The sequence below is a fragment of the Enterobacter cloacae complex sp. IR53041 genome, assembly GCF_049238285.1.
In the GTDB taxonomy this organism is placed as follows: domain Bacteria; phylum Pseudomonadota; class Gammaproteobacteria; order Enterobacterales; family Enterobacteriaceae; genus Enterobacter; species Enterobacter roggenkampii.
The window spans coordinates 1-46,448 of sequence record NZ_JBMKHB010000033.1; the positions used below are offsets into that span (position 1 = coordinate 1).

Annotated in this window: 50 protein-coding genes, 3 tRNA genes and 1 pseudogene; 23 read left to right on the forward strand and 31 right to left on the reverse strand. The window is 56.0% G+C overall.

What is annotated here, in order from left to right; genetic code table 11:
- The 14 genes and pseudogenes from ACOTXF_RS19390 to ykfI form a co-directional block, all read left to right on the forward strand.
- Positions 1-422: integrase core domain-containing protein (locus ACOTXF_RS19390; protein WP_421635293.1), on the forward strand; the 422-nt coding region annotated here is incomplete at its 5' end.
- Positions 423-459: 37 nt separating this feature from the next.
- Positions 460-525: pseudogene (locus ACOTXF_RS19395) on the forward strand (hypothetical protein); the annotation flags it as partial.
- Positions 526-853: 328 nt separating this feature from the next.
- Positions 854-1,717: a GTPase family protein gene (locus tag ACOTXF_RS19400; RefSeq protein WP_122008237.1), complete on the forward strand. Its 864-nt coding sequence runs from the start codon at positions 854-856 to the stop codon at positions 1,715-1,717.
- Positions 1,718-1,808: 91 nt separating this feature from the next.
- Complete coding sequence (locus ACOTXF_RS19405; RefSeq protein ID WP_000197389.1) at positions 1,809-2,630, forward strand: DUF932 domain-containing protein; 822 nt, start codon at positions 1,809-1,811, stop codon at positions 2,628-2,630.
- A 216-nt stretch (positions 2,631-2,846) separates the two neighbouring features.
- Positions 2,847-3,548 (forward strand): WYL domain-containing protein, encoded by a 702-nt coding sequence (locus ACOTXF_RS19410; protein ID WP_001581462.1) that lies wholly within the window; start codon positions 2,847-2,849, stop codon positions 3,546-3,548.
- Between the two features lie 40 nt (positions 3,549-3,588).
- The gene (gene ypjK, locus ACOTXF_RS19415; protein ID WP_001144031.1) at positions 3,589-3,825 is read left to right on the forward strand and encodes a protein YpjK; all 237 of its coding nucleotides are present in this window, start codon (positions 3,589-3,591) and stop codon (positions 3,823-3,825) included.
- Complete coding sequence (locus tag ACOTXF_RS19420) at positions 3,825-4,268, forward strand: YfjS/YafY family lipoprotein (RefSeq protein ID WP_121909192.1); 444 nt, start codon at positions 3,825-3,827, stop codon at positions 4,266-4,268. The genes ypjK and ACOTXF_RS19420 overlap by 1 nt, the downstream gene beginning before the upstream one ends.
- A gap of 22 nt (positions 4,269-4,290) precedes the next feature.
- Positions 4,291-4,758, forward strand: a complete 468-nt coding sequence (ykfB, locus tag ACOTXF_RS19425) for a protein YkfB (protein WP_001547765.1) — start codon at positions 4,291-4,293, stop codon at positions 4,756-4,758.
- 76 nt (positions 4,759-4,834) lie between these two features.
- Positions 4,835-5,074, forward strand: a complete 240-nt coding sequence (locus ACOTXF_RS19430) for a DUF905 domain-containing protein (RefSeq protein ID WP_000194654.1) — start codon at positions 4,835-4,837, stop codon at positions 5,072-5,074.
- A gap of 97 nt (positions 5,075-5,171) precedes the next feature.
- The gene (locus ACOTXF_RS19435; protein WP_063448507.1) at positions 5,172-5,630 is read left to right on the forward strand and encodes an antirestriction protein; all 459 of its coding nucleotides are present in this window, start codon (positions 5,172-5,174) and stop codon (positions 5,628-5,630) included.
- 15 nt (positions 5,631-5,645) lie between these two features.
- Complete coding sequence (locus ACOTXF_RS19440) at positions 5,646-6,122, forward strand: JAB domain-containing protein (protein WP_000811693.1); 477 nt, start codon at positions 5,646-5,648, stop codon at positions 6,120-6,122.
- Between the two features lie 8 nt (positions 6,123-6,130).
- Entirely contained in the window at positions 6,131-6,352 is a 222-nt protein-coding gene (locus ACOTXF_RS19445) for a DUF987 domain-containing protein (protein WP_000691994.1), read from the forward strand.
- Between the two features lie 18 nt (positions 6,353-6,370).
- Positions 6,371-6,688 (forward strand): type IV toxin-antitoxin system antitoxin YafW, encoded by a 318-nt coding sequence (gene yafW, locus ACOTXF_RS19450; protein WP_000070396.1) that lies wholly within the window; start codon positions 6,371-6,373, stop codon positions 6,686-6,688.
- A gap of 20 nt (positions 6,689-6,708) precedes the next feature.
- Positions 6,709-7,050, forward strand: a complete 342-nt coding sequence (gene ykfI, locus ACOTXF_RS19455; RefSeq protein ID WP_000854680.1) for a type IV toxin-antitoxin system toxin YkfI — start codon at positions 6,709-6,711, stop codon at positions 7,048-7,050.
- Between the two features lie 381 nt (positions 7,051-7,431).
- Here ykfI and ACOTXF_RS19460 read toward each other — a convergent pair.
- From ACOTXF_RS19460 to proB, 3 genes are all read right to left on the reverse strand, one after another.
- Positions 7,432-7,507: transfer RNA gene (locus tag ACOTXF_RS19460), tRNA-Thr, on the reverse strand.
- A gap of 111 nt (positions 7,508-7,618) precedes the next feature.
- Complete coding sequence (proA, locus tag ACOTXF_RS19465; protein WP_023326745.1) at positions 7,619-8,872, reverse strand: glutamate-5-semialdehyde dehydrogenase; 1,254 nt, start codon at positions 8,870-8,872, stop codon at positions 7,619-7,621.
- A gap of 11 nt (positions 8,873-8,883) precedes the next feature.
- Positions 8,884-9,987 (reverse strand): glutamate 5-kinase, encoded by a 1,104-nt coding sequence (gene proB, locus ACOTXF_RS19470; protein WP_021242883.1) that lies wholly within the window; start codon positions 9,985-9,987, stop codon positions 8,884-8,886.
- A 304-nt stretch (positions 9,988-10,291) separates the two neighbouring features.
- Between proB and phoE the strand changes: the two genes are divergently transcribed.
- Positions 10,292-11,344, forward strand: a complete 1,053-nt coding sequence (gene phoE / locus ACOTXF_RS19475) for a phosphoporin PhoE (RefSeq protein WP_008501878.1) — start codon at positions 10,292-10,294, stop codon at positions 11,342-11,344.
- Positions 11,345-11,480: 136 nt separating this feature from the next.
- Here the strand turns inward: phoE and crl are convergent, their stop codons facing one another.
- From crl to gpt, 3 genes are all read right to left on the reverse strand, one after another.
- Entirely contained in the window at positions 11,481-11,882 is a 402-nt protein-coding gene (gene crl / locus ACOTXF_RS19480) for a sigma factor-binding protein Crl (protein ID WP_008500249.1), read from the reverse strand.
- Between the two features lie 57 nt (positions 11,883-11,939).
- Entirely contained in the window at positions 11,940-13,184 is a 1,245-nt protein-coding gene (gene frsA / locus ACOTXF_RS19485) for an esterase FrsA (protein WP_008500250.1), read from the reverse strand.
- Between the two features lie 106 nt (positions 13,185-13,290).
- Positions 13,291-13,749, reverse strand: coding sequence for a xanthine phosphoribosyltransferase (gpt, locus tag ACOTXF_RS19490; protein ID WP_003863205.1), 459 nt, complete (start codon positions 13,747-13,749; stop codon positions 13,291-13,293).
- A 260-nt stretch (positions 13,750-14,009) separates the two neighbouring features.
- On the opposite strand from gpt, the gene pepD reads away from it, so the two are divergent.
- On the forward strand, positions 14,010-15,467 hold the full coding sequence (gene pepD / locus ACOTXF_RS19495; RefSeq protein ID WP_008500251.1) for a cytosol nonspecific dipeptidase: 1,458 nt from the start codon (positions 14,010-14,012) through the stop codon (positions 15,465-15,467).
- A 76-nt stretch (positions 15,468-15,543) separates the two neighbouring features.
- On the opposite strand, the gene dinB is transcribed toward pepD, so the two are convergent.
- The 8 genes from dinB to ACOTXF_RS19535 form a co-directional block, all read right to left on the reverse strand.
- On the reverse strand, positions 15,544-16,602 hold the full coding sequence (gene dinB / locus ACOTXF_RS19500) for a DNA polymerase IV (protein WP_047746252.1): 1,059 nt from the start codon (positions 16,600-16,602) through the stop codon (positions 15,544-15,546).
- A gap of 108 nt (positions 16,603-16,710) precedes the next feature.
- Positions 16,711-16,914, reverse strand: coding sequence for a (Na+)-NQR maturation NqrM (gene nqrM, locus ACOTXF_RS19505; RefSeq protein ID WP_023615899.1), 204 nt, complete (start codon positions 16,912-16,914; stop codon positions 16,711-16,713).
- On the reverse strand, positions 16,914-18,137 hold the full coding sequence (gene nqrF, locus ACOTXF_RS19510; RefSeq protein WP_047746250.1) for an NADH:ubiquinone reductase (Na(+)-transporting) subunit F: 1,224 nt from the start codon (positions 18,135-18,137) through the stop codon (positions 16,914-16,916). Before nqrF ends, nqrM begins: the two co-directional genes overlap by 1 nt.
- A 10-nt stretch (positions 18,138-18,147) precedes the next feature.
- A complete protein-coding gene (gene nqrE / locus ACOTXF_RS19515; RefSeq protein ID WP_008500255.1) occupies positions 18,148-18,744 on the reverse strand; it encodes an NADH:ubiquinone reductase (Na(+)-transporting) subunit E in 597 nt (198 codons plus the stop codon).
- Positions 18,745-18,750: 6 nt separating this feature from the next.
- Positions 18,751-19,389 (reverse strand): NADH:ubiquinone reductase (Na(+)-transporting) subunit D, encoded by a 639-nt coding sequence (locus tag ACOTXF_RS19520; RefSeq protein ID WP_008500256.1) that lies wholly within the window; start codon positions 19,387-19,389, stop codon positions 18,751-18,753.
- Entirely contained in the window at positions 19,382-20,176 is a 795-nt protein-coding gene (locus ACOTXF_RS19525) for a Na(+)-translocating NADH-quinone reductase subunit C (RefSeq protein ID WP_023293210.1), read from the reverse strand. The genes ACOTXF_RS19520 and ACOTXF_RS19525 overlap by 8 nt, the downstream gene beginning before the upstream one ends.
- Complete coding sequence (locus tag ACOTXF_RS19530; RefSeq protein ID WP_023293211.1) at positions 20,169-21,404, reverse strand: NADH:ubiquinone reductase (Na(+)-transporting) subunit B; 1,236 nt, start codon at positions 21,402-21,404, stop codon at positions 20,169-20,171. The genes ACOTXF_RS19525 and ACOTXF_RS19530 overlap by 8 nt, the downstream gene beginning before the upstream one ends.
- A gap of 3 nt (positions 21,405-21,407) precedes the next feature.
- Positions 21,408-22,751, reverse strand: a complete 1,344-nt coding sequence (locus ACOTXF_RS19535; RefSeq protein ID WP_232927183.1) for a Na(+)-translocating NADH-quinone reductase subunit A — start codon at positions 22,749-22,751, stop codon at positions 21,408-21,410.
- A 298-nt stretch (positions 22,752-23,049) separates the two neighbouring features.
- Here ACOTXF_RS19535 and dpaA point away from each other — a divergent pair, with 298 nt between their 5' ends.
- Positions 23,050-23,790, forward strand: coding sequence for a peptidoglycan meso-diaminopimelic acid protein amidase (gene dpaA / locus ACOTXF_RS19540; protein ID WP_008500261.1), 741 nt, complete (start codon positions 23,050-23,052; stop codon positions 23,788-23,790).
- Here the strand turns inward: dpaA and ACOTXF_RS19545 are convergent.
- Together ACOTXF_RS19545 and lpcA are read right to left on the reverse strand one after the other, a co-directional pair.
- The gene (locus ACOTXF_RS19545; RefSeq protein WP_008500262.1) at positions 23,761-24,528 is read right to left on the reverse strand and encodes a class II glutamine amidotransferase; all 768 of its coding nucleotides are present in this window, start codon (positions 24,526-24,528) and stop codon (positions 23,761-23,763) included. The two genes, dpaA and ACOTXF_RS19545, sit on opposite strands and share 30 nt — an antisense overlap.
- Positions 24,529-24,576: 48 nt before the next feature.
- A complete protein-coding gene (gene lpcA / locus ACOTXF_RS19550; RefSeq protein WP_008500263.1) occupies positions 24,577-25,155 on the reverse strand; it encodes a D-sedoheptulose 7-phosphate isomerase in 579 nt (192 codons plus the stop codon).
- Positions 25,156-25,394: 239 nt separating this feature from the next.
- Here lpcA and fadE point away from each other — a divergent pair, with 239 nt between their 5' ends.
- Positions 25,395-27,839: an acyl-CoA dehydrogenase FadE gene (gene fadE / locus ACOTXF_RS19555; RefSeq protein WP_047746246.1), complete on the forward strand. Its 2,445-nt coding sequence runs from the start codon at positions 25,395-25,397 to the stop codon at positions 27,837-27,839.
- A gap of 108 nt (positions 27,840-27,947) precedes the next feature.
- Positions 27,948-28,718 (forward strand): amidohydrolase, encoded by a 771-nt coding sequence (locus ACOTXF_RS19560; protein ID WP_023343415.1) that lies wholly within the window; start codon positions 27,948-27,950, stop codon positions 28,716-28,718.
- A gap of 57 nt (positions 28,719-28,775) precedes the next feature.
- On the opposite strand, the gene ACOTXF_RS19565 is transcribed toward ACOTXF_RS19560, so the two are convergent.
- The 9 genes from ACOTXF_RS19565 to dnaQ all read right to left on the reverse strand — a co-directional run bounded on the left by ACOTXF_RS19565 (position 28,776) and on the right by dnaQ (position 37,870).
- Entirely contained in the window at positions 28,776-30,377 is a 1,602-nt protein-coding gene (locus tag ACOTXF_RS19565; protein WP_048962822.1) for a gamma-glutamyltransferase family protein, read from the reverse strand.
- Positions 30,378-30,386: 9 nt separating this feature from the next.
- Entirely contained in the window at positions 30,387-31,262 is an 876-nt protein-coding gene (locus ACOTXF_RS19570; RefSeq protein WP_021242873.1) for an ABC transporter permease, read from the reverse strand.
- 2 nt (positions 31,263-31,264) lie between these two features.
- Positions 31,265-32,206: an ABC transporter permease gene (locus ACOTXF_RS19575; protein WP_008500268.1), complete on the reverse strand. Its 942-nt coding sequence runs from the start codon at positions 32,204-32,206 to the stop codon at positions 31,265-31,267.
- An 18-nt stretch (positions 32,207-32,224) separates the two neighbouring features.
- Positions 32,225-33,739, reverse strand: a complete 1,515-nt coding sequence (locus ACOTXF_RS19580; RefSeq protein WP_023343412.1) for an ABC transporter substrate-binding protein — start codon at positions 33,737-33,739, stop codon at positions 32,225-32,227.
- A gap of 2 nt (positions 33,740-33,741) precedes the next feature.
- A complete protein-coding gene (locus ACOTXF_RS19585; RefSeq protein ID WP_047746241.1) occupies positions 33,742-34,824 on the reverse strand; it encodes an ABC transporter ATP-binding protein in 1,083 nt (360 codons plus the stop codon).
- On the reverse strand, positions 34,821-35,834 hold the full coding sequence (locus ACOTXF_RS19590; protein ID WP_047746240.1) for an ABC transporter ATP-binding protein: 1,014 nt from the start codon (positions 35,832-35,834) through the stop codon (positions 34,821-34,823). Before ACOTXF_RS19590 ends, ACOTXF_RS19585 begins: the two co-directional genes overlap by 4 nt.
- Positions 35,831-36,550, reverse strand: coding sequence for a FadR/GntR family transcriptional regulator (locus tag ACOTXF_RS19595; RefSeq protein ID WP_045909857.1), 720 nt, complete (start codon positions 36,548-36,550; stop codon positions 35,831-35,833). The genes ACOTXF_RS19590 and ACOTXF_RS19595 overlap by 4 nt, the downstream gene beginning before the upstream one ends.
- A 379-nt stretch (positions 36,551-36,929) precedes the next feature.
- Positions 36,930-37,006: transfer RNA gene (locus ACOTXF_RS19600), tRNA-Asp, on the reverse strand.
- A gap of 132 nt (positions 37,007-37,138) precedes the next feature.
- Entirely contained in the window at positions 37,139-37,870 is a 732-nt protein-coding gene (gene dnaQ / locus ACOTXF_RS19605) for a DNA polymerase III subunit epsilon (protein WP_025912581.1), read from the reverse strand.
- Positions 37,871-37,934: 64 nt separating this feature from the next.
- Here dnaQ and rnhA point away from each other — a divergent pair, with 64 nt between their 5' ends.
- A complete protein-coding gene (gene rnhA / locus ACOTXF_RS19610; protein WP_008500276.1) occupies positions 37,935-38,402 on the forward strand; it encodes a ribonuclease HI in 468 nt (155 codons plus the stop codon).
- On the opposite strand, the gene ACOTXF_RS19615 is transcribed toward rnhA, so the two are convergent.
- Positions 38,403-39,119, reverse strand: coding sequence for a class I SAM-dependent methyltransferase (locus ACOTXF_RS19615; protein WP_008500277.1), 717 nt, complete (start codon positions 39,117-39,119; stop codon positions 38,403-38,405). It lies immediately after the preceding gene.
- Positions 39,120-39,151: 32 nt separating this feature from the next.
- Here ACOTXF_RS19615 and gloB point away from each other — a divergent pair, with 32 nt between their 5' ends.
- The gene (gene gloB, locus ACOTXF_RS19620; RefSeq protein WP_045416817.1) at positions 39,152-39,910 is read left to right on the forward strand and encodes a hydroxyacylglutathione hydrolase; all 759 of its coding nucleotides are present in this window, start codon (positions 39,152-39,154) and stop codon (positions 39,908-39,910) included.
- Positions 39,911-39,978: 68 nt separating this feature from the next.
- Positions 39,979-41,343 (forward strand): murein transglycosylase D, encoded by a 1,365-nt coding sequence (mltD, locus tag ACOTXF_RS19625; protein ID WP_023293221.1) that lies wholly within the window; start codon positions 39,979-39,981, stop codon positions 41,341-41,343.
- Between the two features lie 52 nt (positions 41,344-41,395).
- Here mltD and ACOTXF_RS19630 read toward each other — a convergent pair whose 3' ends face one another.
- The 3 genes from ACOTXF_RS19630 to ACOTXF_RS19640 all read right to left on the reverse strand — a co-directional run bounded on the left by ACOTXF_RS19630 (position 41,396) and on the right by ACOTXF_RS19640 (position 44,358).
- A complete protein-coding gene (locus ACOTXF_RS19630) occupies positions 41,396-42,169 on the reverse strand; it encodes a class I SAM-dependent methyltransferase (RefSeq protein WP_023343407.1) in 774 nt (257 codons plus the stop codon).
- Between the two features lie 76 nt (positions 42,170-42,245).
- Positions 42,246-43,046 carry an endonuclease/exonuclease/phosphatase family protein gene (locus ACOTXF_RS19635; protein WP_025912579.1) on the reverse strand — a complete coding sequence of 267 codons (801 nt, stop codon included), beginning with the start codon at positions 43,044-43,046 and terminating at the stop codon, positions 42,246-42,248.
- A 136-nt stretch (positions 43,047-43,182) separates the two neighbouring features.
- Positions 43,183-44,358 carry an MFS transporter gene (locus tag ACOTXF_RS19640; protein WP_032674203.1) on the reverse strand — a complete coding sequence of 392 codons (1,176 nt, stop codon included), beginning with the start codon at positions 44,356-44,358 and terminating at the stop codon, positions 43,183-43,185.
- Between the two features lie 104 nt (positions 44,359-44,462).
- Here ACOTXF_RS19640 and yafC point away from each other — a divergent pair, with 104 nt between their 5' ends.
- Positions 44,463-45,368 carry a DNA-binding transcriptional regulator YafC gene (yafC, locus tag ACOTXF_RS19645; RefSeq protein WP_021242864.1) on the forward strand — a complete coding sequence of 302 codons (906 nt, stop codon included), beginning with the start codon at positions 44,463-44,465 and terminating at the stop codon, positions 45,366-45,368.
- Between the two features lie 29 nt (positions 45,369-45,397).
- Here yafC and dkgB read toward each other — a convergent pair whose 3' ends face one another.
- Positions 45,398-46,201 (reverse strand): 2,5-didehydrogluconate reductase DkgB, encoded by an 804-nt coding sequence (gene dkgB, locus ACOTXF_RS19650; protein WP_045416823.1) that lies wholly within the window; start codon positions 46,199-46,201, stop codon positions 45,398-45,400.
- Between the two features lie 160 nt (positions 46,202-46,361).
- Positions 46,362-46,438, reverse strand: a tRNA-Asp gene (locus ACOTXF_RS19655).
- Between the last annotated feature and the right edge of the window lie 10 nt (positions 46,439-46,448).

The window sequence follows — 46,448 nt, forward strand, 5'->3', positions numbered from 1 at the left end:
GCGACCGTGAGGCCATAGACTGGGCAGCAAGCACGGGAGGCTATGACAGTTCGACCGTGCAGGATGTGATGCTGAGGTCGGTGGAAAAGCGCTTCGACGACAGGTTGCCCGACACAGCGGTGCAGTGGCTGACGGATAACGGTTCAGCGTATACCGCGTATGAAACGCGGAGGTTCGCGAGAGAGCTGAATCTGGAGCCCTGCACAACAGCGGTGAGCAGCCCGCAGAGTAATGGCATGGCCGAACGGTTCGTGAAAACGATGAAAGAAGACTATATCGCGTTCATGCCAAAACCGGATGTGAGAACAGCACTGCGAAACCTTGCAGTAGCGTTCACGCATTACAATGAAAACCACCCGCACAGCGCGCTGGGATATCACTCCCCGAGGGAATACCGGCGGCAGCGGACATCGTTAACTTAAGATACAAAAGCTGTTCGGAGATGGAGGGTCAAGATCACATTCTGCGCTTGATGTGTTCAAAACCTGGCTACTGAATGAACTCAATCTGGGTAAAATTCGTTGATCATGTTCACATTAATCGGGGCTCTGAATTCAAAGTAACTTTATTACTAAGCATTATTTTGTGAAGGCTCTCACTTTTGCTCGCGGCTCCGAAACTTTGCTGGGTTGAGATTTTAAGGTGTATCACGGCGGCTCATACTCTCAATAAATCCCTGTTAGTAAATGCTGCTATTATAACTCATTCATTGCCTGAGCCAGCAGTCGCGCAGCTGCCTCAAGCGCAGAGGATTGAAAAAATCTTCAGATATATATCATCACTCTGAACATACGCAATTAACGGCGGAATCTCACGATTCTACCGTTTTTTATTATTTTTCAGAGGAGTAGTGATGAATAATTCTGAAGGTTTGAAGTCGTTTCAGCAATCGCTTGCTGATCTGCCGCAATGGGTATCAGAGCGGCTTCTGCAGCAAATTAACCAGTTAACTAACTACGAGCCAGTGATCGGCATTATGGGTAAAACCGGTGTTGGGAAGAGCAGTCTGTGCAATGCCCTGTTTGCCGGAGATATATCACCGGTCAGCGATGTGGCGGCCTGTACACGTGAGCCACTGCGCTTTCGCCTGCAAGTCGGCGACCGCTATATAACGCTGATGGATCTGCCCGGCGTGGGCGAAAGTGGCGCTCGCGATACCGAGTATGCTGCGCTGTACCGCGAACAGTTTCCTCGCCTCGACCTGGTACTGTGGCTGATTAAGGCCGATGACCGGGCGCTGACGGTGGATGAACATTTTTATCATCAGGTGATTGGAGAGGTATACCGGCATAAGGTGCTGTTTGTTATCAGCCAGTCGGATAAGGCCGAACCTACCAGCGGTGGGGGACAGTTGTCCACGGCGCAGAAGCAGAATATCAGCCGCAAAATCTGCCTGCTGCATGAGCTGTTCCAGCCCGTCCATCCGGTGTGTGCTGTGTCGGTCCGTCTACAATGGGGGCTTAAGGTGATGGCCGAGCGGATGATTAAGTGCCTGCCACGTGAGGCCACCAGCCCGGTGGTGTCGCAACTCCATCCTTCCTTTCGCACGACGGTAGTCCGGGAACAGGCTCGTAGCGATTTTGGTGAAACCGTCGGGGCCGTACTCGATAGCATCAGTGCCTTTCCCCTGATACCCGCCCCGGTGCGGGCCGTCATTCAGGCCGTGCGCACCACGGTGGTGTCAGTGGCCCGCGCCGTCTGGGATTTCTTCTTCTGAGTATTTAACCCATCCCTGTTACTTCCCTGCCCCTGTCGCCGATGCGACGGGGATCCCTTTTATTTGTTTTCCCGTTATGAGGAGTCTGCTTATGACCCGTCTGGCTTCGCGCTTTGGCGCAGCAAACCTTATCCGTCGCGACCGTCCGTTAACCCGTGAAGAGCTGTTTCGCGTAGTGCCCAGTGTATTCAGTGAGGACAAACACGAGTCCCGTAGTGAGCGTTATACCTATATACCCACCATCTCCCTGCTCGACAGCCTACAGCGAGAAGGCTTCCAGCCATTCTTTGCCTGTCAGACCCGCGTGCGTGACCCGGGTCGTCGTGAACATACAAAGCATATGCTGCGTCTGCGGCGTGAAGGGCAGATTACCGGTAAACAGGTACCAGAAATTATCCTGCTCAACTCCCACGATGGCACCAGTTCGTATCAGATGTTGCCGGGACTATTTCGTGCGGTTTGTCAGAACGGGCTCGTCTGCGGTGAGTCGTTTGGCGAGGTGCGGGTGCCACACAAGGGGGACGTGGTGAGTCAGGTGATTGAAGGCGCGTATGAGGTGCTGGGGATTTTTGACCGGGTGGAGGAGAAACGGGATGCCATGCAGTCGTTGCTGTTGCCACCCCCGGCACAGCAGGCACTGGCAAAAGCCGCCCTCACATACCGCTTTGGTGAAGACCACCAGCCGGTGACTGAATCGCAGATCCTCTCCCCTCGCCGCTGGCAGGATGAGAGCAATGACCTGTGGACCACGTACCAGCGTATTCAGGAGAACCTGATTAAGGGCGGGCTCAGTGGCCGTAATGCCAAAGGAGGACGGTCACATACCCGTGCCGTTCGCGGTATCGACGGGGACGTGAAACTTAACCGGGCACTGTGGGTGATGGCGGAAGCCCTGCTCACGCAACTGCAGTGACCGTTTAATGTTGCTGCTTTGTTAATATCGGACACCACCTGTCCGCATCGCACCGTGCTGACGGTCCTCACTCACCGAGGGAAGGCCTGTAACCCCCGCTGCCTCTGGCTTTTGCAGAAATGAAAAATAGTTTCTGTGGTGTCCATACCCTGTCCGACCCCCTCTTTAAAGTAATCACATCATTTTCAGTCAGTTAACTTTCACGGAGAACGTCTCATGACACAGGCAGAACGCCGCCATGACCGGCTGGCTGTCAGGCTGTCACTGATAATCAGCCGTCTGGTGGCAGGGGAAACGCTGAGTGTGCGTAAGCTTGCCGCTGAGTTTGGTGTGTCGGTGCGCACGCTGCGGCGTGATTTTCGTGAGCGGCTGATGTATCTGGACCTGGAGTATCAGTCCGGATATTGCCGCTTACGCACTGCGGGCAGTGAGACGCAGATGGTGCCCGACGTGCTTATCTTTGCCCACCGCAGCGGGATGGCCGGTCTTTTCCCTGGCTTTGACCGTCGTCTGGTAAACGCACTGCTGATGTGCGATGAGTCTCCCTGCGTAATCGCACCCGCCAGTCCGGCTCCTTCGCCATCAGGCGCATTGTCTTTCTGGCGACTGATTCAGGCCATTACCGGGCGCAGGCGGGTGACTCTGATTGCCGAGGGGCAGCGCTGTGAGCGGCTGGCTCCCTGCCGGTTACTCATCCACCAGCAGGCCTGGTATCTGGTGGCAGAGCACGACGGACATATCGCCGTATTCTCCCTGGATGAGATCCATCTGGTTCAGCCCCTGCAGGAGACTTTCCGGCGTAACGACAGTCTGTGTCGTCTTGTTGAAGACCCGGGCTTTATTCAGTCCTTACCCCATTTTCGCTTTATCCAGCAGTCACTGCTTACGTTTGTTCCGGCCGACAGCCCTCCAGAATAGCGTAAGCGTTGTTATCAACCCGGCAACAGGGAGGAGCCCTATGCCCGTTATTGCCATTATCGCCATTGTTGTCATCGTCATCATTCTGAACAAAACCGGGGTGTCCGACAGTCTCGCGGCCCTGACCCTTGCCACTGTTGCCGCACTGCTGACGGGAGGTGGCGCAGCCGGTGCTGCCAGTGTCGCGCTGACACCGTTCGTCGGCGTGCCGGTGGGTATTTTCGTGGGCATTTATGTCTTTGCCAAAGTGGTTCGTCTGATTTCAGGAAAAAAATAATGAAACGTAAAACACTGCCTCTGCTGGCGCTGGTTGCCACCACTCTGTTTCTCATCGCATGCGATGACAGAAGTGATGACCTGAAGGCCATCAGTAAATTTAAGGACCTCACCCCACCGCGTTTCAGTGATGTGGTCAGCCACCAGGATGATGTCAGCGAAGAATGGTCACAGGTTGACTACTTATCCGGTCCCACCTTGCAGGTTTTACGTACCCGCCAGTCGCCCGATGGCTGCGAGGATGTCAGTTACTACTACCTCGTGGATATGCAGGAAAAAACCGTCCAGCCACTGATGAATGCGCTGTGTATTGCCGATAACATCAAACTGGAATACCAGGAGGTGACGGACCCGTATACCAAAGAAAAATACTTTGAGTACGCCCATGACGGCAAACTGATGGGGCGACTGCTGATACCCTCAAACCCTGACAATCAGGAATAAAACAACGACAAAGGAGACAAGAATGACAATACTTTCACTAAGTCGGTTTATGCTGGCGGGTGTACTGCTCGCGAGCTTTAATGCCTCTGCTATCCCGGGGTTCTGGCAGCAGGGTTACGGTCAGGGCAATACGGAATACAGCGTGACCGAAGCCAGCGGAAAGACGTTTACCATCAACTGCACAGGGAACCCGGACCAGAATGGTTTCTATCAGCATTCAGTCTTTCTTACCCTTGCCGATGACAAGATGGTCAGTTCGCACGATGACGACACTACTATCACCGTAGTGATGGATCACCAGCAGTACATTATTCCGTCCAGCCTGGGCTGGCGTAACGGCGATAACGCCTGGTTTGACTTCATCAGCAATATCTCTGAGGCCGGGCAGTTCGACGTCTACGTCAATGACCACAAAGCAGGGACCTTCACTGCGGACCGGAAGAACGCTGAGAAAGTTCTGTCCACTCTCGGAGACTGCAGCAACGACTGATAGTAGCATCTTCCCCAGCAAATCCACCCCGACAGCTAGCAGGCTGCCGGGGTTTTCTTTTATCAGGAGCCCGAAAATGACCCAATCCGTGTTGCTGCCACCGGGGCCTTTCACCCGGAGACAAGCGCAAGCGGTCACTACCACGTACAGCAATATCACACTCGAAGACGACCAGGGCAGTCACTTCCGTCTGGTGGTTCGTGATACTGAAGGCCGGATGGTCTGGCGGGCATGGAACTTTGAGCCGGATGCCGGTGAAGGTCTTAACCGCTATATCCGCACCTCAGGCATCCGTACAGACACGGCCACCCGCTGATCGCGAAGCATTTACCCGCATTCACCTCCCCGAACACACTTTATATCCCCATACGCCAGCCATCGCCGCTGGCGTTTTTATTGACGGAGACATACCCATGATAACACAGACGCAGCACGACCTCGCACCCGCTAACCAACCCGAATTTGAACTGACCGTCACGCCGGTCCCCGATGAACAGCGTATCGATTTCTGGCCACAGTACTTTGGCGCTATCCCGCAGTGGCTACTCCTGGAGCCGCATATCTTCGCCTGGATGGACCGCTTCTGTGAGGGCTACAGCGGTGGTATCTGGTCGTTCTACACCCTCAGCAATGGCGGCGCATTTATGTCCCCCGAGCCTGACAACGATGAGACATGGCGTCTGTTTAACTGCCTGAACGGTAACGATGCCCAAATGAGTGCAGAAGCAGCAGGTATTGCTGTCTGCCTGATTGCGTATAGCCACCATGCCTGCCGTACAGAATGTGACGCGATGACCGCACACTATTACCGCCTGCGGGAGTATGCCATGCAACATCCAGAGGCTCACGCCATTCTGCGTATTACCGACTGACCGAAGGAGCAACAGATGAAACAGCTTTCCTTTTTACCCGGCGAGATGACGCCACAGGACCGGCGTCTCATTCAGCGGGCGCTCAGGGCTCTGGACCGCCACCTGCATGAGCCCGGCGTAGCCTTCACCTCTACCCACGCCGTACGTGAATGGCTGCGACTGCATATGGCCGCGCTTGAGCGGGAAGAGTTCCGGGTGTTGTATCTGGACAACCAGAATCAGTTGATTGCCCATGAAACGCTCTTCACCGGCACGATTAACCGCACCGAGGTGCATCCCCGGGAGGTGGTCAAACGTGCTCTGCACTTCAACGCGGCGGCGGTGATACTCGCGCATAACCATCCTTCCGGCGAGACGACACCTAGCCAGGCCGACAAAACCCTCACGCAGCGACTGGTTCAGGTGCTTCAGCTGGTGGATATCCGTGTCCCTGACCATCTGATTGTCGGTGGCAGGCAAATCTATTCGTTCGCAGAACACGGTCTGCTTTGAGGTATTACATGAAAATTATCAGTAAACGCAGGGCAATGACGATATACCGCCAGCATCCTGAGTCCCGAATCTTTCGCTACTGCACCGGCAAATACCAGTGGCACGGTAGCGTCTGTCATTACACCGGCAGGGACGTTCCGGATATCGCCGGAGTCCTCGCGGTATACGCCGAACGCCGCCAGGACCGCAATGGGCCCTATACCTGCCTGATGAGCATCACCCTGAACTGACAATAGTGGAGAACTGTAATGAGCAACCCTACCAGGGGCCTGCAGCGGGAGATTACACTGCGCCTGGGAGCCCGTCTGGTGCAGGAAGGCAACCGACTGCATTATCTGGCTGACCGGGCCAGCATCACCGGCAAGTTCAGTGACATCGAATGCCGGAAGCTGGATGAAACATTCCCGCACTTTATCCGCCAGATGGAATCGATGCTGACCACCGGTGAACTCAGCCCCCACCATGCCCACTGCGTTACCCTGTACCACAACGATTTAACCTGCGAAGCCGACACCCTTGGCAGTTGCGGCTACGTATACATCGCCATTTACCCCACTCAGCGTTAATTACCTACACGAGAGCAAACATGAAAACTTTACCTGCAACAACTCAGCGGGCGGTGAAGCCCTGCCTGTCACCCGTGGCTGTCTGGCAAATGTTACTGACACGTCTGCTGGAACAGCACTATGGTCTGACAATAAACGACACGCCATTCTGCAATGAGGCTGTGATTAAGGAACACATCGATGCCGGTATCACCCTAGCCGATGCCGTGAATTTTCTGGTAGAAAAATACGAGCTGGTTCGTATCGACAGGAAGGGATTTAGCTGGCAGGAACAATCTCCTTATCTCCGGGCTGCAGACATTCTGCGAGCGCGGCAGGCAACTGGCTTGTTGCGGCAAAGCCGTAACAACGTAGTACGATGAACATTGCGTACAACCTTCCCGATTTACATTTCTGAACTTCCTCCCTTGTTTACCTATTGCGTAATGCGCCTGCTACTACCCGGCAGGCACGTTATCTTTTTACGGACAAACAATCATGCAACCAGAAGTTGAAGTATTAACCGATCATAATGAGCTAATTTGTTCGAGCTTTATTGAACACATTGCCAACACATTAAATTTAGGAGTGGTGTACAACTAAACCTGCAGCCAAGGATGTATAGTGAGCGAAGCCCTATCAGGCCTTTTTGGTCAGTAGATAAGATTGATCTTCGTTGATAGAATTTACTTACACCAGCTGTTACATTAAGATAATTTTTTGGTGGGAGAATGATAAGATCTTACGTAACAATTTGATTTTAATGGTGCCGATAATAGGAGTCGAACCTACGACCTTCGCATTACGAATGCGCTGCTCTACCAACTGAGCTATATCGGCCCTGAGAGGCCGGTTACGAGTGTAACCACGGGGCAAAAGGTTAGATCTATCCGGGTGATGCGTCAATGCCCTTTTGAATCAAACGGCTATTTTTGCATCACCCGTGATTATTTACGCACGAATCGTATCGTCGCCGAAGCCGATCCACTTGTACGTGGTCAGCGCTTCCAGCCCCATCGGACCGCGGGCGTGCAGTTTCTGCGTGCTGACCGCCACCTCAGCGCCGAGGCCGAACTGGCCGCCGTCGGTGAATCGGGTGGAGGCATTCACATACACCGCAGAGGAATCCACTTCGTTCACGAAGCGATCGGCATTGCGCAGCGTACGCGTCAGGATGGCGTCAGAATGCTGCGTGCCATGCTCACGGATGTGCGCAATCGCGTCGTCAAGATCGCTCACGATTTTCACGTTCAGATCCAGTGACAGGAACTCGTCGTCGTACTGCTCCGCGTTGACGGGAACGACGTTAGCCGGGCCATCCTGCAGCAGCGCGAGCGCACTGGCGTCAGCGTGCAGCGTCACGCCACTCTCGGCCATCTGTTTGCTCAGGGCCGGCAGGAAGGTGTTCGCTATGCCCTGATGCACCAGCAGCGTTTCAACGGTGTTACAGGTGCTAGGACGCTGGGTCTTCGCGTTCACGATAATCTTCAGCGCAGGAGCAATCTCAGCGCTGTCGTCTACCACGATATGACACACGCCAATACCGCCGGTGATCACCGGAATCGTCGACTGCTCGCGGCACAGCTTGTGCAGCCCCGCGCCGCCGCGTGGGATCAGCATGTCGATGTATTTGTCCATGCGCAGCATTTCGTTGACCAGCGCGCGGTCCGGGCTCTCAATTGCCTGCACGGCACCCGCTGGTAAGCCACACTCTTCCAGCGCCTGCTGAATGACTTTCACCGTCGCGGCGTTGGTGCGCCAGGTCTCTTTCCCACCGCGCAGAATAGCGGCGTTGCCGGTTTTCAGGCACAGGGAGGCGACATCCACCGTCACGTTTGGACGGGCTTCATAAATAACGCCGATAACGCCGAGCGGCACGCGACGGCGCTCCAGGCGTAAACCGCTGTCCAGCAGCCCACCGTCAATCACCTGCCCTACCGGGTCGGCCAGATTGCAGACCTGACGAACATCGTCGGCGATGCCTTTCAGGCGGGCCGGGGTCAACGCCAGGCGGTCGAGCATCGCTTCGCTCAGACCGTTGCGACGCGCTTCCAGTAAATCCTGCTCGTTGGCGAGCAAAATCTCCTGGGACTGAGATTCCAGATAATCAGCGATTTTTTCCAGCACGCGGTTTTTCTCGCGGCTGGAAAGGAGCGCCAGTTTATAAGAGGCGGCCTTCGCGGCGGCGCCCATTTGTTCCAGCATGTTCTGGCTCCTTAACGAATAATCATGTCATCGCGATGCACGGCAACCGGGCCATATTCATAGCCCAGAATGGCGTCGATCTGCTGCGAATGGTGACCCGCGATGCGGCGCAGGGCATCACTGTTATAGCGGCTTACGCCATGCGCGATGTCGCGACCTTCCAGGTTACGGATGCGGATCACTTCACCACGGGAGAAGTTGCCTGTCACGCTTTTAATTCCTTTAGGAAGTAATGAACTTCCTCGTTCCAGAATCGCGGCGGTCGCCCCTTCATCAACGACGAGTTCGCCCGCAGGCGGCGCGCCAAATATCCAGCGTTTACGGTTTTCCAGCGGAGATTCCTGGGCGTGGAAGCGGGTGCCAACGGAGATGCCTTCCATCACGTCGCCAATTACGCCAGGGCGGCTGCCCGCGGCAATGATGGTGTCGATACCGGCGCGGCACGCCACGTCGGCGGCCTGCAGCTTGGTCCCCATGCCGCCCGTTCCGAGGCCGGACACGCTGTCACCGGCGATGGCGCGCAGCGCATCGTCGATACCGTGAACGTCGGTAATCAGCTCGGCTTCCGGGTTAGCGCGCGGATCGGCAGTGAACAGCCCCTGCTGATCGGTCAGAAGCAGTAATTTATCGGCGCCAGCCAGAATGGCGGCCAGCGCAGAGAGGTTGTCGTTATCACCCACTTTGATTTCAGCGGTAGCAACGGCATCGTTCTCATTAATGACCGGAACGATATTGTTGTCCAGCAGCGCGCGCAGGGTATCGCGGGCGTTCAGGAAGCGCTCTCTGTCTTCCATATCCGCACGCGTCAGCAGCATCTGCCCGACGTGGATGCCATAGATAGAGAACAGCTGTTCCCAGAGTTGAATGAGTCGGCTTTGTCCCACGGCGGCCAGCAGCTGTTTAGAGGCGATCGTCGCGGGGAGTTCGGGGTAACCCAAGTGTTCACGCCCGGCGGCAATCGCCCCGGAGGTCACAATCACAATACGATGCCCTGCGGCATGTAACTGAGCGCACTGACGTACAAGCTCAACAATGTGGGCGCGATTTAGGCGGCGCGATCCGCCTGTTAACACACTGGTACCGAGTTTTACCACCAGCGTCTGGCTGTCACTCATGATTCTCTGCCGTTCAACGATAAGGGAAAGTAATGTCGAACGAACGTTTTAGCAGGAGTCAGCCCCGTTGCCAACTGCCTTAGCACATCGCGAAACACTTTGTTGCGCGGGATCAGGAAGCGTAGCGGGAGAATTTGACACTTTTATTACCGAAATAATAAATCACAGTTTTTTAAAATTATTCTTAGTTTGTCATAAAAGTTTCATTCCAGAACGATAAAACCCTTCCTGTTTTTTCACGGGACTTAAGCATGAGCTTATCGTCCAGCGAATTTTTTAGCGCGTTTATAAGACAGGATCGAAAATGAAAAAGAGCACTCTGGCATTAATGGTTATGGGCGTAGTGGCTTCTGCATCCGTTCACGCAGCTGAAGTTTATAATAAAGATGGTAATAAGCTGGACGTGTACGGCAAAGTGAAAGCCATGCACTACATCAGCGATGATGCCACCAAAGATGGCGATCAGACTTACGTTCGTTTCGGTTTTAAAGGCGAAACCCAGATTAACGATCAGCTGACGGGCTATGGTCGTTGGGAATCTGAATTTGCGGGTAACAAAGCCGAGAGCGACTCCTCTCAGAAAACCCGTCTGGCGTTCGCGGGCCTGAAGCTGAAAAACTTTGGCTCTCTGGATTACGGTCGTAACCTGGGTGCGCTGTATGACGTCGAAGCATGGACCGACATGTTCCCTGAGTTCGGCGGCGACTCTTCCGCGCAGACCGATAACTTCATGACCAAGCGTGCGACCGGTCTTGCCACCTACCGCAACACCGACTTCTTCGGCGCGGTTGACGGCCTGGACATGACCCTGCAGTACCAGGGTAAAAACGAAAACCGCGATGCCAAGAAGCAGAACGGTGACGGTTTTGGTACCTCTCTGAGCTATGACTTCGGCGGCAGCGATTTCGCCGTCAGCGGTGCTTACACTAACTCTGACCGCACCAACGCGCAGAACCTGCTGGCGCGTGGTCAGGGGCAGAAAGCCGAAGCCTGGGCTACCGGTCTGAAATATGACGCGAACGATATTTATCTGGCAGCGATGTATTCAGAAACCCGTAATATGACGCCAATTTCTGGCGGATTTGCCAATAAAGCACAGAACTTTGAAGTCGTTGCACAATATCAGTTCGACTTCGGTCTGCGTCCTTCCCTGGGTTATGTCCAGTCTAAAGGCAAAGATATCGAAGGTATTGGTGACGAAGACCTGGTGAAATATATTGACGTTGGCGCGACCTATTACTTCAACAAAAATATGTCCGCGTTTGTTGATTATAAAATTAACCAGATTGACGACGATAATAAACTGGGCGTGAGCAGCGATGATATCGTTGCCCTGGGTATGACCTACCAGTTCTAAGATTATCCGAATAAGAAAATCCCGGCAGATAAGCCGGGATTTTTTTTGCCCGGTGGCGCTGCGCTTACCGGGCCTACGGGATAGTGCATTTTGTAGGCCGGGTAAGGCGAAGCCGCCACCCGGCGCTGTGACGCTATCAGGCAGTCAGCTTCACCGCTTCGCTGGAAAAATCATCCGCTGGCTCGAACTTAAGATCCAGGGTGGCAAGCAGTGCGCTCGCTTTGTCGTGAAACTCTTTCAGGGTATATTCCAGGCGATCGATCACTTCCTGATCTTTAATGGTGGTGGCCTGCCAGTTACCGTCTTTATTAAACAAGCCAAACTGGTAGCTATACGTAAAGCGTTTTTCCTCTGCTTCCATTTCCATCCACCAGCCCCAGAATTCACGTTTTTCGGGTGCAGGCTTCACGTTGACGCATACAGCCAGGCAGTCGAAAAAAAAGCGATTCTCTTCACACTGCTCTTCTCGAATATACGGGCCAAGAGCCATGAACTTCTTAATCAATCTACTTTTCGGGTGTCCACTCGGTAACGTCATTGCGATCTCCTTTTGTGAAGCCACTGTTTTACCAAACCAGCGAAATTTAGCAATCTATTAACACAATCTCTGAGCGATCCAGCGCGTAATCTCCTTCAGAGCTTTATCAAAATTCTGATAGACCGGGCTGAACGGCACCTCAAGCAATTTGCCATCCGCAGATGACGACGTGATTAAGCGCGACTCTTCTTCCGGACTGAACGGATCGTTTTTCCAGAACCCCGACAGCATTGGCGTCGGGCAGCGACGTCCCAGCAACCCTTGCGTTTTTAACGAGTAGCGATTGAGCTCAACACGCAGTGCTTCGTCTGATGCATCATGCATGCCAAGACGGCTGGCCAGCACATCAAGGTACATTTCGGGCACGCTCCCCTGGCGTGCGGGATCGCTGAGCAGGGCGTGAACGACCGGTCCAAGGCAGGCGACAGCTTTCAGGCGGGAGGATTCAAGGTAAGCCAGACGCACCGCGACGTTTGCGCCAAAGCGGAAGCCAAATGCCGCCACGCGGGTGTGGTCAACCCACGGAATGTTTTCCAGCGCTTTTAGCGCATGCTGGTGCAGCAGGCTGGAATCCTGAGTCAGTTTCCATTTGGAGGAAAAGCCAATTGAGGGCATATCCAGCGTCAGCATCGCGATCCCTTTTGGTGCGAAGTAGCGCTCATACAGGCTGTAATAGTCAATTTGCAGAGAGTCCAGCCCGCCGCACATCAGCACGGTCGGGAACGGGCCTTCACCTTCGGGCATATGCAGGAACCCGGTAACGGGCGCCCCGCCCGGAACAGCGAACTCAAGCTCGCGCATCTGGCCCGGCAGGCGTTGAGCCGCCTCTTCGTAGGCGCGATTCGCCAGCGCCTGCGCCTGTTCGGCCAGCTCATCGCCTTTCAGATGTGGATACGCGGCAATGGCATAGAGGTTGGCCGCATGCAGCCAGTGTTTGCCGCTGCGCGTGGCATCCTCTTCCTGGCTGGCTTTTTGCTGCCAGAGCATCGCCTGTTTAGACCACTCGTAGATCCAGTTTCCGCCACGGTAGCCCACCACCGTATCATAGAGTTCGCTGTCGGTACGCTCGGCTTCACTCATCACGATACGTGCCTGCACATCAAGGATTTCACGGGGGTCGATACCGCGCCAGATCCACATCAGGCGGTTAATCATGCGATACCAGTGAGGCACGTTTTTACCGTCTAACGCAGACTGGACGGCAGGCTGAGTACCCGGATTGAAGCGACGCACCAGCGTCGACGTTTCAGGGTGTTTGAAACGGGGTTTGAAGAGAGTCTCGGTGAGATTCGCCTGCGTCATTGCATTGCCTCCATGAATACGTCGTATAGAGACTATTGTAACGCGCGCCAGACTAAAAAAAACAACGCCCGGCATCACCGGGCGTTAAATTAATTGCGGAACGTGATTAACGACCCGAGATTGGCGGTACGAAGACCACGCCCATATCCCATGGCTGTTCAATCCAGGTATCCTGCGGAATATCAATCACGTAATCGTCAACCAGCGGGCGGCCAGCAGGCTTCGCGAAGATAGTGACGAAATGTGCTTTCGGATACATTTCACGGATAGCCACCGCGGTACCGCCGGTATCCACCAGGTCATCAATAACGATGAAGCCTTCACCATCGCCTTCCGCGCGTTTCAGCACTTTCAGCTCGCGCTGGTTGTCATGGTCATAGCTGGAGATGCAAACGGTATCGACATGACGAATACCCAGCTCACGTGCCAGCAGCGCCCCCGGTACCAGACCGCCACGGCTGACGGCAATAATGCCTTTCCACTGTTCGGAAGGCATCAGACGCGCAGCCAGTTTGCGTGCGTGAATCTGCAACATGTCCCAGGTGACGACGTATTTTTCGCTCATGTGAAGTGTCCCAGCCTGTTTTTATACGGCTTAAAAAGTGTTCGAGGGGGAAATAGGTTGCGCGAGATTATAGAGATCTGACGCACTAAAAACCAGTGTTTAGCGCCCTCTGCCTGAGTTTTTACATGCTTTATGCTACCAGCCAGCAGAGAAAGTGGTATTCTCAGTTTCATCTCGCAAGCCTGACTTGTGGTAACTATTAACCTGCTAACCCTGTGACCTGCAACCCTGTTTGCAGCGCCTCGACAAGGAGACTTATCGTGTCTGAACTGTCTCAACTATCTCCGCAGCCGCTGTGGGATATTTTTGCCAAAATCTGCTCCATTCCACACCCTTCCTACCATGAAGAACAGCTTGCCGAACATATTATGGGCTGGGCGAAGGAAAAAGGTCTGCATGCGGAACGTGACCAGGTTGGCAACATTCTGATCCGCAAACCCGCCACCGCAGGCATGGAAAACCGTAAACCGGTTGTGCTGCAGGCGCACCTGGACATGGTGCCACAGAAGAACAACGACACCGTTCACGACTTCACCAAAGACCCGATTCAGCCGTACATCGACGGCGACTGGGTGAAAGCGCGCGGCACCACCCTGGGTGCGGATAACGGCATCGGTATGGCCTCTGCGCTGGCCGTGCTGGCTGACGACAGCGTTGAGCACGGTCCACTGGAAGTGCTGCTGACCATGACCGAAGAAGCGGGCATGGACGGGGCGTTCGGTCTGCAGGCGAACTGGCTGCAGGCGGATATCCTGATCAACACCGACTCCGAAGAAGAAGGCGAGATCTACATGGGCTGCGCGGGCGGGATTGATTTCATCTCTACCCTGCCGCTGTCACGCGAAGCGATTCCTGCCGGTTTCCAGACCTTCAAGCTGACGCTGAAAGGGCTGAAAGGCGGCCACTCCGGCGGTGATATTCACCTGGGTCTGGGTAACGCCAACAAGCTGCTGGCACGCTTCCTGGCAGGCCATGCGGCCGAGCTGGATCTGCGTCTGGTAGACTTCAACGGCGGTACCCTGCGCAACGCGATCCCGCGCGAAGCCTTCGCCACCGTAGCGGTTCCAGCGGCTAAAGCAGACGAGCTGAAAAAACTCTCCACCGTGTACCTGGATATCCTGAAAAACGAACTGTCGGCGAAAGAGAAGAACCTGACCGTGGTGCTGGAATCCGTCTCCACGGATAAAGCCGCGCTGACCGTGCAGTCTCGTGACACCTTCGTTCAGCTGCTGAACGCGACGCCAAACGGCGTAATCCGCAACTCTGACGTGGCGAAAGGCGTAGTGGAAACCTCACTGAACGTGGGCGTGGTGACCATGAGCGACGACAGCGCGGAGATCATCTGCCTGATCCGCTCCCTTATCGACAGCGGTAAAGAGTATGTGGTGAGCATGCTGGAATCTCTGGGTACGCTGGCGGGCGCAAAAACCTCCGCCAAAGGCAGCTACCCGGGCTGGCAGCCGGATGCAAGCTCTCCGGTGATGGCACTGGTGCGTGAAACCTACCAGCGTCTGTTCAACAGCACGCCGAATATTCAGGTGATCCACGCGGGTCTGGAATGTGGTCTGTTCAAGAAACCGTATCCGAATATGGACATGGTATCTATCGGGCCAACCATTACCGGTCCGCACTCGCCGGATGAGCAGGTTCATATCGAAAGCGTTGGTCATTACTGGACGCTGCTGACTGAACTGCTGAAGGCGATCCCAGTTAAGTAATACCCTCATCCCAGCCCTCTCCCACAGGGATAGGGTGAAAAACCCAGGCCCGGTAAGCGTAGCGCACCGGGCTTTTTTACAATCCTAATACCAGCTGTCGCTCTAACTGCGGATCCAGCAGCGTGACGTGCAATCCCACCAGCCTCACCCCTCGCCCTCCTCGTCGCTCTTCCCATGCCTTTTTTGCCGTCGCGATAAGATCGTCTTTATTCAGACGCGGCCAGACATGTTCCTGCGTGGTCTGCTGAAAATCGTTGAATTTGAGCTTGATGCCCTGACGGGCAATCAGCAGGTCCGGTTTTAGCTTGCTTAAGCGTCGTTCCAGCTCAGGATAAAGCTGTTCCGTGATAATGGTTTCGCATTCGGACCAGTCATGAATATCTTCAATGAGGGTTCGCTCGACGCCGACGGATTTCCGCAGCCGTTCGCTGTTCACATCGCGATCGTCAATCCCCTGGCTGCGCTCCCACAGCACGCGGCCAAACTTCCCGAAGCGCTTGAGCAGCATGGCGAGGTCGCTTCGCTGCACGTCTTCGCAGGTGCGTAACCCCATGCTTTCCAGCTTTGCGGCGGAGACTTTCCCGACGCCGGGGATTTTGCCAAGCGGCAGCGTTTTTAAAAATGCAGGCACCTCTTCCGGCGTAATGACGTACTGGCCGTTGGGCTTATTTAAATCCGAAGCGATTTTGGCAAGGAATTTAACGGGCGCGACCCCCGCAGACGCCGTCAGATTCAGCTCGTTGAAAATCGTCTGGCGGATCTCCTGCGCCATCAGCGTGGCGGAGCCGTGGCAATGCACACTGTCGGTCACATCGAGATAGGCTTCGTCCAGCGACAGCGGTTCTATCAAAGAGGTATAGCGGGAGAAGATTTCCCGAATATGAAGGGAAGCCTCTTTATAGGCGTCGAACCGCCCGGGCAGAAGCGTGAGATGAGGGCAAAGCTTTAAGGCCATCGCCGTCGGCATGGCGCTACGCACGCCAAATTTGCGCGCAGGGTAGTTGGCGGTGCTGATAACGCCACGCTGAACGCGGCTGCCGGCAATGGCGATGGGAATATCCCGCAGCGCCGGGTTGTCTCGCATCTCCACTGCGGCAAAAAAGCAGTCCATATCAACATGGATTATTTTGCGCATAGTAAGCCCTCACTTATTACTGGATAAGTATACAGTAAACAAATGAGGATTGAGAAGCAGATGTAAGAATGCCGGGTGGCGGCGATGCCTTACCCGGCCTACAAAAACTTAAATAATGCGCTGCTGCTCGCGCGCCATGCGTTTTTTGCGGGCGTCGCACGGTTCCGGGCAGTCGCAGACCTTCTCCATGCCAATGGAGGAAATACCGCCGCAGCTGCCCTGAATGCTTTTCCGCTTAACGATCCAGCCTAAAGACATGCCGAAGATGACAAGTACAAAAACCACAAAGGTTGCCAGAAACGTCAGCATCATCAGCCTCCAAAGTCATCGAGCATGATGTTCTCATCTTCGACGCCGAGATCTTTCAGCATCTTAATCACGGCGGCGTTCATCATCGGCGGACCACACATATAGAACTCGCAGTCCTCGGGCGCCGGGTGCTGCTTGAGGTAGTTTTCATACAGCACGTTGTGGATGAACCCCGTATAGCCCGTCCAGTTATCTTCCGGCTGCGGATCGGAGAGCGCCACGTGGAAGGTAAAGTTCGGGTTTTCACGCGCCAGCTGTTCAAACTCATCATCGTAGAACATCTCACGCAGCGAACGCGCCCCGTACCAGAAGCTGATTTTACGCTTGCTGCCGAGCCGCTTGAGCTGGTCAAAGATGTGCGAGCGCATCGGGGCCATGCCGGCACCGCCGCCGATAAAGACCATTTCCGCGTCGGTATCTTTCGCGAAGAACTCCCCGAACGGACCGGAGATGGTCACCTTATCGCCCGGCTTCAGGGACCAGACGTATGATGACATCACGCCCGGCGGCGCATCCGGCACATTCGGTGGCGGCGTGGCGATACGCACGTTGAGCATGATAATGCCCTTCTCTTCCGGGTAGTTGGCCATCGAGTAGGCGCGCAGCGTCGGCTCTTTCACCTCAGATACAAAGCGGAAGAGATTGAATTTGTCCCAGTCGGTGCGGTACGCCTGCGGAACGTCAAAGTCCGCATACGCCACGGTATGCTCAGGGCACTCAATCTGAATGTATCCTCCGGCGCGGAACGGGACATCTTCCCCTTTCGGCACCCGCAGCTTCAGCTCTTTGATAAAGGTAGCTTTGTTATCATTAGAGATAACTTCACATTCCCATTTTTTGACGCCGAAAATCTCTTCCGGCAGTTCAATCTTCATGTTCTGACGCACTGCGACCTGGCAGGCCAGACGGCAGCCCTCTTTTGCCTCACGCTTTGTGATATGCGACAGCTCGGTGGGCAGAATATCGCCGCCACCCTCTTTTACCGTCACGCGGCACTGCCCGCAGGAGCCGCCGCCGCCGCAGGCCGAGGAGACAAAAATACCGTTACCGGACAGCGTGTTGAGCAGCTTATCTCCCGCAGGGGTGCGGATCTGATTCTGCGGATCGTCGTTAATATCAATCACCACGTCGCCGGAATTCACCAGCTTCGCGCGCGCCGCCAGAATGAGCCCTGACAGCACCAGTACAATCAGCGTGAACATCACCACGCCAAGAATAATTTCCATCTGTTAGCCCTTATAGCTGCACACCGGAGAAGGACATGAAGCCCAGCGCCATCAGCCCGGTGGTGATAAAGGTGATCCCTAAGCCACGCAGGCCTGCAGGCACGTTGGCATATTTCATTTTTTCGCGGATCCCCGCCATGGTGACAATCGCCAGCATCCAGCCGATGCCGGAGCCGAAACCGTACACCACGGATTCACTGAAGTTGTAATCACGCTGAACCATAAACGAGACGCCGCCGAAGATGGCGCAGTTCACCGCGATCAGCGGCAGGAAGATCCCCAGCGCGTTGTACAGCGACGGGAAGTACTTATCGAGGATCATCTCCAGGATTTGCACCAGCGCGGCAATCACGCCAATAAAGGTGATGAAGTTCAGGAAGCTGAGGTCAACCCCTTCCACCAGCGCGCCGTCCCGCAGCACAAAGTTGTAGACCAGATTGTTAATCGGTACAGATAAGCCAAGCACCACGGTGACCGCGATACCCAGCCCAAATGCCGTCGACACTTTTTTGGACACCGCAAGGAACGTACACATGCCGAGGAAAAACGCGAGCGCCATGTTTTCAACAAACACCGCGCGCACAAACAAACTCAGGTAATGAGCCATCGTCGGTTACTCCTTTTCCTGCTGTTCTGGTCTCAACGTACGAATCAGCCAGATCAACAAACCGATAATGAAAAATGCGCTGGGAGCCAGCAGGAACAGGCCGTTTGGCAGATACCATCCACCGTTTTGCACCGTGTCCAGCACCGTGATGCCAAACAGCTTACCGCTGCCAATGAGCTCACGCAGGAAGCCAACGGTCAGCAGGATCACACCGTAGCCGAGGCCGTTACCGATACCGTCCATAAAACTCGCCAGCGGCGGCATTTTCATGGCGTAGGCTTCCGCACGCCCCATCACAATACAGTTGGTGATGATCAGCCCGACAAACACCGAGAGCTGTTTGGAGGTTTCATAGGCGAAGGCGCGCAGCAGCTGATCGACCACGATCACCAGCGAGGCGATGATCGCCATCTGCACGATGATCCTCACGCTGTTGGGAATGTGGTGGCGGATCATCGAGATAAACATGCTCGAAAATGCCGTGACCAGCGTGACCGCCAGCGTCATCACCACCGCCGTTTCCAGCTTGGTCGTCACCGCCAGGGCTGAACAGACGCCCAGCACCTGCAGCGTGATCGGGTTATTGGCCAGCAGTGGGCCAATGAGCACCTTTTTGACTTCTTTCAGTTCACCGGTATCAGCCATTGTTCAGCGCTCCTTCACGTACGTTTTTCAGGAAAGGACCAAAACCCAGCTCGCCCATCCAGAAATCAAAACTGTGCTGCACGCCTTTGGAGGTGAGCGTGGCGCCGGACAGCCCGTCGACGGCGTAGTCGTCACCGGGACGTGCCGCCCCTTTCATCACCTTCAGCGCAGGCAGACCGTTATCGTCGAGCACTTTCTTACCGATAAACTGTGCCCGCCAGTTCGGGTTTTCTACTTCGCCACCCAGCCCCGGCGTTTCGCCCTGGTCGTAATACGTAATGCCTTTTACGGTACGGCCATCCGTATCAAGCGCCACAAAGGCATACATCATTGACCACAGGCCGTTGCCGTAGACAGGAAGCACCACTTCCTGAATGCGTTTTTGGGGGTCACGCACCAGATAAATTTCGGCGAGATTGCTGCGGCGCTTAATCCCGGCGGGATCTTGCGATGCCTCGAGCGTCAGGCTCATCTGCGGATCTTTCAGCGCCAGCGCCTGGTTATACTTCGCCGGATCTTTATCCAGCAGCTGGCCGGTTTTCAAATCCACCAGACGCGGTGAAATACGCTCCGCAAATACCGCCGAGACGTCGTCTGCACTCATCCCTTCCTGCATCAACCCGGCCACGGCCAGTATGTTGCGCTGTTTATCCAGCGCACGTTGCGCCTGCTGCAGGGGTTTTAACCCCACGGCAGAGCCGGCCACGACAATCGAACAGACCAGACAGAGCACCAGCACCACCAGCAGCGTTTTGCTGATACTGTCGTTATTTTTAACTTCAGCCACGCGCCTTCCTCCGCTTAATGTTGGCCCGCACCACCAGGTAATCGAAGAGTGGCGCAAACAGGTTGGCAAACAGAATGGCCAGCATCATTCCTTCCGGGTACGCCGGGTTGACCACGCGGATCAGGACACACATCGCGCCAATGAGCACGCCATAGCTCCATTTACCTTTGTCCGTAAACGAGGCTGAGACGGGGTCGGTTGCCATGAACATCATGCCAAACGCGAAGCCACCCAGTACCAGATGCCAGTACCAGGGCATGGAGAACATTGGGTTGGTGGTCGAACCGATAACGTTGAACATCGTGGCGGTCAGCACCATGCCGATCATCACGCCCGCCACAATTCGCCAGGAGGCCACGCGCCCAAACAGGATGATCGCTCCACCAATCAAAATCATCAGCGTTGAAACTTCACCAATGGAACCCGGAATGTTGCCAATAAAGGCATCAAACCAGGTTACAGGCTGACCCGTCGCGTTGTTCACCAGCGTTTCGCCACCGTGTGCCGCCCACTGTGAAAGCGGCGTCGCGCCGGAAAAACCGTCAGCCGCCGTCCAGACCAGGTCGCCGGAGATTTGCGCCGGATAGGCAAAGAAGAGGAACGCACGCCCCGCCAGCGCCGGGTTAAGGAAGTTCCGCCCGGTGCCGCCGAAGATCTCTTTGGCAATGACCACGCCAAAGCTGATGCCCAGCGCTGCCTGCCAGAGCGGTAGCGTCGGGGGGACAATCAGGGCAAACAGAATAGAGGTCACGAAGAAGCCTTCGTTGATCTCATGTTTACGGATGATGGCAAACAGCACTTCCCAGAAGCCGCCCACGATAAAGACCGTGATGTAAATCGGCAGGAAGAACACCGCCCCCAGCGTCATCATGCTCACCCAGCCCGCGTCTGGCGCAAAGCTCACCCCTAACGACTGGGCCAGGCGGTAGTGCCAGTCAGACTGAAGCACCTGCGTCAGCTGCTGCGCATCGTACATGTGGTGCAGCGCCGGAATGGTCTGCAGACCGACGTTGTACATCCCCCAGAACATCGCCGGGAAGACCGCAAACCACACCAGGATCATCATCCGCTTAAGGTCGATGGCGTCACGGACGTGCGCCGCTCCCTTCGTCACCAGCCCTGGCGTGTAGAAAATGGTCGCCGTGGCTTCATACAGCGGGTAGTACTTTTTGAGCTTCCCTTCGGTAAAGTGCGGCTCAATTTTTTCAAAGAGGTGTTTTAAGCCCATCGGTTATCCTTCCTGCTCAATGCGGGTTAACACCTCGCGCAATACCGGTCCATATTCGTATTTTCCCGGACAGACATAGGTACAGAGCGCCAGATCTTCTTCTTCCAGTTCCAGACAGCCCAGCGCCTGCGCGCTGTCGGTATCGCCAGCGAGCAGATCGCGCAACAGCATGGTCGGCAGAATATCCAGCGGCATGACGCGCTCGTAGTTGCCAATCGGGACCATAGCGCGCTCGCCGCCGTGCGTACTGGTCGAGAAGCTAAACAGCTTATTACGCAGGAAGTGCCCCAGCGTGGTACGGGTGACGGAGTATTTTTCCGCACCGGGCAGCACCCAGCCGAACAGCTCTTTCTCGCGGCCTTCCTGCACAATGCTGACCTGCAAATGGAAACGTCCCAGATAGGCGTGCGCCTGCACGGCATGGCGGCCACTGAGGACCGAACCGGAAATCAGCCGGTTTTCGCCTGCCTTGGTTTCTTCGTTCAGCAGTTCATTGATATCCGCGCCAATCAGCGTCTTCACCAGACGCGGGTTTGCAGCCTGCGGCCCACCGATGGCGATGATGCGTTCCGCGCACAGCTCTCCTGAGGTGAAGAGCGTACCGATGGCGATGACGTCCTGATAATTAAGATGCCAGACCTGTTTCGTCAGGCTCACCGGCTCAAGGAAATGGATGTGCGTCCCGACCAGACCCGCCGGATGCGGGCCAGCAAACTCATTAAACGTGACCTGCCCCTGAGGATGACCGCCAAGCTTGCCGCCACCGGCCTGGCAAACGTGGACTTTTCCCGACGTCAGACGGGTTAAAACGGTAAGCCCGGCATCAAAGGCTTTGCGCTGTGCCAAGATAACCGGCTGCGGATCCACGCTGAGCGGGTTGGTATCCATTGCCGTGACGAAAATCGCGGCCGGTTCCGTGCCGGGAACCGGGGATTTACTGAAGGGACGCGTGCGAAGCGCGGTCCATAAGCCGGACGCCAGAAGCTGAGCCTGAACAGCCTCACGGCTCAGCGACGCGAGGTCTGCGGCATCGTAACGGGCGAATTCACGCTGTTCATCGCCTTCAATGCGGATCACCACCGACTGCAGAACGCGCCGTTCGCCACGGTTGATCGCCACAACGGTGCCGCTCGCGGGGGCTGTAAACATCACGCCGGGATTTTTTTTGTCCTCAAAGAGCGCCTGGCCTTTGATCACGCGATCGCCTTCCTGTACCAACATCGAAGGTCGCATTCCCAGGTAGTCGTCGCCCACAATGGCGACATGACGGACACTTGCGCCTGTCGAAACGTGCTGCGCGGGCACGCCTGCAATCGGCAGATCAAGTCCTTTTTTGATTTTAAACATGTGGTTAGCAGGTTTCCATGAACAACAATCCAGTGGCCGCGAAGTGTAACATTTTCCCCTTCTCGCGGGCAGCGAATCCGCCGTCGCGCGCGCCAAATTGCGAGCTAATGCGCAAAGTTCCTGGAGCCATCGCGATTTTGATGGTTTATAAAGTAAAACTAATTTGTAAACTCACCGCCCGGCTCTTGCGAAAATCTATAGCGGTGCTAATGTGAGCGCTCCTAACAGAATAATCTGATTTCGGGTCTCTTTTGCCGTCCTGGCAAGTTGGTCATGGTTTTATCAAGGAACTAGTAGTATGCGTAAAATCGCATTGTTCATTGCGATGCTTCTGATTCCGTGCATGTCGTTTGCCGGACTGCTCAGCAGTAATAGCTCAACGACGCCGATCAGCAAAGAATATAAACAGCAGTTAATGGGATCGCCGGTTTATATTCAGATCTTCAAGGAAGAACGCACTCTCGATCTGTTTGTAAAAATGGGTGAGACGTATCAGCTGCTTGATAGCTACAAAATCTGTAACTACTCCGGTGGATTAGGGCCAAAACAGCGTCAGGGCGATTTCAAAAGTCCGGAAGGGTTCTACAACGTTCAGCGTAGCCAGCTCAAACCAGACAGCCGTTTCTATAAAGCCATCAATATCGGTTTCCCGAATGCCTATGACCGTGCACACGGTTATGAAGGTAAATACCTGATGATCCACGGTGCCTGCGTGTCTATCGGCTGCTACGCGATGACCGATTCCGGCATTGATGAGATTTTCCAGTTTGTCACCGGCGCGTTGGTCTTTGGTCAGCCAAACGTTCAGGTCAGCATCTATCCGTTCCGCATGACGGATGCCAACATGGCGCGTCACAAGTATTCGTACTACGCGGATTTCTGGAAACAGCTGAAACCCGGCTATGACTACTTCGAGCAGACTCACAAGCCGCCTGTTGTCTCGGTTGTGGATGGCCGTTACGTGGTCAGCAAGCCGCTGAGCCACGAAGTTGTCCATCCACAGCTGGCGTCAAATTACACGGTCCCCGAGACAAAATAGCACCCACTCGCCTGGCATAATCTTTTGCCAGGTTTCGTTGCCCGTCAGCGGCTGCGTTGCAATAACAGTGACCACATCGTTCGGTGTGGTCTCCTTCTGAAAGTCTATCTCCACATCCTGATCGAGCAGCGTTGCCACGCCAAACGGCGCACGGCGGGTGATCCAGAACAAATTCGTCGAGCAGAACGCCATCACATAGCGGCCATCAGAGAGCAGCATGTTGAACACGCCTTTTTCGCGTAGCTCGGTCGCCAGCGTTGCGATGTATTTAAACACGGCAGCCATGTTGCCTGGCGTGCGGGGATAGCGCTCCGTCAGCTTGTGCAGCAGCCAACAAAAGGCTTTTTCACTGTCGGTTTCGCCTACCGGGCGGAAATTGCCCGTCTCCAGCGACTTATAGCCCGTGAGCTGCCCGTTGTGCGCGTAGGTCCAGTTTCGGCCCCACAGTTCCCGGGTAAACGGATGGGTATTTTCCAGCGCTACTTCGCCACGGTTAGCCTGGCGAATATGGGCGATCACCGAGCGGGACTTGATGGGATAGTCCTGCACCAGTTTGGCAATCGGTGAGTTAAAGCTGGGCTGTGGATCTTTGAACGTGCGACACCCTTTGCCTTCGTAGAAGGTGATGCCCCAGCCGTCTTTATGCGGCCCGGTTCCCCCACCGCGCTGAACCAGCCCGGTGAAGCTAAAGCAGATATCGGTTGGCACATTGGCGCTCATCCCGAGCAGTTCGCACATACATCACCTCCACAACAGCGGGGGGCACCGGCGCCCCCCAGCGAAGTCTTACTTAGCCATCTCTTTTTCGATCAGCTGGATCAGGATGTGGATCACTTTGATGTGAATTTCCTGAATGCGGTCAGCATAACCGAAGTGCGGAACGCGAATTTCAACATCCGCCGTACCGTCCATCTTACCGCCATCTTTGCCCGTCAGGGTGATGACTTTCATCCCTTTTTCACGTGCAGCAGTAATCGCTTTGATCACGTTGCCGGAGTTGCCAGAGGTAGAGATCCCCAGCAGCACATCGCCTTCACGGCCTACGGCTTCAACGTAGCGGGAGAAGATGTGGTCGTAACCGAAGTCGTTGCCTACGCAGGAGATGTGGCTCACGTCGGAAATCGCAATCGCCGGGTAGCCAGGACGGTTTTCGCGATAGCGTCCGGTCAGCTCTTCTGCGAAGTGCATCGCGTCACAGTGAGAGCCGCCGTTACCGCAGGAGAGCACTTTGCCACCCGCTTTGAAGCTGTCGGCCAGCAGGACCGCCGCGCGCTGAATAGCGTGAATATTGGCATCATCTTTCAGAAAGTTCGCCAGCGTTTCCGCCGCTTCGTTCAGTTCGTTACGAATAAGATCCTGGTACATGAGGATAATCCTTCAGTATTGATGAAATAACACAGTGGAGTGTACCGGATAGCGGGAAAAGCGAGAAGCTAAAGCCATGCGAAACGTCCGGCGTTTTGCTTTTTCGTGCCGGGTAAAACGCGAACAATGTGAACCAGGTTGTAATTATTTTGTAAACACATTGCTAAAGGAAATAACATCAACTACAACCATATCATCACAAGTGGTCAGACCTCCTACAAGCAAGGGAGCTTTTCTTTATGATGATTTTGAGCATTCTCGCAACCGTTGTTCTGCTCGGTGTGTTGTTCTATCACCGCGTAAGTTTATTCCTGAGCAGCCTGATTCTTCTGGCCTGGACGGCTGCGCTTGGCGTCGCAGGTCTCTGGACTATCTGGCTTTTAGTCCCTCTTGCCATCATCCTTCTGCCGTTTAACTTTGCCCCGATGCGTAAATCAATGATCTCTGCACCGGTGTTCAAAGGCTTCCGCAAGGTGATGCCGCCCATGTCGCGTACTGAAAAAGAAGCGATTGATGCGGGCACCACCTGGTGGGAAGGCGACCTGTTCCAGGGTAATCCGGACTGGAAAAAGCTGCATAACTACCCGCAGCCGCGTCTGACCGCGGAAGAACAGGCGTTTATTGACGGCCCGGTAGAAGAAGCCTGCCGTATGGCGAACGACTTTGCTATCACCCATGAAATGGCCGATCTGCCGCCAGAGCTGTGGGCGTACCTGAAAGAGCATCGCTTCTTCGCGATGATCATTAAAAAAGAGTACGGCGGTCTGGAGTTCTCCGCCTACGCTCAGGCTCGCGTGCTGCAAAAGCTGGCAGGCGTTTCCGGCATCCTGGCGATTACCGTTGGCGTACCTAACTCCTTAGGCCCGGGCGAACTGCTGCAGCATTACGGTACCGAAGAGCAGAAAGATCACTACCTGCCGCGTCTGGCACGCGGTCAGGAAATCCCTTGCTTCGCGCTGACCAGCCCGGAAGCAGGCTCCGATGCGGGCGCGATTCCGGATACCGGCGTGGTCTGCATGGGCGAGTGGCAGGGCGAGCAGGTGCTGGGCATGCGCCTGACCTGGAACAAGCGTTATATCACGCTGGCCCCTATCGCCACCGTGCTGGGTCTGGCCTTTAAGCTCTCTGACCCGGAAAGACTGCTGGGCGGCGAAGAAGATCTGGGCATTACCTGTGCGCTGATCCCAACCTCCACCCCGGGCGTTGAGATTGGTCGTCGTCACTTCCCGCTGAACGTGCCGTTCCAGAACGGTCCAACCCGCGGTCAGGATATCTTTGTGCCGATTGATTACATCATCGGTGGCCCGAAAATGGCCGGTCAGGGCTGGCGTATGCTGGTGGAATGTCTGTCGGTGGGCCGCGGCATTACCCTGCCGTCGAACTCAACCGGCGGTCTAAAGTCGGTGGCGATGGGGATTGGTGCCTACGCGCACATCCGCCGTCAGTTCAAAATCTCCATCGGCAAGATGGAAGGTATCGAAGAGCCGCTGGCGCGTATCGCGGGCAACGCCTACGTAATGGACGCTGCCGCCACGCTGATTACCTACGGCATTATGCTGGGCGAAAAACCGGCCGTACTGTCGGCCATTGTGAAGTACCACTGTACCCACCGCGCGCAGCAGTCAATTATTGACGCGATGGATATCGCGGGCGGTAAAGGCATTATGCTCGGCGAAGGCAACTTCCTGGCGCGCGGCTATCAGGGCGCACCGATTGCCATCACCGTGGAAGGGGCAAACATCCTGACCCGCAGCATGATGATCTTCGGTCAGGGCGCAATTCGCTGCCATCCATACGTGCTGGAAGAGATGGCCGCTGCGCAGAACAACGACGTGGATGCCTTCGATAAGCTGCTGTTCAAGCATATCGGTCACGTGGGCAGCAACAAGGTGCGCAGCTTCTGGCTGGGCCTGACGCGCGGTCTTAGCAGTTCGACGCCAACCGGCGATGCAACCAAACGTTATTATCAGCATCTGAACCGTCTGAGCGCCAACCTGGCCCTGCTGTCTGACGTTTCCATGGCGGTGCTGGGCGGCAGCCTGAAGCGTCGCGAACGTATCTCTGCCCGTCTGGGCGATGTGTTGAGCCAGATCTTCCTGGCCTCTGCGGTCCTGAAACGTTACGACGACGAAGGCCGTCAGGAAGCGGATCTGCCCCTGGTGCACTGGGGCGTGCAGGATGCGTTGTATCAGGCTGAACAGGCGATTGACGATCTGCTGGCAAACTTCCCGAACCGCTTCGTGGCAGGCGCCCTGCGCGTGGTGATTTTCCCGACCGGTCGTCACCATCTGGCACCGTCCGACAGGCTGGACCACAAAGTGGCGAAGATCCTGCAGGTTCCGAGCGCAACCCGTTCCCGCATCGGTCGCGGTCAGTATCTGGCACCGACGCCGCATAACCCGGTGGGTCTGCTGGAAGAAGCGCTGCTTGACGTGATGGCCGCCGATCCGATTCACCAGAAGATCTGTAAACAGCTGGGCAAAAACCTGCCGTTTACCCGTCTGGACGAACTGGCAAAACAGGCGCTCGCCGGTGGCATTATCAATAAAGATGAGGCCGCTCTGCTGGTGAAAGCCGAAGAGAGCCGTCTGCGCAGCATTAACGTGGATGATTTCGAGCCGGACGAGCTGGCGACGCAGCCGGTAAAGCTGCCGGAGAAGCACCGTAAACCTGAAGCGGCATAACGCGTTTCGCTTATACAAACCCCGCCTCGCGCGGGGTTTTTTATTGCCACATTTTCTCGTTATGTCGTGCTACAGTGTCAAAAAGTGGTCGTTTGAGGAGCCTGTATCGTGCCTGGTCTGAAGATTTCTATTTTGCAGCAACCTTTAGTGTGGATGGATGGCCCCGCCAACCTGCGCCACTTCGATCGTCAACTCGAAGACATTACCGGGCGTGATGTGATTGTCCTGCCGGAAATGTTCACTACCGGCTTCGCCATGGAAGCGGCAAAACAGTCAATGCCGCAGGATGAGGTGGTCGCCTGGATGCATGCCAAAGCGCAGCAGACCAACGCGCTGATTGCCGGTAGCGCCGCGCTGCAAACGGAACGCGGCCCGGTGAACCGCTTCCTGCTGGTCGAGCCGGAAGGAAAGGTGCATTTCTACGACAAGCGCCACCTGTTCCGCATGGCGGATGAGCACCATCACTATGAAGCGGGTAACGAACGCGTGGTGTTCGAGTGGCGCGGCTGGCGTATTTTGCCGCTGGTCTGCTACGACCTGCGCTTCCCGGTGTGGTCGCGTAACCGCAACGATTACGACCTGGCGCTATATGTGGCCAACTGGCCTGCACCGCGCTCCCTGCACTGGCAGTCGCTGCTCGTGGCGCGCGCGATTGAGAACCAGGCGTACGTGGTGGGCTGCAACCGCGTGGGGACGGACGGCAACGGGCATCACTATCGCGGCGACAGCCGGGTGGTGAATCCGCAGGGCGAGATCATCGCCACCGCCGAGCCGCATCAGGCGACGCGTATTGATGCGGAGCTGTCCTTGACGGCGCTGAAGGAGTACCGGGAGAAGTTTCCGGCGTGGCAGGATGCGGATCCTTTTAGCATTGAGTGAAAAAAAAGCCGGGTGGCGGCTACGCCTTACCCGGCCTACCAATGTTGCTCGCTTCTTTTAACTCACCAACGCCTGCCCGTCTTTACGGCTTTCCGTCGCGGCCACGTAGTGTCCTTCCGGCAGGCGGTAAATCACCTGCGCACCACCGAAGTTGTAATCCTGAAGCGGATCTTCCACCACGATCTGATGCCCGCGCTCGCGCAGCGCGGCAATCGTGTTGCGATCGAACGTCGATTCAACGATCACCTCCCTGCCCTGCACCACGCGCCAGCGCGGCGCATCGATTGCCGCCTGCGGGTTTTGCCCGTGCAGCATGATGCGCAGCGCCATCTGCATGTGCCCCTGCGCCTGCATCGGGCCGCCCATCACGCCGAAGGACATCAGCGGCTGGCCGTTGCCGTCCATCGCAAAGCCCGGAATGATGGTGTGGAACGGACGCTTGCTCCCCGCCAGCGCGTTCGGGTGATTTGGATCCAGCACAAAGCCACAGCCCCGGTTTTGCAGGCTGATCCCGGTATCCGGCACCACAATGCCTGAACCGAAGCCCATATAGTTGGACTGAATAAACGAGACCATCATCCCGCTGGCGTCCGCGGTGCTGATGTAGACCGTGCCGCTCTGCGTCGGGGAACCGTAGACAAAATCGGACGCGCTGTCGTGGTTGATCAGCGCCGCGCGCGACTTCAGGTAATGGTCGCTCAGCAGCTCTTTCGCCGCGAACGCCATGTGTGCTTCGTCTGCCACGTAGCGGTCGAGATCTGCCAGCGCCAGCTTCATCGCCTCAATGGACAGGTGCAGGGACTGCACGGAATCCGGATGATGCTTCTCAATGCCGCACTGCTCAAGAATGCCGAGCGCAATCAGCGTGGCGATCCCCTGCCCGTTTGGCGGCAGCTCCTGCACCGAGCCGCCCGCAAAGTCGCGTGACAGCAGTTCTACCCAGTCCACGCGGTGGTTGGCCAGATCCTCGGCCGTCAGGTGCGCGCCATGCTCTCTGGCGAAGGCGGCAATTTTCTGCGCCAGCTCACCGCGGTAAAAGGCTTCGCCGTTGGTGCGGGCAATCAGCTCAAGCGAGTTCGCCTGCGCCGGGTTACGGAAGATCTCCCCCACGCGCGGGGCGCGGCCTTCCGGCGCGAAGCAGGCGCTGAAGCCCGGCTGATCTTTCAGCTTGCTATAGCCGCGCTGCCAGAGATGCCCAATCAGCGGGGAGACCGGGAAGCCGTTGCGCGCGTAGTCAATGGCGGGCTGCGCCAGGGTGGTCAACGGCAGCGTTCCGAAGCGTTCCGCCAGGGCGACCCAGCCGGATACCGCCCCCGGCACGGTTACCGCGTCCCAGCCGATTTCGGGCACCGCGGTTTTTCCGGCAAACAGATCCGCGTGCCAGCTTGCAGGCGAACGACCTGAGGCGTTCAGGCCGTGCAGCTTTTCACCGTCCCAGACGATAGCAAAGGCGTCGCTGCCGATCCCGTTGCCGGTCGGCTCGACTACCGTCAGCGCCATCGCGGCGGCAATGGCGGCATCCACGGCATTTCCCCCCAGCTGCAGCATTTTCATTCCCGCCTGCGCCGCCAGCGGCTGAGACGTCGCAACGGCGTTATGGCCCAGCATCGGCGGGCGGCGTGAAGCGTAACCGGACGTAAAATCTAGCGCTTTGGTCATCATGACTCCTTAGTCATGGCGCGGATCGAGCGCATCGCGCAGCCCGTCGCCGAGTAAATTAAAGCCCTGCACGGCAAGGAAAATCGCCACGCCGGGGAAAATGGACATCCACGGGGCCTGCTCAAGAAAACCTTTGGCGGTGTTGAGCATGGAGCCCCAGGACGGATTGGGCGGCTGCTGTCCCAGCCCCAAAAACGACAGGCTGGCTTCAGCGATGATCGCCGAGGCAATCGCCAGCGTGGCCTGCACCAGAATCGGCGACATCACGTTGGGCAGAACGTATTTGATGATGATCCAGCGATCCGGCAGGCCAATTGCCCTCGCGCCGTCGATGTACTCTTCGTTGCGAATGGCGATCACCTGGCCGCGCGTCAGGCGGGCGAAGATCGGCATCGCGGAAAGGCCGATGGCGATCATCGCGTTCGTCAGGCTCGGGCCCAAAAACGCCCCCAGCGCGATCGCCATGATCAGGAACGGGCAGGCCAGCAGCGCCTCGATCACGCGCGAGATGACGCCGTCCCACATCTTCTGGAAGTAACCCGCCACCAGCCCCAGCGGTACGCCGATAACCACGGCAATCACCACAGACATACAGCCCGCCATCAGAGAGGTGCGCGCCCCCCAGATAATGCGGGATAGGATGTCTCGCCCCAGCTCGTCGGTGCCGAACCAGTACATCGCCGACGGCGCTTTGCGCACCGCCAGGAAGTTGGCTTTGACCGGGTCGAACGGGGCGATCCACGGCGCCAGCAGCGCCACCAGCACAAAGAACCCCACCACTGCCGCGCCAATGACCGCGCTTTTATTGGCGAGGAATTTTTTCAATACCCGGTTTTGCGCCCGCGGCAGTGCGGGCGCAACGGTTTGGGTCGTCAGTTCCGCCATCGTTAGCCTCGCATTTTCGGGTTGATAAGGACGTAAAGCACGTCGGCCAGCAAGTTGAGCATCAGGAAGCCGATGGCGACGATCAGCACCACGCCCTGCACCACCGCGTAATCACGGTTAAATACCGAATCGACGATCATCTTGCCGAAGCCCGGAATGGTGAACACCTGCTCGGTCAGCACCGCGCCGCCCAGCAGTTCGCCAAACAGCAGCGTGGTGAGGGTAATCACCGGCACCAGCGCGTTGCGAAAGGCGTGCTTTAAGATCACCGCCTTCGGCAGCAGCCCTTTCGCCCGCGCGGTGCGGATGTAGTCCGCCTTCAGTACCGCAATCATCGAGGCGCGGGTGTGGCGCATCAGCGTTGCCGCCAGGCCCGTTCCGAGCACGGACGCGGGCAGCAGCAGCGTGCGCAGGTTCTGGAGCGGATCTTCACTGAACGGCACGTAGCCGGACGCAGGAAGCCACTGCAGGTTTACCGAAAAGACCAGAATCAACAGGATCCCCAGCCAGAAGTGCGGGATCGAGATCCCCGAGATCGCCACGAAGTTCGCCCCGTGATCGACCCAGCTGTTTTTGTTCACCGCCGCGAGGATCCCCATGCTGATGCCAAACACCAGCGCGATAATCATCGCCAGCAGCGACAGCTCAAGCGTCACCGGTAGCTTGCTGGCAATCAGCTGCGTCACCGGCTCGTGCGTGCGTAAGGAGACGCCCAGATCGCCCTGCAGCGCCCGCGTCAGCCAGTGGAAATACTGCACCGGGATCGGGGCATCGAGGTTCAGCTCCGCACGCAGCTGAGCGATGACCGCCGGGTCGCGCTCCTCGCCTGCCATGGCGATCAGCGGGTCGCCGGGCAGCAGCTTTTGCAGCCCAAACACCATCATGCTCACCAGCAACAGCGTCGGGACGGCCAGCAGCAGACGTTTGCAAATCAGTTCCAGCATGGGCTCTCCTCAGGACGTTTATTTCGCCAGCGTTAAGCCAGCCAGACGCACGATGCCGTCCGGGTACGGCTTAAAGCCCTGCACGCTTTTGTTCAGGCCAAAAATACGCGGCTCGAAGTAGAGGTAGGCAATCGGCATGTCGGTTTGCAGCTGCTTCACCACCTTGTCGTACAGCGGCTGACGCGCGGCCTGGTCGGTACTCTGGCGCGCCTGGGTCAGCCACTCATCGACCTGCGCGTTGCTGTAGCGGCCGTCGTTCAGGGTGCCTTTGCTGTTGATAAAGCCGTAGATGCTGCCGTCCGGATCCGGGCGCCCCGACCAGCCGGAGAAGCTCAGCTGATAGTCCCCGCTCTGCTGGCGGTCCAGCAGCGTGGCGAATTCGGTCATCTGCAGGTTCAGGTTAAAGCCCGCCTCGGCGACCATCGCCTGCAGCACCTGCCCCACCTGCTGTGAGGTGGGGTTGTTCGGCACCAGCAGGTTGACGGTCAGCGGCGCGGTGACGCCTGCCGCTTTGAGCAGGGCTTTGGCTTTATCGACGTCACGCGGCGGGACCGGCAGGTTGACGTGATACGGACTCACCGTGGAAAACGCCTGGTTGGCTGGCGTATACAACCCTTCAAAGACCACCTGATTTAGCGCATCGCGGTCGATGGCCTGAGAAAACGCCTCTCGCACTCGAGCGTCCTTGAACGGATCGTTGGCGGGCACCTTGCCGTTGTTGATGTTGAAAGTGATGCCCTGATAGCCCAGACCGGTCACCTTCGCCAGCGCCAGCTTGCTGTCGGCTTCGACGGTTTTAACATCGCTGGCGGCGATCCCTTCGGTCAGATCGAGATCGCCCGCGCGCAGGTTCGCGAGGCGCACGGAGGCATCCGGGATCGGCAGATAGATAATTTTGTCGAAGTGGTAGGCGTCTTTGTTCCAGTAGTTGTCGAAGCGGGTTAGAACGATGCGGTCCTGGGACACGCGGCTGTCGAATTTATACGGGCCAGAACAGACGGGATGGGCAGCAAAGTCAGGCTTTTTCGCCGCTTCAGGGGCCATCATCGCGCCCGCGCGGTCGGTGAGCTGCATCAGCAGCGCGGCATCGGGGGTCTTCAGGTGCAGCGCAATCTGCATCGGGCCGGTGACCTCGACCGATTCAACGGAGGAGATCTCGCTTTTACGCAGGGAGCCTTTCAGGGTCAGGGCGCGGTCGAGGTTGTATTTTGCCGCAGCGGCATCGAATTTCTCACCGTCGTGGAAGGTGACGCCTTCGCGCAGATTGAGCGTCAGGGTTTTACCGTCGTCACTCCACGCCCAGTCTTTGGCCAGACCGGGAACGACCTTCAGATTTTCATCCACGTCCACCAGCCTGTCGCACAGGGAGGCGAAGACGAAGCGGCCATAGTAGGTGCGCGCCAGATGTGGGTCGAGCATGTCCGGATCTGCCCCCAGGCCAATACGCAGCACGCTTTCAGAATGGGCGGGCAGCGCCGCGCCAAGCAACATAACACTTCCCAGTACGGTCAACAGAGAATTACGCATTGTCATTATCATGAGTTCCTTGAAGGAAGGGATGAGTGGGTGGCCGCGTGTTCAAACAGCGCGCGGCGGCGCAGAAAAGCGGCGGATGGCGGTGCGATCTGAATAACGCTGCGATCGCGGTTGATCTCCTGCCAGCGATGGCAGGCAACCTGACGCCCGCCATCGAGCACCTGATTAATCGGCTCGACCTGGCGGCATTCGTCGGTAACGTACGGGCAGCGGGTGTGGAAACGACAGCCGGACGGCGGGCTGGCAGGGTTCGGTAAGTCCCCCTGCAGCAGCGGCGCGGCGCGTTCAGCGCCCGGCTGCATCTGCGGCGCCGAGGCGATCAGCGCCTGCGTATAAGGATGAAGCGGCGCGTCAAAGATCTCATCCACGGTGGCGAGCTCGACGATTTGCCCGAGGTACATGACCGCCACGCGGTCGCTCATGTGGCGGATCACCGCCAGACCATGGGCGACAATCACCATCGTCAGCCCCAACTGGTGCTTCAGGCTTTCCAGCAAATTGACCACCTGCGCCTGAACGGAGACATCCAGCGCGGATACAGGCTCATCGCCCAGCAGCAGCTTCGGTCCCGAGGCCAGCGCGCGCGCAATGCCAATACGCTGGCGCTGCCCGCCGGAAAACTCGTGCGGGTAGCGCCCGGCCCAGGCGGCGGGCAGGCCTACGGTTTTAAGCAGCTCGGCAACGCGGTACTGACGGTCCGCTTTCTTCATGTTCTGGTGCAGCCACAGCGGCTCGCCGACGATCTGCTCCACCGTCATGCGCGGGTTCAGGGAGGCGAAGGGATCCTGGAAGATGATCTGCAGCTCGCGGCGGAGCTGATTGAGCCGCGCGCCCGAGGCGTGGGTGATCTCTTCCCCCTGATAAAACACGCGCCCTTCGCTGGCGGCCAGCAGGCGCAGCAGCAGGCGGCCAAGCGTGGATTTTCCGGAACCGGACTCGCCGACAATCGCCAGCGTTTCACCCGGCATCACGGCAAGCGACACGCGATCGACTGCCGTCACAAACCGGGCCGGGGTAAAGAGTTTTTTAGGGCCTGGGAACAGCTTGCTGAGGTCCCGTGCTTCAAGAATGGGTGTGGTCATGCGGTCTCTCCCAGGGCGATGTGGTGTTCGAGCGGCACGCGGAAGCAGGCAACCTGATGGCCCGCGCCGAGCGTGGCGAGCGGCGGTTTTTCATCATGGCAGCGCGCCTGCGCAAACGGACAGCGGGTGGCAAAACGACAGCCCTTCGGCATGGATTCCGGCAGAGGTACCGAACCGGGAATGGTGGAAAGCGGGCCTTTACGTGCGCCAAGGGAGGGAATCGACCCCATCAGGCCGATGGTGTACGGGTGCTGCGGATCGGCAAATATCGCCTCAACGCTTCCCTGCTCTACCACCTGTCCGGCATACATCACCGCCACCTGCTGCGCCACTTCGGCCACCACGCCTAAATCGTGGGTGATCATCAGTACCGCCGTGCCGGTCTCTTCTTTGAGGGCGTTGAGCAAGGCGAGGATTTGCGCCTGGATGGTGACGTCAAGCGCGGTGGTCGGTTCGTCGGCAATCAGCAATTTGGGATGGTTAATCAGCGCCATGGCAATCATCACGCGCTGGCGCATGCCGCCGGAAAGCTGATGAGGATAAGCCTTGAGACGCATCTCTGCCGCCGGGATCTGCACTTTTTCGAGGATCTGCAGCGCGACCTTCATCGCCTCTGCGCGCGAGACGTCCTGGTGTCGCATGACCGCTTCACTCAACTGATCGCCCAGCGTAAACGCCGGATTGAGCGAGGTCATCGGCTCCTGGAAAATCATCGCCAGATCGCTGCCGCGCAGATCGGCATATTCCCGCGGCGAGAGCTTGCGCAGATCGTGGCGGCGAAACTGCATCTCCCCGCTGACGATACGTGCGCTGGCGGGCAGTAACCCCATCAGCGCCAGTGAGGTGATACTTTTCCCGCAGCCGGACTCTCCCACCAGCGCCAGCGTTTCGCCCGCCCTGACGGTCAATGAGATACCGTCAAGCACGCTAACCGGCGAGCCCGCGAACGTAACGTTGAGGTTTTGTACTTGCAGTACGGGCGTAGCGTCCTTAAAGGGGATTGTCGTCATGGCGTGAAGTCGTCCTCAAGATGGATCGCCTGAATCAGGGCGGTTTGCAGACTGAGCAGGTGTTCGCGCATGGCGGCCGCAGCTTCATTAGGCTGGCGATGGATAATCGCCGCCATGATCTTGTGGTGGTGGTCGTTATAGCTATCGACACGTTCGGGCGTGCGGGCTAATTCGCGCAGATGCTGCCAGCCCGGTTCACGTCTGACGGCATCAATGGCATCAAACAGGCCGAGCATCAGACGGTTGCCCGCAGCCTCGGCAATCGCCCGGTGAAAGGCGCTATCCCAGAGTTCGTTAAGATCGCGGTCATCCGGGCTGACCTTATCGATGCGTTCCAGCATGCGCTGCATAAGCGCGAGGTTTTCCCTGGTGGCACGCAGTGCCGCAAGCCGGGCCAGGCCGGGTTCAAGCTGAAGACGAGCTTCCATCACTTCCAGCAGGTTGGTTTGCTGCACCAGTCCCTGAAGGGCCAGCGGTTCAACAGGTGCTGACGGGCCGATAAAGGTCCCTTTGCCCTGCTTACGCCAGATACGCCCTTCTTCTTCCAGCACGTCCAGCGCACGACGGACTTCACGTCGCCCTACGCCGAGAGTGTCCGACAGCTCACGTTCCGTGGGCAGCGGAATGCCTGGTGTTGACTCATGCTGGTTGATTAGCCCGCGCAACTGCTCAAGCGCGGTGCTGGAATTGGCCAGAAACCGTGACGGTTTTTCCATATTGGTTCGCTCGCTTTCATCATTGCTTTATTTTTATTAACGATAAGTTATTGATATGGAATGAAGCTTATCGTGCTAATGATTAAGCAATAACCAAACCAATACGTAATTGGTTCGCTATTTTTTTGGCAAGCGGGAGATAACCAAATGATTCTGCGTGAATTATTTTTACAGAAAGACACATTCTGAATGAGGTCTGAAGAGAGACATGGTGGCAAAATGCACAACAATAGTGCAAATTACGCACTGAAACCGTGCAATTGTTAATTAATTGCACCATTGATATTAACTTTTTGTTAACGATAAGTGAGAGTACGGGATTACAGAACGCTGAAACGACGAAGGCCTGAATCATTTCTGATTCAGGCCTTCTGAATAGTGGCGGAACGGACGGGACTCGAACCCGCGACCCCCTGCGTGACAGGCAGGTATTCTAACCGACTGAACTACCGCTCCACTGTTCCCGTTTGGGGAACGAGGCGCATATTACGGTGCGCCTCCGATCTCGTCAACGCTTTTTCTCGCGTTTTGAATCGTTTGCTGAAAAAATCGCCCAAACGATGATTTTACAGGCATTCCGGCGTTTTTTCAGGCACGCCAGAGACAGCTGCCGCCCTTCTTCTGCACCAGATCAAGACGGGATTCGTGATTAAGCAGCTCTTCATCACTGGCTAAAACAACCCGCAGCCGGCTTGCCTGACGGACGACACGCTGAATACCCGCTTCACCCTGAGTTTGCTGCGACTCATTTTCCATACTGAACTTCATAGACGTCTGCCCACCAGTCATCGTCAGATAGACATCGGCGAGGATCTGGGCATCGAGCAACGCCCCGTGGAGCGTTCGTTTGGTATTATCTATCTCGTAGCGCGAACACAGTGCATCCAGGCTATTACGCTTGCCGGGGAACATTTTCCTCGCCAGCGCCAGACTGTCTGTCACCTTACAGAAGGTATTCGTCTTCGGGATATCACGGTTAAGCTTGCTGAATTCATAATCCATAAAGCCGATATCGAACGAGGCGTTATGGATAACAAGCTCAGCGCCCCTGATGTATTCCAGGAATTCGTCAGCCACGTCCGCAAAAGTCGGCTTATCCAGCAAGAACTCATCGGCAATACCGTGAACGCCGAACGCTTCGGGATCCACCAGCCGATCGGGCTTGAGATAGACGTGGAAGTTGTTCCCCGTAAGACGACGGTTCACCACTTCAACGGCGCCGATCTCAATGATCTTATGCCCTTCGTAGTGCGCGCCGATCTGGTTCATACCGGTGGTTTCGGTATCGAGGACGATCTGGCGAGTAATTGCAGTGCTCATAGCGGTCATTTATGTCAGACTTATCGTTTAACTGAACGTTTCAAATACAGGAAGTCTACCAGAGATGCGTAAACAGGTAGAAATTTTCACCGATGGATCTTGTCTCGGCAACCCGGGTCCCGGCGGCTACGGTGCGATTATGCGTTATCGCCAGCATGAAAAAACTTTTAGCGAAGGCTATTTTCTGACCACCAACAACCGGATGGAGCTCATGGCGGCCATTGTGGCGCTGGAGGCGTTAAAAGAACATTGTGACGTGGTGTTAAGTACCGACAGCCAGTACGTTCGTCAGGGAATTACCCAGTGGATCCATAACTGGAAAAAACGCGGCTGGAAGACTGCCGATAAGAAACCGGTCAAGAACGTCGATCTCTGGAAACGGCTTGATGCCGCCCTGGGCCAGCACCAGATCAAGTGGGAGTGGGTTAAAGGGCACGCCGGTCATCCGGAAAACGAACGCTGTGACGAACTGGCGCGTGCGGCAGCCGCTAACCCTGCGCATGAGGACGCGGGCTATCAGCCTGAATCCTGATCAGGGCTTTCTGTACTGCCGCGTGGCGCCAACGGTCTGGCGGATCGGTGTTTTCGATTTGCTCTGCTTCATGGGATTAAGCGTAAGGGGAATGGTTCGCTTACGCGCGACGATAAACTGCATGCAGCCTAAGGCAGGCAAATGCGTGCTCAACAAGACGCCCCCCTGCCGTGCCCAGGGCAGCACCTGAAAGCCGCCGTAGCAGAGCACTTCGAAGTTAAGCAGTGACAGCCAGTCGAGCTGGCGCATCATGGTGAACATCCGGCTGTTGTAAGGCGGCGTCCGGCGCAGCACCGGTACCAGCTTTCGCAGGCCCATCAGGCTCAGCGGGTTGAATCCGCTCAGCACCAGCCAGCCGTCATCAATCAGCACGCGATCGGCTTCGCGAAGCAGACGGTGCGGATCGCTGCACCAGGGTAACGTATGTGCGAGCAAACACGCATCAACGGATTTTTCCGCAAACGGCAGATGTAACGGGTCTGCTTTCACCTGAACCGGCGATCCGCCGAGAGAGACGTTCACCTGATGCGAGATAGCGCAGCTTTCGGTATTGATTTCCGCGCTGAGATTGCCAATCTTAAGCAGGTGAAAGCCATACATTTTCGCGAGCCAGGGCTTCAGCTGTTGCTCTAACGCCTCGCGATAGTATTCACCCCAGGGCAGTTCCGCCCAACGTTCCGGTGCTGCGACAGTCTGAGGTATCCTTGCCGGTTTCATCAACACACCCGCCACGCTATAAGAGGTAATGTATGAATCTTATCAGTATTTCTGCTTTTGAGGACAATTACATCTGGGTTTTGGTTGACGATGAACGTCGATGCGTCATTGTCGATCCCGGAGAATCCGCCCCCGTACTGCGCGCAATAGAAGAGAACGGCTGGCAGCCGGAAGCCATTCTGTTGACGCATCACCATAACGATCATACGGGCGGTGTACCTGAACTGCGTACCCATTTTCCGCATGTTGTGGTTTACGGACCGTCAGAGGCACAAGATAAGGGTGTCACGCAAGTAGTCGAAGAAGGCGAAAAAATCCTCATACGTGAGTGGGAGTTTTCCGTATTTGCCACACCGGGTCACACTTTGGGACATCTGTGTTTCTACAGTAAGCCTTATCTTTTTTGCGGTGACACGCTGTTCTCAGGGGGCTGCGGAAGGCTGTTTGAAGGCACACCAGCGCAAATGTATCAGTCTTTACAGAAGATTAACGCATTACCCGATGACACCGTTATTTGTTGCGCGCATGAGTATACATTAGGAAATATGAAGTTTGCCGTCAGCCTGTTGCCTGAGGATCGGGCGATTCAGGATTATTATCACAAAGTGAAGGAGTTACGAGCAAAAAACCAAAACACACTCCCCGTAATTCTGAAAAACGAGCGCCAAAATAATTTATTTTTGCGAACAGATGATATTGATTTAATTAGCAAAATTAACCAAGAAACAAATTTGCAACAACCAGAACAGCGATTTGCATGGTTAAGGTCAAAGAAAGATAACTTCAGATAATTGCTGGTTGCCTTTTCAAAAATTCGCCGTTATCATCGCTCGTCTTTTAAGCAACTATTGACACACACATGAAGGCAAAAGCGATATTACTCGCCTCTGTCCTGCTTGTAGGTTGCCAGTCGCAGAACGGCAGCAACGTACAACAGCACGCACAGAGCCTTTCTGCAGCTGGTCAAGGGGAAGCAGGGAAGTTTACAAGTTCGGCGCGCTGGATGGACGATGGGACATCTTTCGCGCAGGAGCAAGACTTGTGGACCTCTATTGGCGACGAGCTAAAGATGGGAATTCCGGAAAACAGCCGGATTCGCGAACAGAAACAGAAGTATTTAAGTAATAAGAGCTATCTCCACGATGTAACGTTACGGGCAGAGCCGTATATGTACTGGATAGCCGGGCAAGTTAAGAAACGTAACATGCCTATGGAGCTGGTACTCCTACCCATAGTGGAGAGCGCTTTTGACCCACACGCGACGTCTGGCGCCAATGCCGCAGGTATTTGGCAGATCATTCCGAGCACCGGGCGAAACTATGGTCTGAAACAGACCCGCAACTATGATGCGCGTCGCGATGTTGTCGCTTCAACGACAGCCGCTCTCGACATGATGCAACGTCTGAACAAGATGTTTGACGGCGACTGGCTGTTAACGGTCGCAGCGTACAATAGCGGCGAAGGTCGTGTACTGAAGGCAATGAAAGCGAATAAAGCACGGGGTAAATCCACCGATTTTTGGTCGCTCTCACTGCCACAGGAAACAAAGATTTACGTACCGAAAATGCTGGCGTTGAGCGATATTCTCAAGAACAGCAAGCGTTACGGTGTACAACTGCCAACACCAGACGAAAGTCGTGCACTGGCGCGTGTTCGCCTCAGCAATCCGGTTGATATTCAACAGGTTGCTGATATGACGGGTATGTCGGTAAGTAAATTGAAAACCTTTAATGCTGGCGTTAAAGGCTCAACGCTGGGGGCGAGTGGCCCGCAGTATGTAATGGTTCCGCAGAAACATGCTGAGCAGTTACGTGAGTCTTTAGCTTCGGGTGAAATCGCCGCCGTTCAGTCAACGCTGATCGCGGATGCATCATCAGTTAACAGCCGCAGCTATAAGGTTCGTTCAGGTGATACGCTTTCGGGCATTGCGTCACGTCTTGGCGTGAATGCGAAAGATCTGCAGCAGTGGAATAACCTGCGCAGTTCAGGCCTGAAAGTGGGTCAAACTCTGACGGTGGGTGCAGGTAGCAGCGCACAGCGTCTCGCCAGCAACAGCGATAGCATTACCTATCGCGTGCGTAAGGGTGATTCGCTGTCCAGTATCGCAAAACGTCACGGCGTGAACATCAAAGATGTGATGCGCTGGAACAACGATACTGACAATCTGAAACCGGGCGACCAGCTAACGCTGTTTGTGAAGAACAGCGCGACGCCAGACTCCTGATAACACGACCGAAAGATAAAAAGGCACCGATTCCCCTCGGTGCCTTTTTTGTTTATCCCGCTTTTTGCGCTTCCGCCATGATGGTATCGCTGGTAAATGAACCATCGTCCTGCAGTTCAAAGTACGCCTTCACCTCTGCCGACGCACTCTCCTGATACAGCCTGATAGCCTGGCTTAATGCTTCCGGGGTGCGCATACGCGCTATCCACGAGCTAAACTCCAGCGGTAAACGGTCTGTGATTAACGAACGCGCGATCAGCCCCGCTTCCGTGATAAGCGATAACCACTCTCCGCTGGCGTAGTTTTGCACATGGGAGGTGTCGCGCAGCGCTTCCACCGTCTGCAGCCAGATATTACGTACCGGATGCCCAGGCGACATGACATCCATAATAATGAAGATGCCACCCGGCTTCAGAACGCGTTTGACTTCGCGTAATGCCTGGCCAACATCATGCCAGTGGTGCGCGGAATAACGGCTGATCACCACCTCAAACGAGGCATCATCAAAAGGTAAGGATTCGGCATAGCCCTGGCGCGTATCGATGTTGCCCAGTCCCTTCGCTTTCGCCGCTTCAGCAACCACCTCCAGCATCTGGCTGGATAAGTCATATGCGGTTACGTGCGCCACCTGTTGCGCAGCCGTGAAGCTGGCATGCCCTGCCCCGCAGCCTAAATCCAGCACGTGCGCCTGCGGGAATGCCGACAGACGTTCACCGAGACGCACCAGATCGCGACCTGAAGCGTGCACGGCGCTGCTCAGATAGGCATTTGCCTGAGAACCAAACTGTTTTTCTACGTTGTCATGATGGGAGTGTGTTGTTGTCATCGTACTGTCCTTTGTGGGTTAAAAATAGAAGGGCAGCACCCGCGCAGGTCTGCCCCACGGCAGACCTGACACACCATTATTTATCAGGTTTGCCGGGACTGAATTCGACGAGTAGAGGGTTATGATCGGAGGCGCGCGTCACCAGCACAGAGGCGTCGTGCACGCTTAAACCACGGTAGAAGACAAAATCGAGAGGACGACCAAAGGCTTTTTTGCGTTGGTCATCGCTAAAACGGACTTCACGCAGCGACATTTCGCGCGCAAAGCGGTACAGCGCATTCATGCGCGGGCGGCTCCAGGCATTGAAATCACCGGCCATAATGATCGGCCCACTATGATGCGCAATCTGATCGCCGATCGGAAGTAACTGCTTACTATATACATCCACGCCCAGGCTGAAGTTTACCGCGTGGATATTCACGACCATCAGCATACGGGTATCCGGCAGTGGATAGACCGTCACCAGTGCCGATTTCGCCAGACGCAGGATAGGCTCGCGTTCGCGCAATGGACAACAATAGACCGGATGTGCTGCTGAAAGCGTCATCACCCCCGAGGGGTGCTGAGGCAGAACAAAGGCCGGTACCTGGTCGGCGGCAAGATAGTGAGTGGTGGCAAACCGGACCAGCTCAGGGGTGGTTTGCGCTTCCTGGAGCAGAACCAGATGGGCATCTTTGCCAAAATTCTTGAGTACCGATAACCACTCCGCACGCTGCTGCTTAAAGATATTCCACACCAGTACGCGGATTTTTTCATCGCTGCTTAACGGTGTGCCGGCGGGTAATGCCTGACTGATGCTCGCAAACGACCCCGGAGGCAAGATCCTCTCCGCGGGCATTCCGGCAACATAACGCATGGCATAGGTATTTTTTCGCACTTTTGGAAACAGCCTCTGTAACATGAACCAGTCCGGAAAACGGACTGGTTCTAATGTTATAGGGACTTTAGGTCACACTTTCAACGCAATTTCTGAGAAACCGCTTTCCAGTTTTGTAAGCCAGCGCTTACTGATGTTACCCCAGCGCAACGCGGGCTGGCTTATCCAGACGTCCGCTCAGGCCAATCAGCAGGAAGGCGATCAGGACAATCACCGCGCCAATCCACGGGGTCTGGGTCAATCCGAAGTGCTCGACGGTTTGTCCGCCAATAATTGAACCCAGCGCAATACCAATATTAAATGCGGCAATGTTCAGCCCCGATGCCACGTCCACCGCATTTGGCGTATAAAGCTCAGCTTTCTGTACAACGTAGACCTGAAGCCCTGGCACATTACCAAAAGCGAAGATCCCCATGACCAGTACCGTGACCAGCGCGGCGTACTGTATCGAGGCGGTGAACTGGAAAATCATCAGCAGAACAACCAGCGCGGCGAAGATGAATTTCAGCGCCGGTACCGCACCATGCTTATCCGCAAGCTTGCCGCCCCAGATATTGCCAATCGCAACGGAAATACCGTACCCCAGCAAGATCCAGCTCACGGCGTTGGGAGAGAAGCCCGCCAGGTCCTGCATCATCGGTGCCAGGAAGGTAAAAGCAGTGAATACGCCACCATAGCCCAGCGCCGTAACCGCGTAGATGATCAGCAAACGCGGATGCGTAAGTACCTTCAGCTGATCGCTCAAGCTAGCGCTGGCCCGGCCTGGAATATTCGACGGCACCAGCAGCAGGCTGGTCACCAGGGCAATGACGCCCAGTAGGGAGACGGCCAGGAACGTTTCACGCCAGCCGAAGTGTTGTCCGATAAACGTGCCCAACGGTACGCCCGTAACGAGTGCAACGGTCAACCCACCGAACATGATCGCAATGGCGGATGCCGCTTTCTCTTTGGGTACCAGGCTGGTTGCAATAGTGGAACCAATCGAGAAGAACACCCCGTGAGCAAGGCCGGTCAACAGCCGAGCGATGACCAGCGTGGTGTAGTCCGGCGCCTGCCAGGCCAGCACGTTGCCGGCGGTGAACAGCACCATCAGTGCAACTAACAGCTGCTTACGCGGAAAGCGTCCGGTCAGGGCCGTCAGGACTGGCGCACCGACAGCAACGCCCAGGGCGTAGATGGACACCAGCAATCCGGCGGAGGGCAGCGAGATCGCAAGCTGGTTAGCAATGGTGGGAACCAGTCCCACGATAACAAATTCGGTCGTGCCAATTGCGAAGGCACTGATCGTCAGGGCAAGTAGCGCCAGTGGCATAAAATACTCCGTATCATCAGGATTAAGATGACAGGCAGTATGCGCCAGTGCTTAAATAACAAAAATGGTCAAAATCTCAATAGAATTTTGCGGGTGGTGCAACAATGAAAGCAACGTCAGAAGAGCTGACAATCTTTGTCGCCGTGGTTGAAAGCGGCAGCTTTAGCCGCGCGGCCGAACAGCTGGGACAGGCTAACTCAGCCATCAGCCGCTCGGTAAAAAAGCTGGAGATGAAGCTTGGGGTGAGTCTGCTCAACCGAACGACGCGGCAGCTGAGCCTGACGGAGGAAGGTGAGCGTTATTTTCGCCGCGTGCAGTCGGTACTGCAGGAGATGGCCGCAGCAGAGACCGAGATTATGGAGACCCGCAGCACGCCGCGTGGGTTACTGCGCATTGATGCAGCCACGCCGGTTGTGCTGCACTTTCTGATGCCGCTAATCAAACCTTTCCGTGAACGCTATCCGGAGATGACGCTCTCTCTGGTCTCGTCCGAGACGTTTATTAACCTCATCGAGCGAAAGGTAGATGTGGCGATCCGGGCCGGAACGCTGACCGATTCAAGCCTGCGGGCCCGCCCGCTGTTTGCCAGCTACCGTAAAATTATCGCGTCGCCACAGTATATTGCTGAACATGGCAAACCGGAGACGGTTGAGGAGTTGAAACAGCATTTGTGCCTGGGCTTCACGGAACCCGTTTCGCTAAATACCTGGCCCGTCGCCTGCCCTGACGGTCAGTTGCATGAGATCACCTGCGGGTTGTCGTCCAACAGCGGGGAGACGCTGAAGCAATTGTGTCTTGAAGGCAACGGTATCGCCTGTTTGTCTGACTATATGATTGATAAGGAGATTGCGCGGGGTGAACTGGTGGAATTGATGGCCGATAAACGCCTGCCAGTGGAAATGCCTTTTAGCGCGGTGTATTACAGCGACAGAGCGGTGAGTACGCGCATTCGTGCCTTTATCGATTTTCTGAGTGAACATATAAAAACAGCTCCCGGAGGAGCTGTGTGAGGGTTCAGGTTACAGAGGGTGGGTCAAACTTAATCCCAGTTTGGCGCTAAGCCTTCCGGGCTGACCAGGCGATCGTTGCACTCCAGGGCTGCGATCGCTTTTTTATCGTCAGCATCCAGATGAAGATCCGTTGCTAACAGGTTGCTCGCCAGGTTTTCACGCTTAGTGGATGATGGGATCACGGCATACCCTTCACCCATTGCCCATGCCAGAATGACCTGCGCAGCCGTCGCATTATGCTTCTCGGCGATACGGATAATTACCTCATCTTTCAGCGCCTTACCGTAGGCCAGCGTCATGTATGAGGTGATGTGGATCCCATGCTGTTTTGCCCAGTCCACCACTTTGCGGTTTTGCAGATATGGAGAGAGCTCAATCTGGTTGGTTGCAATATTTTCTGCGCCAACAGCAGCAATGGCTTTTTCCATCAGCGGGATCGTGAAGTTGGAGATCCCAATTTCGCGGGTTAAGCCCTGCTTTTTCGCTTCCAGCAGCGCCTGCATGAATTCTTCCACAGAGACGGCATCGTTCGGTGATGGCCAGTGGACCAGCGTCAGATCCACGTAGTCAGCACGCAGTTTTTTCAGGCTCTCTTTCAGGCTTGGGATCAGCTTGTCTTTGCTGAGATTCTCAATCCAGATTTTCGTGGTAATAAACAGCTCATTACGCGGTACACCGCTCTCTTCGAGAGCTTGTCCAACGGCAGCTTCGTTTTCATAGATCTGCGCCGTATCAACAGCACGATAGCCCAGTTCGAGTGCGGTTTTAACTGATGCGATAACAATGTCGTCTTTCAGGCGGAAAGTGCCCAGACCAAATGCAGGGAGAGTCATACTGTTCCTCAATCATTATGTTCGTAAACTGAGGACGATTATCGCTGGCAGCGTTATAGAGAAAAAGATCGCAAAATGCAGAGGATTTTTGCTGATTTCGAAATAATTAAACGTCAGATAAGAAAAAAGCCCTGAGCGTTAGCTCAGGGCTTTTAATAAGTGGCGGAACGGACGGGACTCGAACCCGCGACCCCCTGCGTGACAGGCAGGTATTCTAACCGACTGAACTACCGCTCCACCGAAGACT

What these genes read in the sequence shown, in the direction of transcription:
- ACOTXF_RS19400 (WP_122008237.1), top strand. Translation starts at nt 854, where the DNA reads ATGAATAATTCTGAAGGTTTGAAGTCGTTTCAGCAATCGCTTGCTGAT.
- ACOTXF_RS19405 (WP_000197389.1), top strand. Translation starts at nt 1,809, where the DNA reads ATGACCCGTCTGGCTTCGCGCTTTGGCGCAGCAAACCTTATCCGTCGC.
- ACOTXF_RS19410 (WP_001581462.1), top strand. Translation starts at nt 2,847, where the DNA reads ATGACACAGGCAGAACGCCGCCATGACCGGCTGGCTGTCAGGCTGTCA.
- ypjK (WP_001144031.1), top strand. Translation starts at nt 3,589, where the DNA reads ATGCCCGTTATTGCCATTATCGCCATTGTTGTCATCGTCATCATTCTG.
- ACOTXF_RS19420 (WP_121909192.1), top strand. Translation starts at nt 3,825, where the DNA reads ATGAAACGTAAAACACTGCCTCTGCTGGCGCTGGTTGCCACCACTCTG.
- ykfB (WP_001547765.1), top strand. Translation starts at nt 4,291, where the DNA reads ATGACAATACTTTCACTAAGTCGGTTTATGCTGGCGGGTGTACTGCTC.
- ACOTXF_RS19430 (WP_000194654.1), top strand. Translation starts at nt 4,835, where the DNA reads ATGACCCAATCCGTGTTGCTGCCACCGGGGCCTTTCACCCGGAGACAA.
- ACOTXF_RS19435 (WP_063448507.1), top strand. Translation starts at nt 5,172, where the DNA reads ATGATAACACAGACGCAGCACGACCTCGCACCCGCTAACCAACCCGAA.
- ACOTXF_RS19440 (WP_000811693.1), top strand. Translation starts at nt 5,646, where the DNA reads ATGAAACAGCTTTCCTTTTTACCCGGCGAGATGACGCCACAGGACCGG.
- ACOTXF_RS19445 (WP_000691994.1), top strand. Translation starts at nt 6,131, where the DNA reads ATGAAAATTATCAGTAAACGCAGGGCAATGACGATATACCGCCAGCAT.
- yafW (WP_000070396.1), top strand. Translation starts at nt 6,371, where the DNA reads ATGAGCAACCCTACCAGGGGCCTGCAGCGGGAGATTACACTGCGCCTG.
- ykfI (WP_000854680.1), top strand. Translation starts at nt 6,709, where the DNA reads ATGAAAACTTTACCTGCAACAACTCAGCGGGCGGTGAAGCCCTGCCTG.
- proA (WP_023326745.1), bottom strand. Translation starts at nt 8,872, where the DNA reads ATGCTGGAACAAATGGGCGCCGCCGCGAAGGCCGCCTCTTATAAACTG.
- proB (WP_021242883.1), bottom strand. Translation starts at nt 9,987, where the DNA reads ATGAGTGACAGCCAGACGCTGGTGGTAAAACTCGGTACCAGTGTGTTA.
- phoE (WP_008501878.1), top strand. Translation starts at nt 10,292, where the DNA reads ATGAAAAAGAGCACTCTGGCATTAATGGTTATGGGCGTAGTGGCTTCT.
- crl (WP_008500249.1), bottom strand. Translation starts at nt 11,882, where the DNA reads ATGACGTTACCGAGTGGACACCCGAAAAGTAGATTGATTAAGAAGTTC.
- frsA (WP_008500250.1), bottom strand. Translation starts at nt 13,184, where the DNA reads ATGACGCAGGCGAATCTCACCGAGACTCTCTTCAAACCCCGTTTCAAA.
- gpt (WP_003863205.1), bottom strand. Translation starts at nt 13,749, where the DNA reads ATGAGCGAAAAATACGTCGTCACCTGGGACATGTTGCAGATTCACGCA.
- dinB (WP_047746252.1), bottom strand. Translation starts at nt 16,602, where the DNA reads ATGCGCAAAATAATCCATGTTGATATGGACTGCTTTTTTGCCGCAGTG.
- nqrM (WP_023615899.1), bottom strand. Translation starts at nt 16,914, where the DNA reads ATGATGCTGACGTTTCTGGCAACCTTTGTGGTTTTTGTACTTGTCATC.
- nqrF (WP_047746250.1), bottom strand. Translation starts at nt 18,137, where the DNA reads ATGGAAATTATTCTTGGCGTGGTGATGTTCACGCTGATTGTACTGGTG.
- nqrE (WP_008500255.1), bottom strand. Translation starts at nt 18,744, where the DNA reads ATGGCTCATTACCTGAGTTTGTTTGTGCGCGCGGTGTTTGTTGAAAAC.
- ACOTXF_RS19520 (WP_008500256.1), bottom strand. Translation starts at nt 19,389, where the DNA reads ATGGCTGATACCGGTGAACTGAAAGAAGTCAAAAAGGTGCTCATTGGC.
- ACOTXF_RS19530 (WP_023293211.1), bottom strand. Translation starts at nt 21,404, where the DNA reads ATGGGCTTAAAACACCTCTTTGAAAAAATTGAGCCGCACTTTACCGAA.
- ACOTXF_RS19535 (WP_232927183.1), bottom strand. Translation starts at nt 22,751, where the DNA reads ATGTTTAAAATCAAAAAAGGACTTGATCTGCCGATTGCAGGCGTGCCC.
- dpaA (WP_008500261.1), top strand. Translation starts at nt 23,050, where the DNA reads ATGCGTAAAATCGCATTGTTCATTGCGATGCTTCTGATTCCGTGCATG.
- ACOTXF_RS19545 (WP_008500262.1), bottom strand. Translation starts at nt 24,528, where the DNA reads ATGTGCGAACTGCTCGGGATGAGCGCCAATGTGCCAACCGATATCTGC.
- lpcA (WP_008500263.1), bottom strand. Translation starts at nt 25,155, where the DNA reads ATGTACCAGGATCTTATTCGTAACGAACTGAACGAAGCGGCGGAAACG.
- fadE (WP_047746246.1), top strand. Translation starts at nt 25,395, where the DNA reads ATGATGATTTTGAGCATTCTCGCAACCGTTGTTCTGCTCGGTGTGTTG.
- ACOTXF_RS19565 (WP_048962822.1), bottom strand. Translation starts at nt 30,377, where the DNA reads ATGACCAAAGCGCTAGATTTTACGTCCGGTTACGCTTCACGCCGCCCG.
- ACOTXF_RS19570 (WP_021242873.1), bottom strand. Translation starts at nt 31,262, where the DNA reads ATGGCGGAACTGACGACCCAAACCGTTGCGCCCGCACTGCCGCGGGCG.
- ACOTXF_RS19575 (WP_008500268.1), bottom strand. Translation starts at nt 32,206, where the DNA reads ATGCTGGAACTGATTTGCAAACGTCTGCTGCTGGCCGTCCCGACGCTG.
- ACOTXF_RS19580 (WP_023343412.1), bottom strand. Translation starts at nt 33,739, where the DNA reads ATGACAATGCGTAATTCTCTGTTGACCGTACTGGGAAGTGTTATGTTG.
- ACOTXF_RS19585 (WP_047746241.1), bottom strand. Translation starts at nt 34,824, where the DNA reads ATGACCACACCCATTCTTGAAGCACGGGACCTCAGCAAGCTGTTCCCA.
- ACOTXF_RS19590 (WP_047746240.1), bottom strand. Translation starts at nt 35,834, where the DNA reads ATGACGACAATCCCCTTTAAGGACGCTACGCCCGTACTGCAAGTACAA.
- ACOTXF_RS19595 (WP_045909857.1), bottom strand. Translation starts at nt 36,550, where the DNA reads ATGGAAAAACCGTCACGGTTTCTGGCCAATTCCAGCACCGCGCTTGAG.
- dnaQ (WP_025912581.1), bottom strand. Translation starts at nt 37,870, where the DNA reads ATGAGCACTGCAATTACTCGCCAGATCGTCCTCGATACCGAAACCACC.
- rnhA (WP_008500276.1), top strand. Translation starts at nt 37,935, where the DNA reads ATGCGTAAACAGGTAGAAATTTTCACCGATGGATCTTGTCTCGGCAAC.
- ACOTXF_RS19615 (WP_008500277.1), bottom strand. Translation starts at nt 39,119, where the DNA reads ATGAAACCGGCAAGGATACCTCAGACTGTCGCAGCACCGGAACGTTGG.
- gloB (WP_045416817.1), top strand. Translation starts at nt 39,152, where the DNA reads ATGAATCTTATCAGTATTTCTGCTTTTGAGGACAATTACATCTGGGTT.
- mltD (WP_023293221.1), top strand. Translation starts at nt 39,979, where the DNA reads ATGAAGGCAAAAGCGATATTACTCGCCTCTGTCCTGCTTGTAGGTTGC.
- ACOTXF_RS19630 (WP_023343407.1), bottom strand. Translation starts at nt 42,169, where the DNA reads ATGACAACAACACACTCCCATCATGACAACGTAGAAAAACAGTTTGGT.
- ACOTXF_RS19640 (WP_032674203.1), bottom strand. Translation starts at nt 44,358, where the DNA reads ATGCCACTGGCGCTACTTGCCCTGACGATCAGTGCCTTCGCAATTGGC.
- yafC (WP_021242864.1), top strand. Translation starts at nt 44,463, where the DNA reads ATGAAAGCAACGTCAGAAGAGCTGACAATCTTTGTCGCCGTGGTTGAA.
- dkgB (WP_045416823.1), bottom strand. Translation starts at nt 46,201, where the DNA reads ATGACTCTCCCTGCATTTGGTCTGGGCACTTTCCGCCTGAAAGACGAC.